Annotated in this window: 48 protein-coding genes, 2 tRNA genes and 2 pseudogenes (1 of these 52 cut by a window edge); 20 read left to right on the forward strand and 32 right to left on the reverse strand. The window is 70.1% G+C overall.

Going from position 1 to position 57473, the window contains the following annotated elements; genetic code table 11:
• Nucleotides 1-669, reverse strand: the 5' portion of a protein-coding gene (locus tag HNR02_RS00540) for a serine/threonine-protein kinase (RefSeq protein ID WP_179771267.1). The gene continues 174 nt to the left of window position 1, outside the view; the window shows 669 of its 843 coding nt (coding positions 1-669); the start codon lies at nt 667-669; its stop codon lies off the left edge, out of view.
• A gap of 81 nt (nt 670-750) precedes the next feature.
• On the opposite strand from HNR02_RS00540, the gene HNR02_RS00545 reads away from it, so the two are divergent.
• A complete protein-coding gene (locus HNR02_RS00545; RefSeq protein ID WP_179771268.1) occupies nt 751-1719 on the forward strand; it encodes a DNA polymerase domain-containing protein in 969 nt (322 codons plus the stop codon).
• 130 nt (nt 1720-1849) lie between these two features.
• Here the strand turns inward: HNR02_RS00545 and HNR02_RS00550 are convergent.
• Nucleotides 1850-1926 (reverse strand) — tRNA-Pro (locus HNR02_RS00550).
• 81 nt (nt 1927-2007) lie between these two features.
• Between HNR02_RS00550 and HNR02_RS00555 the strand changes: the two genes are divergently transcribed.
• Nucleotides 2008-2078 (forward strand) — tRNA-Gly (locus tag HNR02_RS00555).
• 464 nt (nt 2079-2542) lie between these two features.
• On the opposite strand, the gene HNR02_RS00560 is transcribed toward HNR02_RS00555, so the two are convergent.
• From HNR02_RS00560 to HNR02_RS00585, 6 genes and pseudogenes are all read right to left on the reverse strand, one after another.
• Nucleotides 2543-2833, reverse strand: coding sequence for a winged helix-turn-helix domain-containing protein (locus HNR02_RS00560; protein WP_179771269.1), 291 nt, complete (start codon nt 2831-2833; stop codon nt 2543-2545).
• Nucleotides 2834-2853: 20 nt separating this feature from the next.
• Nucleotides 2854-3293 (reverse strand): annotated as a pseudogene (locus HNR02_RS00565) (hypothetical protein).
• Between the two features lie 29 nt (nt 3294-3322).
• On the reverse strand, nt 3323-3586 hold the full coding sequence (locus HNR02_RS00570) for a hypothetical protein (protein ID WP_312860860.1): 264 nt from the start codon (nt 3584-3586) through the stop codon (nt 3323-3325).
• A 127-nt stretch (nt 3587-3713) separates the two neighbouring features.
• Nucleotides 3714-4274 (reverse strand): flavoprotein, encoded by a 561-nt coding sequence (locus HNR02_RS00575; protein ID WP_179771271.1) that lies wholly within the window; start codon nt 4272-4274, stop codon nt 3714-3716.
• Nucleotides 4275-4278: 4 nt separating this feature from the next.
• The gene (locus HNR02_RS00580) at nt 4279-5520 is read right to left on the reverse strand and encodes a helix-turn-helix domain-containing protein (RefSeq protein ID WP_179771272.1); all 1242 of its coding nucleotides are present in this window, start codon (nt 5518-5520) and stop codon (nt 4279-4281) included.
• A gap of 72 nt (nt 5521-5592) precedes the next feature.
• Nucleotides 5593-7239: a P-loop ATPase, Sll1717 family gene (locus HNR02_RS00585; protein ID WP_179771273.1), complete on the reverse strand. Its 1647-nt coding sequence runs from the start codon at nt 7237-7239 to the stop codon at nt 5593-5595.
• A gap of 836 nt (nt 7240-8075) precedes the next feature.
• Here HNR02_RS00585 and HNR02_RS00590 point away from each other — a divergent pair.
• Entirely contained in the window at nt 8076-9119 is a 1044-nt protein-coding gene (locus HNR02_RS00590) for an esterase/lipase family protein (protein WP_179771274.1), read from the forward strand.
• Nucleotides 9116-9673, forward strand: coding sequence for a TetR/AcrR family transcriptional regulator (locus HNR02_RS00595; RefSeq protein ID WP_179771275.1), 558 nt, complete (start codon nt 9116-9118; stop codon nt 9671-9673). The genes HNR02_RS00590 and HNR02_RS00595 overlap by 4 nt, the downstream gene beginning before the upstream one ends.
• Here HNR02_RS00595 and HNR02_RS00600 read toward each other — a convergent pair whose 3' ends face one another.
• Both HNR02_RS00600 and HNR02_RS00605 read right to left on the reverse strand, forming a co-directional pair.
• Nucleotides 9674-10120, reverse strand: a complete 447-nt coding sequence (locus HNR02_RS00600) for a nuclear transport factor 2 family protein (RefSeq protein ID WP_179771276.1) — start codon at nt 10118-10120, stop codon at nt 9674-9676.
• Nucleotides 10121-10130: 10 nt separating this feature from the next.
• Complete coding sequence (locus HNR02_RS00605) at nt 10131-11000, reverse strand: LLM class F420-dependent oxidoreductase (protein ID WP_179771277.1); 870 nt, start codon at nt 10998-11000, stop codon at nt 10131-10133.
• Nucleotides 11001-11103: 103 nt separating this feature from the next.
• Between HNR02_RS00605 and HNR02_RS00610 the strand changes: the two genes are divergently transcribed.
• Nucleotides 11104-11874, forward strand: coding sequence for a hypothetical protein (locus HNR02_RS00610; protein WP_179771278.1), 771 nt, complete (start codon nt 11104-11106; stop codon nt 11872-11874).
• A gap of 42 nt (nt 11875-11916) precedes the next feature.
• Here HNR02_RS00610 and HNR02_RS00615 read toward each other — a convergent pair whose 3' ends face one another.
• Both HNR02_RS00615 and HNR02_RS00620 read right to left on the reverse strand, forming a co-directional pair.
• Nucleotides 11917-12726 (reverse strand): Fpg/Nei family DNA glycosylase, encoded by an 810-nt coding sequence (locus HNR02_RS00615; RefSeq protein WP_179771279.1) that lies wholly within the window; start codon nt 12724-12726, stop codon nt 11917-11919.
• On the reverse strand, nt 12726-13196 hold the full coding sequence (locus tag HNR02_RS00620; protein ID WP_179771280.1) for a ribose-5-phosphate isomerase: 471 nt from the start codon (nt 13194-13196) through the stop codon (nt 12726-12728). The genes HNR02_RS00615 and HNR02_RS00620 overlap by 1 nt, the downstream gene beginning before the upstream one ends.
• 44 nt (nt 13197-13240) lie before the next feature.
• Here HNR02_RS00620 and HNR02_RS00625 point away from each other — a divergent pair, with 44 nt between their 5' ends.
• From HNR02_RS00625 to HNR02_RS00635, 3 genes are all read left to right on the forward strand, one after another.
• Nucleotides 13241-13918: a 2-phosphosulfolactate phosphatase gene (locus HNR02_RS00625; RefSeq protein ID WP_179771281.1), complete on the forward strand. Its 678-nt coding sequence runs from the start codon at nt 13241-13243 to the stop codon at nt 13916-13918.
• On the forward strand, nt 13915-14592 hold the full coding sequence (locus HNR02_RS00630) for an MBL fold metallo-hydrolase (RefSeq protein ID WP_179771282.1): 678 nt from the start codon (nt 13915-13917) through the stop codon (nt 14590-14592). Before HNR02_RS00625 ends, HNR02_RS00630 begins: the two co-directional genes overlap by 4 nt.
• A gap of 297 nt (nt 14593-14889) precedes the next feature.
• Nucleotides 14890-15474 carry an Ltp family lipoprotein gene (locus HNR02_RS00635; RefSeq protein ID WP_179771283.1) on the forward strand — a complete coding sequence of 195 codons (585 nt, stop codon included), beginning with the start codon at nt 14890-14892 and terminating at the stop codon, nt 15472-15474.
• 102 nt (nt 15475-15576) lie between these two features.
• Here HNR02_RS00635 and HNR02_RS00640 read toward each other — a convergent pair whose 3' ends face one another.
• On the reverse strand, nt 15577-16188 hold the full coding sequence (locus HNR02_RS00640; RefSeq protein ID WP_179771284.1) for a mycothiol-dependent nitroreductase Rv2466c family protein: 612 nt from the start codon (nt 16186-16188) through the stop codon (nt 15577-15579).
• A 141-nt stretch (nt 16189-16329) separates the two neighbouring features.
• Here HNR02_RS00640 and pepN point away from each other — a divergent pair, with 141 nt between their 5' ends.
• Nucleotides 16330-18891 carry an aminopeptidase N gene (gene pepN, locus HNR02_RS00645; protein ID WP_179771285.1) on the forward strand — a complete coding sequence of 854 codons (2562 nt, stop codon included), beginning with the start codon at nt 16330-16332 and terminating at the stop codon, nt 18889-18891.
• Between the two features lie 240 nt (nt 18892-19131).
• Here the strand turns inward: pepN and HNR02_RS00650 are convergent, their stop codons facing one another.
• The 3 genes from HNR02_RS00650 to HNR02_RS00660 form a co-directional block, all read right to left on the reverse strand.
• Nucleotides 19132-19617 (reverse strand): DUF5130 family protein, encoded by a 486-nt coding sequence (locus tag HNR02_RS00650; protein WP_179771286.1) that lies wholly within the window; start codon nt 19615-19617, stop codon nt 19132-19134.
• Nucleotides 19604-19861 carry an aa3-type cytochrome oxidase subunit CtaJ gene (gene ctaJ, locus HNR02_RS00655; protein WP_179771287.1) on the reverse strand — a complete coding sequence of 86 codons (258 nt, stop codon included), beginning with the start codon at nt 19859-19861 and terminating at the stop codon, nt 19604-19606. Before ctaJ ends, HNR02_RS00650 begins: the two co-directional genes overlap by 14 nt.
• A 656-nt stretch (nt 19862-20517) precedes the next feature.
• Nucleotides 20518-21015: an HNH endonuclease gene (locus tag HNR02_RS00660; protein ID WP_179771288.1), complete on the reverse strand. Its 498-nt coding sequence runs from the start codon at nt 21013-21015 to the stop codon at nt 20518-20520.
• Between the two features lie 394 nt (nt 21016-21409).
• On the opposite strand from HNR02_RS00660, the gene HNR02_RS00665 reads away from it, so the two are divergent.
• The gene (locus HNR02_RS00665; RefSeq protein WP_179771289.1) at nt 21410-22375 is read left to right on the forward strand and encodes a mechanosensitive ion channel family protein; all 966 of its coding nucleotides are present in this window, start codon (nt 21410-21412) and stop codon (nt 22373-22375) included.
• Between the two features lie 13 nt (nt 22376-22388).
• Nucleotides 22389-22772: a globin gene (locus HNR02_RS00670; RefSeq protein ID WP_179771290.1), complete on the forward strand. Its 384-nt coding sequence runs from the start codon at nt 22389-22391 to the stop codon at nt 22770-22772.
• Nucleotides 22773-22776: 4 nt separating this feature from the next.
• Here the strand turns inward: HNR02_RS00670 and HNR02_RS00675 are convergent, their stop codons facing one another.
• The 8 genes from HNR02_RS00675 to HNR02_RS00710 all read right to left on the reverse strand — a co-directional run bounded on the left by HNR02_RS00675 (nt 22777) and on the right by HNR02_RS00710 (nt 38624).
• Nucleotides 22777-23610 (reverse strand): LLM class F420-dependent oxidoreductase, encoded by an 834-nt coding sequence (locus HNR02_RS00675; protein WP_179771291.1) that lies wholly within the window; start codon nt 23608-23610, stop codon nt 22777-22779.
• Between the two features lie 39 nt (nt 23611-23649).
• Nucleotides 23650-24285: a DUF8010 domain-containing protein gene (locus HNR02_RS00680; RefSeq protein ID WP_179771292.1), complete on the reverse strand. Its 636-nt coding sequence runs from the start codon at nt 24283-24285 to the stop codon at nt 23650-23652.
• Nucleotides 24282-24704, reverse strand: coding sequence for an acyl-CoA thioesterase (locus tag HNR02_RS00685; RefSeq protein WP_312860861.1), 423 nt, complete (start codon nt 24702-24704; stop codon nt 24282-24284). Before HNR02_RS00685 ends, HNR02_RS00680 begins: the two co-directional genes overlap by 4 nt.
• A 10-nt stretch (nt 24705-24714) precedes the next feature.
• Entirely contained in the window at nt 24715-29667 is a 4953-nt protein-coding gene (locus tag HNR02_RS00690) for an NAD-glutamate dehydrogenase (RefSeq protein ID WP_179771293.1), read from the reverse strand.
• 681 nt (nt 29668-30348) lie between these two features.
• Complete coding sequence (locus tag HNR02_RS00695) at nt 30349-33165, reverse strand: hypothetical protein (protein WP_179771294.1); 2817 nt, start codon at nt 33163-33165, stop codon at nt 30349-30351.
• Between the two features lie 52 nt (nt 33166-33217).
• Nucleotides 33218-34894, reverse strand: coding sequence for an energy-dependent translational throttle protein EttA (ettA, locus tag HNR02_RS00700; protein WP_179771295.1), 1677 nt, complete (start codon nt 34892-34894; stop codon nt 33218-33220).
• 518 nt (nt 34895-35412) lie between these two features.
• A complete protein-coding gene (locus tag HNR02_RS00705; protein ID WP_246338655.1) occupies nt 35413-37350 on the reverse strand; it encodes a bifunctional copper resistance protein CopD/cytochrome c oxidase assembly protein in 1938 nt (645 codons plus the stop codon).
• Nucleotides 37351-37442: 92 nt separating this feature from the next.
• Nucleotides 37443-38624 carry an MFS transporter gene (locus HNR02_RS00710; protein WP_376772918.1) on the reverse strand — a complete coding sequence of 394 codons (1182 nt, stop codon included), beginning with the start codon at nt 38622-38624 and terminating at the stop codon, nt 37443-37445.
• 82 nt (nt 38625-38706) lie between these two features.
• Here HNR02_RS00710 and HNR02_RS00715 point away from each other — a divergent pair, with 82 nt between their 5' ends.
• Both HNR02_RS00715 and HNR02_RS00720 read left to right on the forward strand, forming a co-directional pair.
• Nucleotides 38707-39780, forward strand: coding sequence for a LacI family DNA-binding transcriptional regulator (locus tag HNR02_RS00715; protein ID WP_179771298.1), 1074 nt, complete (start codon nt 38707-38709; stop codon nt 39778-39780).
• 198 nt (nt 39781-39978) lie between these two features.
• Nucleotides 39979-40368 (forward strand): peptidase inhibitor family I36 protein, encoded by a 390-nt coding sequence (locus HNR02_RS00720; RefSeq protein WP_179771299.1) that lies wholly within the window; start codon nt 39979-39981, stop codon nt 40366-40368.
• Nucleotides 40369-40640: 272 nt separating this feature from the next.
• Here HNR02_RS00720 and HNR02_RS00725 read toward each other — a convergent pair whose 3' ends face one another.
• Nucleotides 40641-42464 carry a glycoside hydrolase family 2 protein gene (locus HNR02_RS00725; protein WP_179771300.1) on the reverse strand — a complete coding sequence of 608 codons (1824 nt, stop codon included), beginning with the start codon at nt 42462-42464 and terminating at the stop codon, nt 40641-40643.
• 190 nt (nt 42465-42654) lie between these two features.
• On the opposite strand from HNR02_RS00725, the gene HNR02_RS00730 reads away from it, so the two are divergent.
• Nucleotides 42655-42903, forward strand: a complete 249-nt coding sequence (locus tag HNR02_RS00730; protein WP_179771301.1) for a S1 RNA-binding domain-containing protein — start codon at nt 42655-42657, stop codon at nt 42901-42903.
• Nucleotides 42904-43407: 504 nt separating this feature from the next.
• Here the strand turns inward: HNR02_RS00730 and HNR02_RS00735 are convergent.
• Nucleotides 43408-44148, reverse strand: a complete 741-nt coding sequence (locus HNR02_RS00735; protein WP_179771302.1) for a PP2C family protein-serine/threonine phosphatase — start codon at nt 44146-44148, stop codon at nt 43408-43410.
• A gap of 78 nt (nt 44149-44226) precedes the next feature.
• On the opposite strand from HNR02_RS00735, the gene HNR02_RS00740 reads away from it, so the two are divergent.
• On the forward strand, nt 44227-47358 hold the full coding sequence (locus tag HNR02_RS00740; RefSeq protein ID WP_312860862.1) for an AfsR/SARP family transcriptional regulator: 3132 nt from the start codon (nt 44227-44229) through the stop codon (nt 47356-47358).
• 102 nt (nt 47359-47460) lie between these two features.
• On the opposite strand, the gene HNR02_RS00745 is transcribed toward HNR02_RS00740, so the two are convergent.
• The gene (locus tag HNR02_RS00745; RefSeq protein WP_179771303.1) at nt 47461-48636 is read right to left on the reverse strand and encodes an FAD-dependent monooxygenase; all 1176 of its coding nucleotides are present in this window, start codon (nt 48634-48636) and stop codon (nt 47461-47463) included.
• A 94-nt stretch (nt 48637-48730) separates the two neighbouring features.
• Here HNR02_RS00745 and yaaA point away from each other — a divergent pair, with 94 nt between their 5' ends.
• Nucleotides 48731-49462 (forward strand): peroxide stress protein YaaA, encoded by a 732-nt coding sequence (gene yaaA / locus HNR02_RS00750; RefSeq protein WP_179771304.1) that lies wholly within the window; start codon nt 48731-48733, stop codon nt 49460-49462.
• Here the strand turns inward: yaaA and HNR02_RS00755 are convergent.
• Nucleotides 49449-50534, reverse strand: a complete 1086-nt coding sequence (locus HNR02_RS00755) for an NAD(P)/FAD-dependent oxidoreductase (protein ID WP_179771305.1) — start codon at nt 50532-50534, stop codon at nt 49449-49451. The two genes, yaaA and HNR02_RS00755, sit on opposite strands and share 14 nt — an antisense overlap.
• 206 nt (nt 50535-50740) lie before the next feature.
• On the opposite strand from HNR02_RS00755, the gene HNR02_RS00760 reads away from it, so the two are divergent.
• On the forward strand, nt 50741-51670 hold the full coding sequence (locus tag HNR02_RS00760) for a serine protein kinase RIO (protein WP_179771306.1): 930 nt from the start codon (nt 50741-50743) through the stop codon (nt 51668-51670).
• A 212-nt stretch (nt 51671-51882) separates the two neighbouring features.
• Nucleotides 51883-53253 (forward strand): DEAD/DEAH box helicase, encoded by a 1371-nt coding sequence (locus HNR02_RS00765; RefSeq protein ID WP_179771307.1) that lies wholly within the window; start codon nt 51883-51885, stop codon nt 53251-53253.
• 50 nt (nt 53254-53303) lie between these two features.
• On the opposite strand, the gene HNR02_RS00770 is transcribed toward HNR02_RS00765, so the two are convergent.
• Nucleotides 53304-53795 (reverse strand): winged helix-turn-helix transcriptional regulator, encoded by a 492-nt coding sequence (locus tag HNR02_RS00770; RefSeq protein ID WP_179771308.1) that lies wholly within the window; start codon nt 53793-53795, stop codon nt 53304-53306.
• A 97-nt stretch (nt 53796-53892) separates the two neighbouring features.
• On the opposite strand from HNR02_RS00770, the gene HNR02_RS00775 reads away from it, so the two are divergent.
• Nucleotides 53893-54486 (forward strand): dihydrofolate reductase family protein, encoded by a 594-nt coding sequence (locus HNR02_RS00775; RefSeq protein ID WP_179771309.1) that lies wholly within the window; start codon nt 53893-53895, stop codon nt 54484-54486.
• 165 nt (nt 54487-54651) lie between these two features.
• Here HNR02_RS00775 and HNR02_RS36700 read toward each other — a convergent pair.
• Nucleotides 54652-54822: pseudogene (locus HNR02_RS36700) on the reverse strand (PIG-L family deacetylase); the annotation flags it as partial.
• A gap of 100 nt (nt 54823-54922) precedes the next feature.
• Here HNR02_RS36700 and HNR02_RS00785 point away from each other — a divergent pair.
• Nucleotides 54923-56098, forward strand: a complete 1176-nt coding sequence (locus HNR02_RS00785) for an 8-amino-7-oxononanoate synthase (protein WP_179775635.1) — start codon at nt 54923-54925, stop codon at nt 56096-56098.
• Here the strand turns inward: HNR02_RS00785 and HNR02_RS00790 are convergent.
• Together HNR02_RS00790 and HNR02_RS00795 are read right to left on the reverse strand one after the other, a co-directional pair.
• Nucleotides 56064-56510, reverse strand: coding sequence for a GNAT family N-acetyltransferase (locus HNR02_RS00790; RefSeq protein WP_179771310.1), 447 nt, complete (start codon nt 56508-56510; stop codon nt 56064-56066). The two genes, HNR02_RS00785 and HNR02_RS00790, sit on opposite strands and share 35 nt — an antisense overlap.
• A gap of 10 nt (nt 56511-56520) precedes the next feature.
• A complete protein-coding gene (locus tag HNR02_RS00795) occupies nt 56521-57330 on the reverse strand; it encodes a S1 family peptidase (protein WP_179771311.1) in 810 nt (269 codons plus the stop codon).
• Nucleotides 57331-57473 lie beyond the last annotated feature (143 nt).

A 57473-nucleotide genomic window follows, 5' to 3' on the forward strand; every position in this document is an offset into this window, starting at 1 on the left:
GGACGGCAAACCCTCGGGCACCTTCGGCTCGCGAAGCAGGCGCGCCACCGCGGATTCGGTGACCGAGCCCAGGTACTCGCGCTGCCCGGACAGGCATTCCAGCAGGACCAGCGCGAGCGCGAAGATGTCGGCGGGCGGTCCGACCGGTTGTCCGCGGACCTGTTCGGGCGCCATGTAGGCGGCGGTGCCGACGACGGAGCCGGACGTCGTGGACCGGTTGCCGTCGGCTCCCTGGGCGACGCCGAAGTCTCCGAGCAGCGGCCCGTCCGGTCCGAGCAGGACGTTGGCGGGTTTGACGTCGCGGTGGGTGATTCCCGTGCGGTGCACGTAGGACAGCGCGTCCGCCAGCCGGGCCCCCAGCCCGATGGTGTCCTCGACCGGCAGGGGCCCGCCGGCGATGCGGTCGGCGAGTGCGGGGCCGGGGACCAGCCGCATCACCAGGTAGGTCCGGCCGTTCTCGATGCCGGAGTCGTAGAGGGGGATCAGGCCGGGGTGGCGCAGGCGGTCCAGGATCCGCAGCTCCCGCGCCTGCCGGTGCCGCTGCGCGGGGCACGGCGCCGAGTGGAAGAGCTTGATCGCGACCTCACGTTCCGCGACGCGGTCCCACGCACGGTGGACGTCGGCGGTGGCCCCACCTCCGATGCGCTCGTCCACCCGGTACCTGTCCACGGGGTGGCGATACCACCGGGCGGCCGGGAACAAACTTCGTCAGGGCTGGTCAGGGCGCGTCGCGTAGGCGAAAGTGAGGCCATGAGCAGTGCGGAGGCGCGGGACGGTGTGTCGTTGACGAACCTCGACCAGACCCTGTTCGCCGACGCCGGCGCGACGAAACGCGACCTGATCGACTATCTGGAAGCGGTCGCCGATCACCTGATCGGGGCACTTCGCGATCGACCGCTGTCCGTCGTCCGGGTGCTTCGCGGGCAGGACCCGTTCATGCAGAAGAACCTGCCGAAGTACACGCCGGAGTGGGTGGCGCGGGTGTGTATGTGGGCGGAGAGTTCGCACCGCCAGGTCACCTATGCGCTGGGCAACGACCGCCGGACGTTGTTGTGGTTCGGCAACCAGCGGGCGATCGAGTACCACCCGACACTGGCGTTGGCCGACGATCTGGGCCGTCCCACGCATCTGGTGCTGGACCTGGACCCACCCGAGGGCACCGAGGCTTTCGACCTTGCCGTGCGCGCCGCCTTCCTGATCCGGCAGGCCCTGGCCGACGCCGGTTTGGCCGGCGCGGTGAAGACGAGCGGTTCGAAGGGCGTTCACGTGTTCGTGCCCGTGCGGAACGCGGATGCCGAACAGGCCGCGGCAGCAACCCGCGCGATCGCCGCCCGCGCCGAACAGCTCGATCCGGCCCTGGCGACCACGGCGTTCATCCGAGAGGACCGCAAAGGCAAAGTCTTCCTCGACTCGACACGCGCCGGGGGTGCGACCGTCGTGGCGGTCTACAGCCCCCGCGTACGCCCCGGCCTGCCGGTGTCCTTCCCCGTCCCGTGGAACGATCTGGAGTCGGTCACGCCCCGGGATTTCACCCTGCGCTCGGCTCTGGACCTGCTGGGTGGTGAGGACGCGTGGACTTCGTCACTGCCCGCGCCACAGGAGATCCCCGCGGAGCTGATCGAGCACGGCCGCACCATCCCGATCGCCCGCGTGCAGGCCATGCACGAGGGCAAACGCAGAGCCCGCGCCCGCCGCTCCTCCGCCGGGGGTGAGTCATGATCACCGGCGCGGAAGGCGGCCCGAGTCGCACTCCAAAAGTCGCCAGGCGGAGGGTCGCCGAGCGCCACGCACGCTTCCGTCGGCGGACCGGCCACCCATGGTGAGGGTGTTCATGCAGGTCAAAGGCCCGTGGTCGGGATGACAGGATTTGAACCTGCGACCCTCCGCTCCCAAAGCGGATGCGCTACCAAGCTGCGCCACATCCCGGTGCCCCGAAACCCGGGGCGGTGCGATCACTCTAGCGTGAGCCGCTAGACTCGCAGACGCGCCCGTGCGATACGGGTGCATGCGGGCGTAGCTCAATGGTAGAGCCCCAGTCTTCCAAACTGGCTACGCGGGTTCGATTCCCGTCGCCCGCTCTCACGCTCCGCCGCAGGTCGGACCGACAAAACGAGCGGCGATCCCGATCAGAGGGACCGCCGCTCGCTTCGTTCGTGCCATTCCCGTGCCACTAGCTCACCGGTTCGTCACCGCGCTTGCCCTGCCGGTAACGCTCCACGCGCGCGTTCAGCTCGTCGGCAATCTGCCAGGCACGGGCACGTGCTCGTAGATCAGCGCGACCCGGACGATTCTCTGTCCCATCCGCTACATCAGCTCCTGCGTGGTCGCCCGGGCTGCCGACGCCGTCTCATTGCCGGTGCGGCGGAGGTCATGGAAGTGCTGCCACGGCCTGCACAGGCCCGGCAGACATACGCCTTGTTCCGCATCAGCCGACGGGTGCGACCGCATAGCCAGCAGCGCCGCCGCACCAGCCAACGCCGGTGATACTTCCGCGACCTGAATGACACTTCGTTAACCTCCTCCAACGGGGAGCATGCTGATCTCACTCACCCTTGGAGTCCTGCGGGGCAACGAATGTGCCCTTGGACCGGATCGTCATGACGAACCCCTGCGCTCGCAGGATGCGGGTCGCGTGGCGAACCGAACCCAGCGAAACGCCGTACTCCACCGCCAATCGCCGTTCGCTGGGAAGCGGTGCGTAGACGGGAAGCTGCCCGGACCTGATGCGGTCAGCGATATGGGCCGCCACCCACTCGTAGACGTAACCCGGCTCTCCACCTTCCGGACGCGTCCACGCCTGAACCGGGGGCGGGTGCTCCTCACGCGTCATCATCGTCAGCGCTCCTCGCCCGCTCACGCGGCTTTCGCCGTCTGCTCAGCGGGGGCCTTGCGTCCGCTGTTCACGGCCTTGAAGCCAGTCGCGCGAAAGACGAAGGACTGGTACTTGAACTCGCCGTTGCCCGCCACTCGCGGCTCAGCGGTGAGCCCTTCCAGCTCCACCGCCGCATGCCGGGAAGCACCTCGCTCGTCGTCGGCACGGGCTGCACGTCGGCGAGGAACGTGATCTCGAAGGACGCCCGCTTGGCGTTCGGCTCGGACGGGTCGGTCACGGTCGCCTTCCACTGGCGCTTGCCGGTCGCTTCGTCGATGCGCTGCCCGGCGGGACGACCTGCCGCCCTGTCCTCCCGGGACTGGTACTCGTTGTCCGGCGACATCTCGCCCACCATCACCAAGCCCTGCGGAAACGCCTCGTCAAATGTGATCGGGAAACGGTGTCCCCTGGTAATAGCCATGTCGATACCCCTTGTGTGCCTTGGGTTTCTCAGTCGGTTTCGGTCGAGCTGTGACCGTCAGGAGAGTCGAACGGAAACGAGCGCGAGCGGTTCTGCGCCTCGCACCAGTCACCGAACTCGATGGCAGCGACAGCCAGGCTCCTCGCGAACCGTGCGGCGTCAGTGAGACCGCCGATGCGCGGTGGAACCTGGATGACGAGGGTGGCGTCCTCCCCGCCGGCGATGAGTTGCCGGATGCCGGGTGACGGTGAAACGACCTCAGCGCCGTAACCGGTCGCGGGCTGGATCCCCACGTGAATGCCCATCTGCTCTCCTGGTGGTCTTGGCTCTCCCGCGTCCGGTGGGGCGCGGTATGACCCAGGAGACACCCGGTTCAGGGCGAGCACCCGGACAAACTGTCCGGGTAGGTGTTGGAAGGGGCTAGCGCGAGGCGGGAACGGCCTCGTTCACCGCGTCGAGCACGGCCGACCAGGGCAGTTCCCGCCCTGGCGCACTGCGCGGCTCGTGGAGCGGCCAGACGTCATCACCGTAGACGAGACGCACACCGGCCCGCTGAAGCGCAGCGATGTGGAACTCCCACGACGGGTGGCGCGCATGCGCAGCGTTCACCCGCGGAAACACGACGACCGGCAGGTTCCGAGTGCCGATGGCCTCGTTCACCTGCGTCAAAGCCTGGTTGTCAGCAATACCCATCGCGAGTTTCGCGACCATGTTCGCCGACGCGGGAGCGACCAGGTAGCAGTCAACGGGAGGGTGCGGGCTCTTCTCGTCCGGGTCGCGAGGCTCAACGCGCACCGGATAGCCGGTCGCCTCCTCGATCTCAGCGAGCGCCCCGGACTTCTGGAGCCAGCGGCCGGCAGTGGGCGTCAGGGTGACGACGACCGTCCACCCTGCTTCCTGCGCAGGCTTGATGATGCGCGGAAGCAGCTCCTCGACGCCACCCGCACCAGAACCGACCAGACCGAGCACCCGCGAACCCATGCAGCTACCTCACCGCTCCACAACGCTCAGCCAGCGCCAGGAGCGCCGAGGACTTCCGTCCAGCCGTGGCCGGAGCACGACGGTACATCGACCGCACGACTTCCCGCACCGCAGTGGAGTGCCGCACGATGGCCGGCGACTTCTGCTCAGCCGACAGCAGTGTCTGCAGCGCCTCATCGTCCTTCGCCATCAGGCTCAGCGCCCGCGCGTAGTCGATCAGGTAGGTCACCTGCCGTTCCTCGGGCAAGTGGTCGACCTTGACGTTCGGAGCCTGCTCGATCACCTGCGCCACGTCACCCAGGTCAAGGGCAGCCGAAAGACGGTGCAGCTCAACGTTCGCCGGCCCGAAGCCGGTGTGCCAGTAGTTCGCGTCCACACCGAGCTGATTCCCCGCGCGGGTGGCATGCGCCAGGAGATCGTTCGACGTGCCACGGTCCTGGTGCCGAGCCGCAGCCACGGCCGTGCGCAGGTAGAGCATGCCGTAGAGGCTCAAGGCCGAGGGATCACCGGCCGCCATCCGCGGATGGAGCCACTTGGCCGCAGCCTCCCCCAGCTCAAGCGCATCTTCGAACCGGCCGACAGCCAAGAGCGCGTGTGTCCCGGACCGCGCCGCCGACGCCAGCACCAACGGATCGTCAGCCTCGTCCGCCGCCTGCATAGCTCGCTCAGCAGCGATCCACGACAGGTCCGCCTCACCGATCTTGCTCAACGTGGTCGCGGTCAGGTGATGGATTCGAGCCGAGAGCGCCGCACAGGTCCGCCGGTAAGCCGGATCATCCGCCGACGCGGCTTCCATCTGCGCGGTGGTCTTGATCAGCCCGGGAAGCGCCTGAACCACGCGGCCGAGGTCGCCCTTCTGGTAGCTCGACCAGGCACCCTCGACGAGCACTTTCACCGGTGCCGGGTCGATGTACTCCGGTGACATGGACGACGAGAACAGCGTCCGGGAGAGCCGACGCGGGGCCATCAGCGCATCACGGATGGCCGGAACGTCGTCGTTGCGCTCCTCGTCCTCCATCAGAACGGGCTCACCGAGCAGATCCCCGAGGGTCACCCGGAGCGCGCGGGCTACCTCCGCGAGTACGTCCAACCTGCGGATATCCCGCTCACCGCGCTCGATCTTGCTGAGCCAGTCCTCAGAGCGTCCGACCAGATCGGCTAAGACAGCCTGCGACAACCCCCGGCGGCGCCGGTAGAAGGCAATACGCTCCCCGATGCTGAGCTGATCACCCGCACCACCACGCATACGACCAGGTTAGCAGTGGCCAGGGACTTGATCTCCCAGATGGTTTCGTCGAGCGTCAAATCTGCAGCCGACTTATCGACGGTCAGGCTTTATATCAAGCGCCAGCCTGAATGCCGGGTGAACGCAGAACTGCGCGACATCCTCCATTGCGCTCGCTCGATCCATATACTCGGGTGAGTCATAAGCGTAAATCTCCGTTCCTGATTTACGAATGCAACCAATAAAGCCGATATCAAACAAGAGTCGGGTTAGCGGGTGATACTCTCGCCCAGCGTCGCCCACCTGAGAACCACTCCAAAAAGCCTCGGACATCTCGGTAACCCAGACAACTCCACCAAAATCCGGATCCGCCGGAAGCAAGAATGCCTCATCGAGGCGCTCAAAAAATTCTTTCCGATTCATTTTAATTGGCGCAGAATCGAAAACCCAAAACACACGATCGATATCAAAATATGAAGGCTTCCACTCATCGCGGAGTGCAAATAGGCGGTCTCGCGAGTAAGTCCGCTCCGCCTCTACGATCGTCTCCCAGGTGAGCCGTTTATTGTTTGATATGGAGTAACACGCATTGAAGCAGGAGATGATGTCACGCGGCCGCATCAAGGTTCGACGCAGCATGTAATCGAACGGATTCCCCCGAGAGGGGTTTGTAGCCGGAAGCAGATCTTTGATCGATTCGACCGTATCCAACTGTCGCATCTCCGCAGCAGACGATGCGCGAGTCACGACAAGTTCTTGAAGTTCACGAGACGACCAACGAAGGGTCATTTTCACTGAACGAAACTTCTCCTCTTGGCCACCAGTTCGCGTCCCAAAATTCAGCTGCTCGAATATGTTCGTCCGCAAGGCTACGAGCACCTTGAGATTCCGCACACGCTTCAAGTCCAGAACCGCGCGAAAGAGGCATCGGATCAGAGAGTTGAGAATCTTCTCATCTACCCAGTCTCGATCTAGATCGTCGATCACAACATATGTGTAGTTCTGTGGCGATTCCAGGATGTGCTCGTCGAGGACCCCGATCATCTTATTCAATCTCGGCAGTTGGGTTTCGTTGACAATCCTCTGAAACCGCTCCGCTTGCTGCGCTTTGGTCTCTTCCCCATATAGTGCACTGCCGCCGAATGTGGCATTAGCATCAAACGGAGCTGCTGCAATCTTCCCGCCCGCCTCCTTCTTTACCTGCTCCTCGAACTTCGTCGTGATATCGCGAACCCGCTCGTCCGTCTCACACCAGAACTTACCGTCAAAGTCATCGAGATATTCGAGGGCAGCCATTTTACTCTTATCACGACTGACGCGATCTCGAAGAGAGACGAGGAAGTTCTGTTTCGCAGCTGGTGAGTTTACCTTATATCTGTGTCGGATTATTTCAACCAGCAATACATGCTTCCAAAGCGCGATAAAGAATGGGTCCAAATGTACATCCATAGCCGCAAGGAAGCGAACAACCCCCAGGTCGGAAATGTAGGGGAGTGAAAGATCTTCGGGATTAATTCGGATTACATGATCCGGGTGATCTTCCTCAACGCGCTGGAGCATAGCGGATTTTCCACTGCCAGTTCGGCCAACAATGAAACACTTGGGCTCATCTCGCGAAACCAAGCTCGCATATTGGCTGGACTGAAAAAATGCGCTTTGGAGAAGCGGATCCGCTTCCGCCTGCTCACCCCCCAGGTTGAAGTCCGCACTCGGGAGCCTTCTAGGAACACCCTTCCCCACAGTTACCCGATCTCCTCTTTTCGTTCAACTCCGCTGAGAACAAATTCAACAATTCCGGCTCCACCCGGCGCCTGGTCCGTCTGAAGCCGGTACCACCCGACTAGCTGCCGAGATTGGCTCTATGGGATCAAGGCGCGCCGCCGGCGGCGGCGCGCTCGGCCGGTTGCCTTGGGTGCCGCAGCAGGTCCCGGACGCGGCTTACGCCGGGCTGTCGCTCCGCTTCGCGCGGCGAGCCGCGTGGCGCGGCAGTCCAGGCGGGCACCTCGCCACCGCCGGCGGCGCGCCGATTCAGCCGGACCGAGCGCAGCAGCTCGTCACCTGGGCAGCCACCCGCCGCCTGCCTGGGCACTTTCACGCTCGGTCTCCTTGCGCCAACGCTGTGGATTGAACGTCGTTCGCCAGGAGTCGCGCATTACGCACGTGTGGGTCACAAGTCGATCACCACCCCGACAGCCGATCGTGACTACGGCCGGTGGCACCGCGTCAAGGCGGGAAAGCGTGCCTTGACCCGGCACCACCGGCCGTGTTCTGGGCTGTGGGGCGGGGCGATGGGAGGGGCGTGGGCGGCTCGACCGGGCGTGCCATTGCCGTGCCAGTAGCCCCGGTCAACAGCGCGTCCAGCGGGGCGCGTTGCCTCGGCGCCGGATCGAAGCACACACCACTCCGGCGCAACCCCCTCATCACACCGAAAACACAGCTGCTCCCGCAGCTTCGCCGTGCGCGAACCCAGCCGGGCGGCCGACAGCAAGACGCCCCGGCTTGCCGCGATGCAACATTTTGTGTTTTAGTTGCATCCGCGTCGCGACGGGGCGGCGCTGGTCGGGAAGGAAACACGGATGCCAGCCTCCTCGCTTCGTCGTCTGCTCGCTCTTGCCGCAGCGACCGTCGTCGGCAGTACCGCGGTCCTCGGCGGCGGAGGCGTCGCCACCGGCGAACCCGCCTACGCGCCCGTCGACCAGCCGGGGCCTGCCCTGACGGTCCCCGCCGACGATCTCGCCAAGAGCCTCGAATGCACGCCCGACGTCCGGGACGCCACACGCGAACCAGTCCTGCTCACGCCCGCCACGACGGTCGACAGCGACCAGAACTTCGGCTTCAACTACGAACCGCTGTTCCGCGAGCTCGGTATCCCCTACTGCACCTCGAACTCGCCGACCGACCCGTACAACATGGGCGACATGCAGATCCGGGCCCAGTACGTCACCTACGCGATCCGGGAGATGCACGAGCTCGCCGGACGCAAGATCGCCGTCATGGGGCACAGCCAGGGCGGGATGATCATGCGCTGGTCGCTGCGGTTCTGGCCGGACACCCGCGCGATGGTGGACGACGTGATCGGCATGGCCGGCACCAACCACGGTTCGGTGATCGTGCCCGCGCTGTGCGTCCCCAACTGCGCACCCGCGCTGTGGCAGCAGCGTGCGAACTCGGACTTCGTGCGGGCGCTCAACTCGGGCCAGGAAACGTTCCCCGGCATCAGCTACACCGAGGTCTACTCCCGCACCGACGAGTTCGTCCAACCCAACCTCGACGATCACGGCACCTCGTCGCTGCGCGGCGGTGGCGGCGACATCACCAACGTCGCGGTGCAGGACGTGTGCCCGCTCGCCGTCCCCGAACACCTGCTCATCGGCACCCTCGATCCGGTCACCGCCGCGCTCGCGGTCGACGCGCTGACCCACCCCGGCCCCGCCGACCCGTCCCGGATCAGCCCGTCCACGTGCACACAGTTGCTGATGCCCGGTGCGGACCCGCTCACCGCCCCGCTCGACTTCACCTCCGTGACGGTGCAGGTCGCAGCCCAGCTGACCGTCGCCGCGCACCGCGTGGAGTCCGAACCGGCGCTCGCCTGCTACGTCACCGCGAGCTGCCCCGCATGACGCGAGGCCGCGCCGACCGGGAAAGCGCACTGCGCCTGGCGCGGCGGAACTTCAACGCCCGGCAACGGGTCGAGGTCAACGATCTCGCCACGGAACTGGGCGTGAACCGGGTGACCGTCTACCGCTGGCTCGGCGACCGGGACGCCATCCTCGCCGAAGTGGTGTGGCGGCTCGGCGAGCGAACCATGCTCGACGCCTACGCCGCAGCCGACGGGGTGGGCGGCACCCGGATCGCGAACGCGATGTCGACGTTCGTCCGGCGCACGCTGTCCCATGCGGGCATGCGTCATTTCCTCACGAACGAAACCGACACCGCGCTGCGCGTCCTCACCCGCAGCGAACAGACGTTCCAGCCCCGGCTCGTCGCACTCGTCGAATCACTCCTGACCAGGGAACGCGACGCCGGACACCCGCCGGCGGCCGGCATCGACCTGCACGACCTCGCCTACCTGTGCGTCCGGGTCGGCGAATCGTTCGTCTACACCGACGCGATCACCGGCGAACCGCCGGACCCGGACCGTGCCGACCGCGCGCTGCACTACCTGCTGCGCTGACTACGAACCCACCTGCCGCGCCGTCGCCATCGCGCGCTCCGTCTCCCAGAACGCCCGCATCGACAACACTAAGCCGTCCTCCCGCACCCGGTACACGAACACCCCGTCCGTGTCGACACGGTAACCACCGGGCAGGTACGTCGTGATCGTGCCGACGTTCGCGACCTCGTCGCCCGCCGCGAACGAGTCCTTGATCGCGAACTCGAACCGCTCGACCTTCGCGATCGTCAGCTCCCAGAACGCGGCGATCCCGTCATGACCGTGGTGCCCGCGCCCCTCCTCGTCGAACATCGACTTGCCGACCGGATCCTCGATCACCGCGTCCGGGGCGAACAACGCCAGCCACTCGTCCTTCGCGCCACGGCAGGTCGCGTTCATCGAGTTCCACGCAGCCACCCGTGCGGGCGGCTGCTCCGCATCAACGTCCCAGCAGACCGAAACACCCATGGCACACCCCTCAGTAGCGCGAAATGATCTCGTCGGCGAACTTGCGGATCGCGTCCTTCTTCGGGCCGATCGGATCACCGAACCCGATGCCGTCGAACACCCACGGCTGCGTGACGACGTCGGTCACGCCGATCTCGCCCTGCTCGCGGTAGCCGTCGAGACCGAACCGGTCGATGCACACCGCCTGGATTTCGAACGGCTTCTCGCCCCGCCCGTACTCCGCGCGCAGCTCCGACAGGCGCGAAATCGTCGAGCGCAGGTCCTCGAACTTCATCATCGCCGAGGACCAGCCGTCCCCGACGCGGGCGGCGCGCTTGAGCGCCACCTCGGTGTGCCCGCCGATGTAGAACGGGACGTGCTTCGACGGCGCCGGGCTCATCTGCAGCTTGTCGAAGTCGAAGAACTTGCCGTGGTACTCGACCATGCCGCCGTCGAGGATCAGCCGCAGCACGTCGATCGCCTCGTCGACCCGCTTGCCGCGCTGCGCGTACGGCGCACCGCACCACTCGAACTCCTCCGGCGACCAGCCGACGCCCAGGCCGAGCCCGAACCGGTCGCCGGACAGCACCGCGACCGACCCGACCTGCCTGGCCAGCAGCACCGGGTTGCGCGACCCCAGCTTGAGCACCGAGGTGTAGAACTCGATCCGCTCGGTGACCGCGGCCATCGTGGCGACCGCGACCAGCGGGTCCGCCCACGGCGTGTCGGCGTTCCAGAACCGGCTGCCGTCCGGGGTGTACGGGTACTCGGCGGACACGTGCTCGGAGTAGAACAGCGAATCCGGCAGCACGACGGAGGAGAAGCCACACTCCTCGGCCGTGCGCGCGAGTTCGGTGAACTGGTCGAGGGGATTCATCGCGACGGAGAGGGAGAACTTCATGCGCCGAGACTATAACTTGTTCTAGTTTTCGTCGAGAGTGGGAACCATCAGCGTAGCGTCCGCGTTGTCCGGTTCAAGAACACCGAACTTCCGGGAGTAAGCCATGGGCACCGCGATCACCGTGATCGTGCTCCTCGTCATCATCGTGGGCGGCATCGCCTACTTCGCCAAGGCGCAGGCCAAGACGCGGCAGCGCCAGCTCGACGACGCCAAGGCCGACGCCCGGCGCCTGGTGGAGCGCCTGGGCGGGCAGGTGCTGAACCTCGTCGGCTCCAACGAGCCGTCGAAGCAGGCACTGGCCGACGCGTCCGAGCGCTACAACGCGGCAGGCTCGCAGCTGGAGCAGGCGCAGACCGCCGAGCAGGCCAAGCTCGTCAAGGAAACGGCGCTCGAAGGCCTGTACTACGTCCGTGCCGCGCGCATCGCGATGGACCTGGATCCCGGGCCGATGCTGCCCGAGGAAGCCGAGCGCGAGCGGGCGGGCAAGGTCACCGAGGACCGCAGCGTCGACGTCGAGGGCCGTAACTACCAGGCCTCGCCCGATCCGGGCGACAACACCCCGTACTACTACCCCGGTGGCCGCGTGGCCGGGCGGCCGGTGCCGCAGGGCTGGTACAGCGAGCCGTGGTGGAAGCCCGCGCTCGTGGCCGGCGCCTGGGGCCTGGGCTCGATGTTCCTCTTCAGCGCGATGTTCAGCGGCATGTCCGGCATCGCCAGCGCGTCGGCCTGGGAGTCGGGCTACGACGCGGGCCAGGAGGACGCCATGGCCGACGCGGGTGCCGACGGCGGCGACGGCGGCGACATGGGTGGCGACATGGGCGGAGACATGGGCGGCGGCGACTTCGGGGACTTCGGCGGCGGGTTCGACTTCTGACACCCGTTTGGTGAGGAAGCGGGCCGGACACGGCCCGCTTCCTCACACCGCCTGGCAGGCCGGGCACCAGTACAGGTTCCGCCCGGCCAGTTCCGTGTGCGCGATGGGCGTGCCACAGACCAGGCACGGCTGCCCGGTCCGCCGGTACACGTACACCTCCCCGCCGTGCCGGTCCTGACGCGGCGCGCGGCCGGTGACCTCGGGCAGGTGCTCATCGTCGACCGTGTCGATGCGGCCGAGACGCACACCCTTGCGCATCAGCGCGACGAGGTCGCCCCACATCTCCTTCCACCCCACCTGGTCCAGTGCGCGGCCGGGCACCATCGGGTTGATTCCGTGCCGGAACAGCACCTCGGCGCGATACACGTTGCCCACGCCGGAGATGACCTTCTGATCCATCAGCAGCGCGGCGATCGAGGTGCGGGATGCGGAGATCCGGCGCCACGCCTCGTCGGGGCGGGCGTCGCGGCGCAGCGGGTCCGGCCCGAGCCGGGCCTTGATCGCGTCGACCTGGTCCGGCGTCAGCAGCTCACAGCGGGTGGGGCCGCGCAAATCAGTCCAATGTGTCCGTCCGGCCAGACGCATCCGGACCTGGCCCACCGGCGGGGTTTCCGGCTGCGCGGCCTCGGTGAACGTGCCGTACAGCCCCAGGTGGACGTGCACCGAACCGAGCGGGCCGAAGTCGTGGAACAGGTGCTTGCCGTGGGCCTCGGCCCGCACCATGACCTGACCGTCCACAAGGGCCGCTTCGCGCGCGAAGCGGCCCTGCGGACTGGAAACACCCACCGGCGCGCCCGCGTAGCGCCGTTGGTGCAGGCGGGCGAGCCGGTGGAGGGTGTGCCCTTCGGGCATCAGGCAGGCAGAGGCGGCGGGGTGCCGGTGCGCTCGTAGTCGAGCATCTGCTGCACGCGACGGCCATGACGTTCGTCCTCGGACGGCGGAGTCGCCAGGAACGCGTCGACGATCGCGGTCGCCTCGTCGAGGGTGTGCATCCGCGCGCCGACGCCGATCAGCTGCGCGTGGTTGTGCTGGCGGGCGAGCTCGGCGATCTCCGGCTTCCAGGCCAGCGCGGCCCGCGCGCCCTTCACCTTGTTCGCGGCGATCTGCTCCCCGTTGCCCGACCCGCCGATGACGATGCCCAGGCTGCCCTCGTCCGCCACCACGCGGCGCGCGGTCTCGATGCAGAAGGCCGGGTAGTCGTCGGCGGCGTCGTAGACGGCCGGGCCGATGTCGGTGACCTCGTGGCCCTGGCCCTTCAGGTACTCCACGAGGTGATTCTTCAGCTCGAAACCGGCGTGGTCTGATCCCAAGTAGACGCGCACGGGTGGAGTCTCGCATCCGGGCCGGATCCGGGCATGCTGGGGGTGTGAACCCCTTCGCACAGTCAGGGCACGACCTGCGGCTCGAATGGGGCCCCGACGGGGTCGCCGAGCTGGGGCGGGAGTGCGCGGCGCTAGTCGTGGTGGACGTGCTGTCCTTCAGCACGACGGTGGACCTGGTGACGAGCCGGGGCGGCCGGGTGCGGCCGCTGCGCTGGCGGGGCGACTCAGTGCCGCGGCCCGCCGCGGTCGGCCCGGCGCCGGGGCTACTCGATCTGCCGTCGCCGAACGGCGCGACGCTGTGCGCACAGGCCGCCGCAACGGGGGCGACAGTGCTCGCCGGCTGCCTGCGCAACGCCTCCGCCGTGGCGGCCGCGGCGGCTGGGATCGCGGGTGCGCGCCCGATCGGCGTGATTCCGGCAGGCGAACGCTGGGGCGTGAACATCACCGCGGCCGGGGCCGGGGAATCGCTTCGGCCCTGCGTGGAGGACCTGCTTGGCGCCGGTGCCATCGTCGCCGCGATGGCCGGGCGGCCGGCTTCACCGGAGGCGCACCTGGCAGCCACCGCCTACCGCGGCACCGGCATCGGCGAAGCGCTGCGCGGCTGTTCCTCCGGTCTCGAGCTGATCGCCCACGGCCACGCGCGCGATGTCGAGCTGGCCGCGGAAGTCGACGTCAGCGCGACGGCACCGATACTCGTGAACGGCCTGCTGGAGGCGGCGTGACCTGGTTCGACCTGGCGGACGGCGTGCACGCCCGGCGTTACGAGCACCTCGACCAGACGCTGGGCCTCGTGGTCGGCAGCGAGCGGTGCCTCGTGATCGACACCGGGGGCGACGAGGTGCAGGGCACGCAGTTCGCGGCCGAGGTCCGCGAGATCACGAATCTTCCGTGGACGGTCGTGATCACCCACGCCCACTTCGACCACCACTTCGGCACCGCCGCGTTCCTGCCGTGCCCGGTGTGGGCGCACCAGCGCTGCCGGGACGCCCTCGTGCGCGAGGGCGAGACCGACCGCGAAACCTGGGTGCGCCGGTTCGCGGGCAAGCCCGAGGCGGACCGGCTGGCGTCCGCGCGCCTGGTGCTGCCGGACCATCTGCTCACCGACCGTGTCCAGCTGGACCTGGGCGCTCGCACCGTCGAGCTGATCCACCCCGGCCTCGCGCACACCGATCACGACGTGGCCGTGCACGTGCCGGACGCGGACATCATGTTCGCCGGTGACCTGGTCGAGCAGGGCGCGCCACCGTCGATCGGGCCGGACGCGCACCCGCGGGACTGGCCGGGTGCGCTCGACCGGCTCCTCGCCCTGCGCGCCGGCACGATCGTGCCGGGGCACGGCGATCCGGTCGATCGCGCGTTCGTGGCCGCCCAGCGGGACGGGCTCAGTCGACGTTGAGCTCGCCGGTGCGGGTCCGCACCGTGCTCGCCCGAGCACTCACCAAACGCGCGGCCGCCTCGCCGTGAAGTCCGTTGCCGCCGGCCTGTCAGCCGCGGTCTTCACCGTTACCGGCTACTCGTGATCGCCAGGATCCACCGCGTCCAGGGCATCGCCAGCGACGCGTTGCGCTCATCGCGATCATCGCCATGCTGTTCCGCCCGGATGCCGCCGAGGCATATCGCAGCCGCGGCGAGCGGTAACAGCCCACCTGCTCGGTTCGACTTGTTCCACGTTCAGCGAAGGAGACAAGCTCACATGAACCGGCCCAACCCCTACCCGGTGCAACAGCCCGCGCCGAAAAAGCGCCACAAGTGGCCGTGGATCGTCGGCGGCCTGGTGGTGCTCATCATCGCGATCGCAGCAGCCGCGAATGGCGGGAACTCAACACCCACGACATCCAGCGTCCCCGCAGCAGCCGGCACAAGCCGGCCTGCCGTCCCGGCGCCATCGACCGCGTCGTCAACCACACCGTCGACCCGGCCGGTGCCCGTCACTACGGAAACGCCGACACCGGCTGCGCCACAGATCCCGTACCAAGTCCAGTCCGCGATGAGGGCAGCACAAAGCTACCTGGACTTCACCGCCTTCTCGCGGGACGGGCTTATCCGGCAGCTTTCGAGTCAGGCGGGCGACGGATACCCGAAGGATGTCGCCACTGATGCTGTCGACCGGCTCGACATCGATTGGAACCAGCAGGCAGCCAAGAAGGCGCAGTCGTACCTCGACTTCACGACGTTCTCCTGCTCGGGGTTGATCCAGCAGCTATCGAGCAAGGCCGGTGAAGGGTTCACCAAGGCTCAGGCGACATACGGCGCGCATCAGACTCCGGCTTGTCAGTAGACCCACCCTGACTCGATCGGGTCACGGATGGAACCCGGGTCCGTCGCCAGCTGGCGCCCGTCCCGGCCAGGGCGGGCGCCAGTCCCGGCGAGTGCGTGGTGCCTAGTCGAAGTTGAGCTCACCGGTGCGGGTGCGCTTGAGCTCGAAGAAGTCGGGGTAGCTCGCCAGCAGCCGGGCGCCGTCGAACACCTTCACCGCGTCCTCGCCGCGCGGGATCGAGCTGAGCACCGGGCCGAAGAACGCGACGCCGTCGACGTGGATCGTCGGGGTGCCGACGTCCATGCCGACCGGGTCCATGCCCTCGTGGTGGCTCTTCTTCAACGCCTCGTCGTACTCGGTCGACTCGGCGGCCGCGGCGAGGTCCGCCGAAGCTCCCACTGCCTCCAGCGCCTGCTTGATCACCGACGGGACGTCCTTGTCACCCTGGTTGTGGTAGCGGGTGCCGAACTCGGTGTAGTAGTCGCGCAGCACCGCCTCGCCCTTCTCCTGCGCCAGGGCGATCGCCACGCGCACCGGGCCCCACGCCTTCTCCAGCAGCTGCTTGTAGTCCTCCGGCAGGTCACGGCCGCTGTTGAGGACCGCGAGGCTCATCACGCGGAAGTTCAGGTCGATGTCGCGCTGCTTCTCGACCTCGAGGATCCAGCGCGAGCTGATCCAGGCGAACGGGCACACCGGGTCGAAGTAGAAGTCCACGCGCGTGCGCTCTGCGGTCATGGGGTGCTCTCCCTGTGCTGGTGGCGAAGATTCGGGCGTCAAACCGGGCAACAGCGCGCGGACGGCACTTGTTCCCCCGCCGGACATGATTGGATAGCGGGATCACCGAGAATGACAACCGCGAGCGTTTCCGAGGTGCCTGTGCCCGCCCCTAACCTGACCCGTGACCAAGCCGAACAGCGTGCCGAGTTGCTCGAGGTCGAGTCCTACGACATCGCCCTCGACCTCACGGACGGTAACGGCGGCCCGGGCGAGAGAAGCTTCGACTCGAAGACCACGATCCGCTTCGCCGCGACGAAGCCGGGCGCGGATACGTTCGTCGACATCGTCGCCGGCTCCGTCCGCTCCGCCACGCTGAACGGCCGGGCGCTGGACGTGTCCGGCTACGTCGAGGACGACGGTCTCGCCCTGCCGGAGCTGGCGGCCACCAACGAGCTGGTCGTCGAAGCCGACTGCCGCTACATGAACACCGGCGAGGGCCTGCACCGGTTCGTCGACCCGGTCGACGATGCCGTCTACCTCTACACGCAGTTCGAGACGGCCGACGCCAAGCGCATGTTCGCCTGCTTCGACCAGCCCGACCTCAAGGCCACCTACCGGCTGACGGTCACCGCGCCGAGCGACTGGAAGGTCATCTCGAACGCGCCGGTCGAGAGCACGGAGAAAACCGCCGAGGGCGCCACCCGCACGGTGTTCGCCACCTCCGAGCGGATCTCGACGTACCTGGTCGCGCTGATCGCCGGCCCGTACGCGGAGTGGCACGACCAGTACAGCGACGAGCACGGCACGATCCCGCTGGGCATCTACTGCCGCGCGTCGCTGGCCGACCACATGGACGCCGAGCGGCTGTTCACCGAGACCAAGCAGGGTTTCGGCTTCTACCACAAGGCGTTCGCGACGCCGTACCCGTTCCGCAAGTACGACCAGCTGTTCGTGCCGGAGTTCAACGCGGGCGCGATGGAGAACGCCGGGGCGGTGACGTTCCTGGAGGACTACGTCTTCCGCAGCCGCGTCACCCGCTACGCCTACGAGCGGCGCGCCGAGACGCTGCTGCACGAGATGGCGCACATGTGGTTCGGCGACCTGGTCACCATGCGCTGGTGGGACGACCTGTGGCTGAACGAGTCGTTCGCGACGTTCGCGAGCGTCCTGGCGCAGGCGGAGTCCACCGAGTACGTGCACGCCTGGACGAGTTTCGCCAACATCGAGAAGTCCTGGGCCTACCGCCAGGACCAGCTGCCCTCGACGCATCCGATCGCGGCCGACATCGTCGACCTGCAGGCGGTCGAGGTCAACTTCGACGGCATCACCTACGCCAAGGGCGCGAGCGTCCTCAAGCAGCTGGTGGCCTACGTCGGGCTGGAGCACTTCCTGGCGGGGCTGCGGGTGTACTTCGGCAAGCACGCGTGGGGCAACGCGACGCTGGCCGATCTGCTCAGCGCGCTGGAGGAGGCTTCGGGGCGGGACCTGTCCGGCTGGAGCGCGCAGTGGCTGGAGACCACGGGCCTGAACTCGCTGCGCCCGAAGTTCGAGACCGACGCCGAGGGCCGGTTCACGTCGTTCGCGGTGCTGCAGACCGGGGCGAAGCCGGGCGCCGGTGAGCTGCGCACGCACCGCATCGCGGTCGGCATCTACGACGACGAGGACGGCAAGCTGGTCCGCAAGCAGCGGGTCGAGCTGGACGTCGAGGGCGAGCGCACCGAGGTTCCCGACCTGGTCGGGCAGCCGTCGGGCCAGCTGGTGCTGGTCAACGACGACGATCTGACCTACTGCACGATGCGGCTGGACACCGGTTCGCTGACCACGCTGGTCGACCGGATCGCCGACATCACCGAGCCGCTTCCGCGCACCCTGTGCTGGTCGGCGGCGTGGGAGATGACCCGCGAAGCCGAATTGAAGGCGCGGGACTTCCTGCAGATCGTGCTGCACGGCATCCACGCGGAAACCGAGGTCGGCGTCGTGCAGCGGCTGTTGCTGCAGGCGCAGACGGCGCTGAACTCCTACGCCCAGCCGTCGTGGGCGGCGGCCGAGGGGTGGCCGCGGTTCACCCGCAAGCTGCTGGAACTGGCCCGCGGCGCCGAGCCGGGTTCCGACCACCAGCTGGCGTTCGTCAACTCGCTCACCGGCTCGGTGCTCGACGACGAGACGGTCGGTGTGCTGGCCGGCTGGTTCGACGGTTCGGACCCGCTGGACGGGCTGGTGGTGGACGCGGACCTGCGCTGGCGTCTGCTCAACGCGCTCGTCGCGCACGGACGGGCCGCGGACTCGGAGATCGACGCGGAACTGGCCAGGGACGACACCGCGACCGGACGGCGCCACGCCGAGCACGCCCGCGCCCTGCGCCCGACGGCTGAGTCGAAGGCGGAAGCCTGGCAGCGCGCGGTCTACGACGACGAACTTCCCAATGCGATGAGCAACGCCGTCATCGGCGGCTTCTCCCACCCCGGGCAGAAGCAACTGCTGACCGGCTACGTGACCACCTACTTCGCCGCCATCGACGAAGTCTGGTCCCGCCGCTCGAGCGAACGCGCCCAGCCCACGGTGGTCGGCCTGTTCCCGGCCTGGGCAGTGGAGCGCAGCACGGTGGCAGCCGCCGACGAGTGGCTGGCGGGCGAGCGACCGGCGTCGCTGCGCCGCCTGGTGACCGAGGGTCGGGCGGGCATCGTGCGCGCACTGGCGGCACGGGAGTTCGACGAGACCTGATCGGCAGATGGAGGCGCCGGTTCGCCGTGTTCGCGGACCGGCGCCCGTTCTTTTCAGCAACGCACCAGCACCCGGCAACGCGCGCCGAAAACCGACCGGCCCGGACCTCCCCCGCCCCTCATCCCCAGCGCGCTTGGGTCGATTTCAAAAGGTGACCGACCACCGCGCGGCGGCCGGCGCGCCGCACAACGCGAAAAGGGCGGCCGCTCAGCGACCGCCCTCCGCGCGAAAACCCCAGCTCTAGTGCTTGGGCGCCGAACCGGCCTGATCGGCCAGCATGCGCAGCCCGGACACGAGTCCACCGATGAGGTCGCCCTCCTTGAAGGACGCCACCATGCTCATCACGGCCAGCTTCGCGCCGCGGTCGGGCATGCGCTGGGCCGCCTCGGTGCCCGTGACGATTTCCACCACACGCTCGCCCGGTGACACGGCGATCAGCACCGCGTTCGCCGCGCTGGGCTCGATCGTCGAGTGCAGCTCCTCGGCCCGGGCCCGGGTGTCCGCACCCAGCTCGCCCAGGTAGACGCTGAAATCGAGGCCGGTCTCCCGGCTCGCGAGCGTCAGCGCCTCGTCCAGGCGGGCCAGTTGGACGGTGCTGAATGGGCTGGATGGAGCAGCGGGTTCGTACATCCGCGCCGCCGACAGGCGACCGGTCGCCGTAATCACGGTTCCCGGTTCCAGCTCCTCGTCCGCCGCCGGATGGCGGGTCAGCTCACCAGCTCCCACGGGCTCCTCCTGCCGCCGTCGCGCTCGCGTCCTTGGTCTCCACCGGTTCGGCGGCGTGCGCCGAGTGGGCCCCGCCGATACCTTCCGGGTTGCCGCTCCACCACATCGGCGGGTAGTCCCAGGTCTGCCCGGGCCGGTACCGCGGGTGGCCGCCCAGCTTCGACCGCAGGGTGAGCAGGCTGATCACCCCGTAGATCACCGCCGGGATCAGCGCGAAGATCAGGATCGTCTCTCCGATGTTCACCCCCGAAGAGTAGCCCGGCGAGCCGCGACCCGCCCAAGGCGGTCGGAACCGCTCGTCGCGCGGGGGCCACCGTCCGCCGAGCGTCGTTACGCGGATGGCGCGATGGGCTGAAGAGCGGTCGGACGAAAGGTTGCAACTCAACGTACAGCCGGCCGCACCCGGCGCCATTGCCTTGTTCGGTCGGCCAGATCCTCGTAGCTTTTTCACCTGTACGGGCCTTGCGCCCCGCTCCCCTACCCAATGAGTAACGCCGAGGTCCCTGGAGGACAGAACATGTACCTGCTCCGTACCCTCGCTCAGAGCAACGCCGACTACGTTCCGTCACAGATCGACGCATCCGACGAGTGCACCACGCGTGGCACTCGTGTGACGCGCGGCACAAGGGTCACCGCGGGTACCCGCGTCACCCGCGGTACGCGCGTCACCCGCGGCACGCGAGTCACCGCCGGCACCCGCGTCACCCGAGGTACGCGCGTCACCCGCGGCACCCGTGTCACGGCAGGGACCCGGGTCACGCGAGGCACGCGAGTCACCCGCGGTACACGCGTCACCGCGTGACCATCCCGTCCCGGAACTGACCCCGGACCACCACCAGACGAACAGACGTCGGAACGCCCCGGCTCACCACCACAGCCGGGGCACCGGTGCGCCGTCGATCAGGCAGCGACCCCGAGGTAGGGCTTCCACAACGGATCCGCGTCCCCGGAGTGCACCAGCAGCCGCCAGTGCGGCCCCCGTGGCGCCGTGGGCACGACCCGCAACTGCCAGCCCAGGTCCTCCAGGAGCCGGTCGGCCTTCCGGTGATTGCACTTCGCGCAACAGGCGACGCAGTTCTGCCAGCTGTGCGGACCACCCTTGCTGCGCGGCAGCACATGGTCGATCGTCTCGGCCCGCCCGCCGCAGTAGGCGCACCTGTAGCGGTCCCGGTGCATCAGCCCGGCACGCGTCAGCGGCACCTGCGCCCGGTAGGGCACCCGCACGAACGTCGACAACCGGATCACCGACGGCACCGGCAGCGACAGGGTCGCGGCGTGCAACGTGAGCCCCGCCGGGTCGCCGTGCACGACCTCCGCCTTCCCGCACATGACCAGCACCACAGCCCGCCGCAGCGGAAGCGCGGTCAGCGGTTCGAACGTGGCGTTGAGGAGAAGCACACGCCGACGGCCCAGGGAGAACGTCCCGGGGGTGCCGACACCGGACGGATCCCGCCCTCTACGCTGACCGGAGGGCCGGCTCACGCGGCCGCCGCCCCGAGCCGGTGGCCCACTGGGCCGCGGTCCGCCACCCGGCGGCCCCTGGCCCTGATGAACACCCTGATCCTGAACAGAGCGCAGGGCTACCTCCGACGCCTGCCCGCCCACCGCTTGGTCGGGGGCGCCGAGGGGGATCGGTTGTCGGTCTGGCACTCGACCACCTCCACCGGTGCAGCCATAGTCGACCACAGATCACACCCGATGCGCACCTGTGTTAGAAGACGTGTCCGGTGAAATTCGTTCGACGTCCGTGTGACGCCGGGCGGAAACGGCCAGAAAGGGATCCCCGAACCCCGTGACGCCGCTGCTCAACGAACCACCCGAGTGCATCAACCAGGCCGGCACCTGGTGCTATCAAGTGTTCCAGATCACGCACAACGAGTGGCTGGCAGGCTCGGCCAACTGGCTGATCGCCAAGCCGTTGCGCATCGTGCTGATCCTGATCGTCGCGTTCGTCGTCCGCTTCCTGCTGCACAAGCTGATCGAACGCGTCACCACCATGCCCCGAGCCGATGGGAACGGGAAGAAGCTGCCGACCATCCTGCGGCCCCTGCGTGAGCGCGCACCCGACCTCCTCGGTCCGGTCGTGGCCGAGCGGCGCCGCCAGCGGGCGAAGACGATCGGGTCGGTGCTGAAGTCGCTGTCCTCGTTCGTCGTACTCGGGCTGGCCGCGATCTACATCCTCGGCGAGCTGGGCATCAACCTCGGCCCGCTGCTCGCCTCCGCCGGGGTGGTCGGCATCGCGCTCGCGTTCGGCGCCCAGAACCTCGTCAAGGACTTCCTGTCCGGGATGTTCATGATGCTGGAGGACCAGTACGGCGTCGGTGACGTCGTGGACGTCGGGCCTGCCACCGGCACGGTCGAGGCGGTCGGCCTGCGCATCACCACGATCCGCGACGTGCAGGGCACGGTCTGGTACGTCCGCAACGGCACGATCAGCCGGGTCGGCAACTCCAGCCAGGGTTACGCGATCGCACTGGTCGACGTGCCGCTGAGCTACAACGCCGACGTCGAGCGCGCCACGGCCGTGCTGACCGAGGCCGCCCACTCCGCGGCCACCTCCGAGCCGCTGTCGGTCGACCTGCTGGAGGAGCCGGAGGTCCTGGGCGTGGAGAAGGTCACACCGGAGAGCATCGAGCTGCGGCTGACGGTGAAGGTACGGCCGGGCCGGCAGTGGGCGGTGCAGCGGCAGCTGCGTGCGGCATGCCTCACCGCGCTCGAGGAATCCGGATTCCTGTCCGCCTCGGCCACGGCACAATGAGAGGGTGACCGGTATGAGCGAGCCCCAGTCCTTCTTCGAGGCCGTCGGCGGGGAGCCGACGTTCCGCAAGATCGTCGCCAGGTTCTACGCCGAGGTGGCGAAGGACGAGGTGCTCCGGCCGATGTACCCGGAGGAGGACCTGGGTCCGGCCGAAGACCGGCTGCGGCTGTTCCTGATGCAGTACTGGGGCGGCCCGCACACCTATTCCGACCAGCGCGGCCACCCGCGCCTGCGGATGCGGCACGCGCCGTTCAAGATCGGCCCCATCGAGCGCGACGCGTGGCTGCGGGCCATGCGCATCGCGGTCGACGAGGCCGGTCTTCCCCAGCCACTGGAGGACGAGCTGTGGCGCTACCTCGAGATGGCCGCGCACAGCATGATGAACTCCTGGGTGTGACCGATCAGCCGCGCAGCGCCTCGGCCAGCGGCTCCAGCACGGCGGGCGTGTGGGGCGGCGGCAGGTAGATGATCGCCAGGTCCAGGCCCTGCTCGCCGAGCGCCGCGGCCTCATCGACGACCTTGCGGTAGTCCCGGTCGGGCCCCAGCCGCACGTGGCTGGACAGCATGATCTCCTTCGGGTCCCGGCCGATGTCGGCGCAGTGCTGGTGCAGCACCTCACGCTTGCGGGCGAACTCCTCCGGCGTGCCGCCGACGAAGTTCCAGTGCTGGGCGAACCGCGCGGTGGTGCGCAGCGTCCGCTTCTCGCCACTGCCGCCGATGCAGATCGGCGGGTGCGGGCGCTGCACGCCCTTCGGGTTGTTGCGCGCGTCGGTCAGCTGGTAGTACTCGCCCTTGAAGGTCGTCGTCTCCTGCGTGAGCAGGCCGACCAGCACCTCGCACGCCTCCTCGAACCGGTCGCTGCGCTGCCGGACGGTGCCCAGCTCCATGCCGTAGGCGCCGGACTCCTCCTCGTTCCAGCCCGCGCCGATGCCGATTTCCAGCCGCCCGTTCGACACGATGTCGAGCGTCGCGGCCATGTTCGCCAGCAACGCCGGGTGCCGGTAGTGGATGCCGCTGACGAGTGTGCCGAGCCGCAGCCGCTTCGTCGCCTGCGCGAGCGCGGTCAGCGTGACCCAGCCCTCCAGGCACGGGCCCGTCGGATCGGAGAAGATCGGGTAGAAGTGGTCGAAGGTCCATCCGGACTCGAAGATGTCGATGTCGTCGGCCGCCTGCCAGACGGCGAGCATGTCGGACCACTCGGTGTCCTGCGGCGAGGTTTTGAACGCGTAGCGCATGACGCCGACCCTAGCGACCTGGAGCAGCTCCAGCGCAAGTCAGAACAGCAGCGGCAACAGGGCGTGCCGACGGCGAACCACCGCGCCGTAGCGGGCATCCAGGCGCATCCACGAGTTCGTCGCCGTCACCCGGATGGTGTCATCGGGGACGGCCGAATCGAAGAAACCCATCCCGGACAACGCGAACAGGCATCGCATGTGGACCTTCACCTCGAGGTCGCCCTCGCTCACGGTCAGCACGGCCTGGTCCATCAGGGACGCCGGCGGGGTTCCGTGGGGACCGGCGTTCTCCCGGGCCAGCGCGACGCCCCGATCGGTGAGCTCACTGATGACCTTCGTGGGCAACTCGTCGACCAGCCGCCAGCCGGCGCCCGCGGGCAGCTCACCGTGCCACAGCAGGTCCCGCGGCGGGCCCGGATCCATCCGTTCGCCGCCGGCGACCGTCAGGGCGGCCAGCAGCTCGTTGCCGGACACCGTGACGTCCCCCGGCCCGATCTCGCCGTGCACCGCGCGGGTGGCCAGGCAGTCGAACGGCGTCGCGACCCAGGCTTCCACGATGCCGTTGCCGCGATTACGCAACCGCACCGCCGACTGGCCGTCCAACCGAACGGCCCGCGCCACGAAGGCCCCGAGGGTTTCCCGGTCACGCGCGTCCGGGATGCGCAGCTCGGTCATGCGCCCGCCTCCGTCAGCCGGGTCCGCATGAACGCGCGTTCCTCGGCGGTCAGGCGACGCGGGCGGTTCGTGGCCACGTCGTAGGGCGCCAGGACGGTCTCGGCGGTGACCGCGACCTTGTCCCGCGCGCCCGGTCCGTCGTGGACCTGGTAGGCCAGCGTCAGCGACGCGAACTTCAGGTCCTTCAACGTGATCTCGACCCGGATCTCCTGCCCGCCGACCACGATCGGCGCGCGGTAGTCCACGGCGAGCCGCACCACGACCATGCCCTTGGAGAACTCGGGGAGGCCGGCGCGGCCCGCTTCGTCGAACAACAACGGAACACGTGCCTCTTCGAGCAACGTCACCATGTTCGCGTGGTTGACGTGCCCGAACACGTCCATGTCCGACCAGCGGGGCCGCACCTGCGCTACATACACGCCGCTATTCCTACCTCACCGTGCTCCGCAGCTGGCGCGCGGCGACCGACAGGGTCGCGAGATCGAGGCGGCCCGACTGGTTGATCTCGTCGAGCGAGACACGGGCCCGCGCCAGCCTGGAGGCGTTCGTCTTCTCCCACTGCGCGATCTTCGCGTCCGCGTCGTCGTCGGTGTCGCTGTGGCGCAACGCGTCCAGCGTCATCGCCCGCAGCGACGAGTACACGTCGTCGCGCAACGACAACCGCGCCAGCGCGTGCCAGCGGTTGCCCCGCTCCAGCGCGCTGATCGAGGTGAGCAGCCGGTCGACGTCGAGGTGCGCCGACAACGCGTAGTACAGCTCCGAAGCCTCCTTCGGGCTGCGCTCGGCATCGACCCCGGCCTCGCGCTCGGCCAGCTCGGCCACCTCGACGACGTCGAGCAGACCGTAGGCGTCGAGCAGGACCGCGACCCGCAGCGCCAGATCCCGCGGCACGCCCTCCACGGCGTAGCGGTCGGCCTGCTCACGCACCGCCTCGGCCTCGCGGCCACGCAGGAGCGTGTCCACCTTCGGAGCCAGCTCGGCAACGACGGGACCGAAACGCGAGATCTCCGCGCCGACGGCCAGCGGCTGCGGCCGGTTGGCGAGGAACCAGCGCGCCGCCCGGTCCAGCAGCCGCCGCGACTCCAGCATCATCTCGTCGGCGACCTCGGTGGGCACCGCGTTGTCCAGCGCGTGGATGTCGTCCCACAGCTCGTTGAGGTTGAACACGCGGGTGACGATCGTGTACGCGCGGACCGCGTCGGTGGCGGTCGCGTTCATCTCCTCCGACAGCCGGTGCGCGTAGGACACCCCGGCGCCGTCGACGACCTCGTTGACCAGCAACGTGGTGATGATCTGGCGGCGCAGTGGGTGCTCGCCGATGCGGTCGCCGAACCGTTCCCGCAGCGGCTGCGGGAAGTACTCCGGCAGCCGCCGCGCGAACACCTCGACGTCGGGCAGGTCGCCGGCCAGTAGCTCGTCCTTCAGCTCCAGCTTCACGTGCGCCAGCAGCGTCGCCAGCTCGGGCGAGGTCAGGCCCTGCCCGGCCTTCTCCATCGCCTGGAACTGCTGCTTGGTGGGCAGCGCCTCCAGCCGCCGGTCGAGCGCGCCGGCCTTCTCCAGGCTCGTGACCAGCCGGGCGTGCACGGGCAGCATCGGCACCGCGTGCGCCCTGCTGAGACCGAGCACCCCGTTCTGGTGGTAGTTGTCCGCGAGCACCAGGCGGCCGACCTCGTCGGTCATCTCGTGCAGCAGGGCGTTGCGCTGCTCGTGGTCCAGCGCGCCGCTACCGACCAGCTGGTCGAGCAGGATCTTGATGTTGACCTCGTGGTCGGAGCAGTCCACCCCGGCCGAGTTGTCCAGCGCGTCGGTGTTGATCTTGCCGCCCTCGCGGGCGAACTCGATGCGGCCGAGCTGGGTCAGGCCCAGGTTGCCGCCCTCGCCGACCACCTTGACGCGCAGCTGCTTGCCGTCGACCCGCACCGCGTCGTTGGCCTTGTCACCGGCGTCGGCGTGGGTTTCGGTCCCGGCCTTCACATAGGTGCCGATGCCGCCGTTCCACAGCAGGTCCACCGGGGCCAGCAGGATCGCGCGGATCAGGTCGGCCGGGGCGAGCTGGGTGACGTCGTCGGCGAGGCCGAGCGCCTGACGCACCTGCGGCGAGACCGGGATCGTCTTGGCACTGCGCGAAAAGACGCCGCCACCCTCGCTGATCAGCGAACGGTCGTAGTCGTCCCACGACGAGCGGGGCAGCTCGAACAGGCGCTTGCGCTCGCGGAACGACGAAGCGGCGTCCGGGTTCGGATCGAGGAAGACGTGCAGGTGGTTGAACGCGGCGACCAGGCGAATGTGCTCGGACAGCAGCATGCCGTTGCCGAACACGTCACCGGCCATGTCGCCGACGCCGACGACCGTGAAGTCCTGGGTCTGTGTGTCCACGCCCAGCTCGCGGAAGTGCCGCTTGACGCTCTCCCAGGCGCCGCGCGCCGTGATGCCCATGGCCTTGTGGTCGTAGCCGACCGAACCACCCGAGGCGAACGCGTCGCCCAGCCAGAAACCGTAGGCGGCGGACACCTCGTTGGCGATGTCGGAGAACGTCGCGGTGCCCTTGTCGGCCGCCACCACCAGGTAGTTGTCGTCGCCGTCGTAACGCACGACGTCCTTGGCCGGGACCGTGCGGCCCTCCAGGAGGTTGTCGGTCAGGTCGAGCAGGCCCGAGATGAACATGCGGTAGCAGGCGATGCCCTCGGTCAGCTGCGCTTCACGGTCGACGCCGGGATCACCGGTCGGGACCGGCGGGCGCTTCACGACGAACCCGCCCTTCGCGCCGACCGGCACGATGACCGCGTTCTTCACCGCCTGCGCCTTGACCAGGCCGAGGATCTCGGTGCGGAAGTCCTCACGGCGATCCGACCAGCGCAGACCACCACGAGCGACCGAACCGAACCGCAGGTGCACGCCCTCGACCCGCGGCGAGTACACGAAGATCTCGAACCGGGGACGCGGCTCCGGCAGGTCCGGCACGTTCTTCGGGTCGAGCTTGAGCGCCAGGTACGACCGGGGGCGGCCGTCGTCGTCGGTGACCAGGTAGTTCGTGCGCAGCGTGGCGCAGATGACCGCGAGCAGGCGCCGCAGGATGCGGTCCTCGTCCAGGCTGGTGACGGCGTCGATCATCGTCGAGATCTCGCTGACCAGCGCCTCGGTCTGCTCGTCGGCGTCCGGGTTCGTGGTCAGGGCGAACCGGTGCTCGAACAGCCGCACCAGCTCGGTGGCGATGTCGGTGTGCGCGAGCACGGCGCGCTGGATGTATTCCTGCGAATACGGCGTGCCCGCCTGGCGCAGGTAGCGCGAGTAGGCCCGCAGCACCGCGGCCTGGCGCCAGGTCAGGCCGGCGCGCAGGACGAGCGCGTTGAAGTCGTCGACCTCGCAGTCGCCGCGCCAGGACGCGGCGAAGGCGTCCTGAAAGCGCTCTCGCAGGTCGCGCTCGGCGTCGCCGAGATCGGTCAGGCCGATGCGCAGACCGAAGTCGTACACCCAGGAACGGGTGCCGTCCCAGCGGCGCAGCTCGTAGGGCCGCTCGTCGACGACCTCCAGGCCCATCCGCTGCAGCACCGGCAGTACCGCCGACAGGGTCACGCCCTCGCCGAGGAGGTAGAGCTTGAAACGCCGCTCCCCCGGCTCCGCGCCGTCCGGGGTGTAGAACGACATCGCCAGGTCGTCCTGGCCGCTGAGGCCCTCCAGCTTGCGCAGGTCGTCGAGCGCTTCGGCGGCCGTGAAGTCCTCTTTGTACGCCTCGGGGAAGATGCCCGAATAGCGCTGGCCGAGTTCGCCCGCGGACTCCTCGCCGAGCACCGCTGTGGTGCGGGCGTTCTCGCGCCGCTCGGCGAGGATCGCCTCGACCATGAGGTCGTCCCAGTTGCGCACCGCGGCGTTGAGCCGTTCCTGGATGCGCAGCACGTCCGGCTCGACGCGCGTCGCGGGATCGGTGTGGACGGTGAAGTGCACCTGCGCGAGCGCGGTTTCGCCGACGCGCGTGCCGTACTCCAGGTGCGTGCCTTCGAGTTCGGCGAGCAGCACCTCCTGCATCGCCAGGCGCGAGCGGGTCGTGTAGCGGTCGCGCGGCAGGAAGACCAGGCACGAGTAGAAGCGCCCGAAGGTGTCACGGCGCAGGAACAGCCGGAGGCGGCGCCGGTCGGACAGGGTGATCGCGCCGACGGCGGTCGAGTACAGCGAATCGAGGTCGGCGGAGAACAGGTCGGCACGCGGCCAGTTCTGCAGCACCTCCAGCATGCGCTGGCCCGAGTAGGACTCCATGGGGAAACCGGCGCGGTGGATGACCTCGCACACCTTGCGCGACACCACGGGCACGTCGAGGACGTCCTCGTGCAGCGCGGAAGTGGTGAACATGCCGAGGAAGCGGTGCTCACCGGTGACGTTGCCGCGCTCGTCGAACGTCTTGACCCCCACGTAGTACGGGTAGACCGGACGGTTCACAGTGGACGGTGCGCTGGCCTGGGTGAGGACGAGCAGCTCCGGGGCGAGCGCGATGGCCGCGCTGTCCGGGCCGGCGGTGAGGCTGCGCGCGGCCAGGCTGTCCTGCCTGAGCACGCCGAGACCCGACGCGAGAACGGCGCGCAGCGCGGGCTCGTCGGTGTCGGCGTCCTCGACCAGTTCGTAGCGGCGGTAGCCGAGGAACGTGAAGTGACCGTCGGCGAGCCAGCGCAGCAGGTTCGCACCCTCGTCGACCTCGCCCGCGGGCAGCGGAGGCGGGCTCGCGTCGAGCCAGGTCGCGAGGTCGACCGCGGCCTGGACCATCTTGTCGGTGTCCTCGACGACCTCGCGAACGTCGCCGAGCACCGAGGCGAGGTGGGTGTCCAGCTCGCGGGCGCGGTTGAGGTCGGTGATCAGATCGATCTCGACGTACATCCAGGATTCGGCGACCGCGCCCTCGGGCGGGTTGCCGACGTCGGCGCCCGGGTGGATCTCGTTCAGTTCGCCGGTGATGTCGCGCGTGACGACGACGATGGGGTGCACGAGGCGCTGCACCTGGACCCCGTCACGGGCGAGCTTCGCGGTGATCGAATCGACCAGGTAGGGCATGTCGTCGGTGACGATCTGCACGACGGTCGCGTCCCGGGTCCAGCCGTCCTCGGCGGTGGTCGGGTTGAGCAGGCGCACGGCCGGCCGGCCGGGCACACGGCTCTGGGCGAACTGCTGGTGCGACCGGACGGCGCCGACGAGGTCGACCGGATCGTCGCCGAGGATCTCGTCGGCGGGAATGTGGCGGTAGTAGAGGCGGATGAGCTCGGCGATGTCGGGCGCATGCTGGGCCGCGGCCTCGATCAGCTCGTCCCGGATCTGCTCCGGGCTGGCGTGTCGTGGGCGGGTGCCGGGGGTGGTCCCGCCGGCGGTCTCGGGGTGGACGGCCACTCTTGTCGAACTCATCTCTGCTAACTCTCCAGCGAGTCTGATCGCGCGCTTGACGCCGAACGACCACCACCATAACCAGGTCGTAAACCGGGCCCGCGCCCGACAGCGCCTCACGAATCAGTGCGAAAACGAGGCAATGGTGTCGAGTGTTTCGAGGGGCGGAGCGCCTACCACGGAGGTTCGACCTGCGCCTTTGCTTCCCCAGCGACCCTCCTGGTCGAGGCGTGTGGTGGAAATCTCCCCGGCGGCGGTTCGTTCAACCCGCGCCGCGTGCCTCGGGAGGGGTGCCGAAAGTTTGAGTGATTCTTGAGTCCTGTTCCGGGTGCCGCAGCCCGTGCCCGGCCACCGAGGCGTTCGCTGAGCGCGGCGATCGGCTCTTGCTCGTTTCGCGGGCCGCGGACGACGGCTCCTGCCATCGGCTGGCTGAGCCGGGTATCGGAAGCGTGCGGACTGCCCGGAGCGCGCTCGCGGGTGGCGGCGACGGCTCAGCCTTCACCGCGACGGTTGCGTGGGCTCAGCCGTCGTGGCGGTTGCGGCAGCGAGTGTCCAGCCGCCACGGTGGCGGCCCCGAGCTTCGGCCGTCGCGGTGGTGGCTACGAGACCTCAGCATTCCCTGCGGCGGCTATGAGGCCTCAGCCGTCGCTGCGGCGGCGGCCACGAAAGCCCCACCGCCGCCAGCGGTGGCGCCGCGAGGGCTCAACCGTCGCCGCGGTGGCGGCCGTTTCCTGGCTCGCTGCCGTTGCGTCCGTGGCCGTTGACGGGTCGCGGTTCCGCCGGCGACTGGTTGCCGAGCCGCTTCACGAGCGCCGCCGCGCTGGCGGTGCCGGCCTGGTGCTCGGCGAGTGCGCGGGCGAGCAGGTCGGCGAGGCCCGCGTCCTCGGGGAGGTCGTCGTCCGGGGTGCCGGGCGGGTCGCTGCGGAACGGTTCGCCGAGGTCGTCGTCCTGCAGCACCGGCGCGTTCGTGAACGGCGTCTCGGACGTACTCGTGCCGGAATCGCTGCCGGTGTCGGCGAAGTCGTCCCACGGCGCCAGCGACGGCGGCAGCCGCAGGCGCGGCAACCAGTTGTCGACGACCGGCATACTCGGCGCGGGCTCGTGCTCGGCGCGCGGCTTGTCCTCCGGCGTCTCGGCTTGCGGGGCCGGTGCGATCTCGGCGCGGCTGACCGGCTCTGCGTCCTCGCTCAACCACGACTCGCCCGGCCCGTCGGTGCCTTGCCGGGCCGCGGCGTCGTCGTCCGCACGGCGCCGCCCACCCGATTCGGGACGGCCAGGGTCGCCGGAATCGGCCGCCCGCCGACGTCCGCCACTCGCCCCGGCACTGATTCCGAGCCGATCCAGCACACTGCGTGCGGCGACCGACCCGTGCTCCGAGTCGTGCCGCGTCTTCCGGGACGCGATCCTCGACTCCGAGCGCTCCTCGCGCGAGGCCACTTCCTCAGCCGGACTCGCCGTTTCAGTTCCCGGCGCGCCGACGGCGTCGGCCGTCTGCCCGGACACCGCCGCGCTCGCGACTTCAGCGCGATGCCCGGCACCAGCGGCCATTCCGGCCACCCGCTCAGACGGCGATCCCGCGACGACCTGTTCCGGTCCTGACGCTTCATCCTCACTCGCCGAACCCGACCGCGACGCCGCAGCATCTTCGCGCGGATCCACGACGTCCGCAGCACCTGGCGCCGATACCGCCATTTCCGGCCGCGACGAAATCGCGGTCTCGCCCCTTCGATCGGCCCGGCTCTCGCCGAGGTCCGCGGCCGCCGAACCCTCCTGGATCTCGGCTCGCGGCGTCCCGGCCCCGGTCACCCGATCCACCCGCGACACCACAGGCTCGACCGCGGGCTCCACCGGTGATGCCCCGGAACCGGACGTCCCATCCGCCCGCGATGTTTCCAACGCGGTCGTCCGATCCCCCCGCGACGCCGTCGGCTCGACGGCGCGTTCCACCTGCGGCGTCCCAGAACCGGAGGTCTCCTCCGCCCGGTTTTCGGACCCGGTCGCCCCGCGCGCCCGCGACACCGCAGAGCCAGCCGCGTCATCCGTCCGCGACGTCCCGGACTCGGTCACTCGATCCGCCCGCGACACCACCGGTGATGTCCGGGCGCCGTCGAGCTGCTCGGCGGACAGGGCCGTCGGAACCGCGAACCGCGGCGCACGCGCGGCCTCCGCCGGCCGCTCGTCCGCGGGCTCCGGCGCGAGCGACCAGCCCGGCTTCGCGCTGTGGCTGCTCTCGGAGCGCGAGTCCGGCTCCGCGGCCGCCCGCGGTTGAGGAGCGTCCGCCGTCGTCTTCGCGGGAGAACCCGGCTCCCGGCTCGCGGGCACCTTCGGCTCCGGCACCGACAACGGCGCGACCGCCACCGAAGCGGCACCTTCGCTCGCCGGCACCGATCCCAGGACGTGGTCCAAGTCGACCTCGGCGTGCCCGCCCCCACCGAACTCACCCGCGAGCAACCCCACGGCCTGCCGCCGCGCCCGCGCGTGCACATGTTCGGCCGCGCGCGCGAGGTGCAGGCATTCGATCGCGTCGGCGAAGCGGCCGAGGCGCTCCTCCACGTGTGACAGCTCGGTCCACAACCGCGCCGTCAGCGCGTGCAGCTCGTGCCTCTCGGTGGCGTGCACCGCGTCGCGCAGCATCCGCGCCGCGGCCTCCACACTGCCGGAGGGCAGCAGGACCCGCGTGGCGATCGCCATCCGGAGCCAGCCCGCCGGGGCGACCGAGGCCGCACGAGCAGGCTCGTCCAGCACCGACTGCGCCAGCTCGAGCGCGTTGGCGCCATCGCCGCGATCCAGCAGCGAGCACACCAGCTGCAACACGAGCCGTCCCCGGACCACGCCACCGTCGTGCTGCGGATCCTCCAACTGCTCGAGAAATCCCAGCCCCGTGCGCGCCGCGTCGGCCGCGCCGACGACGTCCCCGTGCCGACGGCGGTGAGCCGACACCGCGACCCGCAACAGGCCACGCGCCAGCAGCCGCCCGTCACCGTCGAGGTCGTCGTCCGCCCCGCACAGCCGGTCGGCCTCGGCGAGTGTCCGGTCGAGCTCCGGCTTGCGCCCGAACTGCGACAGGCACCCGACGAGCTGGCTCAGCGCCGCTGCCTTGTGCGCACCGGCGAAGCCAGGCGCGTCGAGCACCGGCCGCAACGCCGCGAGCCCGGTCAGCGGTGCTCCGACGCTGCGCGCGCACACCGCGAGTTCGGTGCGCAGCCGCGCGGCCAGGACCGTCTCACCCGTGTCCTCCGCCGTGCGCAGCGCAGCCACCGCGCGGCCCACGGTCGGCGCTCGCAGCCCGAGCCGGACCCGTGCCGACACGGCGAGCCCCTCGGCACGGACCCACAGCTCCTCCGCCCCGGCACCCTCGGCCAGCGCGGAAGCCCGCTCACCGAGCACGAGCGCCAGCTCGGGCGCGCGCAGCTCGAAGTGGGCGGCCTGGCCGAGCAGGCGCTCGACCGCCGCGATCTCCGCGGTCCGGCCACCGTCCTGGGAGCGCGAACCCGATCGGCTGTGCTGGGTGGCTGCCAAGACGACTCCGCTTCCGTGTTGGCTTCGGCGTGCTAGCACGGGGCTCCCCCGCTCAGTCGCGGGTCAGCTTGCGGTGTGTCACCCGGTGCGGACGGGCCGCCTCCGGACCGAGCCGCTCCACCTTGTTCTTCTCGTAGCCTTCGAAGTTGCCCTCGAACCAGAACCACTGGGCGGGGTTCTGGTCGGTGCCCTCCCACGCGAGGATGTGCGTCGCCACGCGGTCCAGGAACCACCGGTCGTGCGAGATGACCACGGCACAGCCGGGGAACTGTTCCAGCGCGTTCTCCAGCGAACCCAGCGTCTCGACGTCCAGGTCGTTCGTCGGCTCGTCCAGCAGGATCAGGTTTCCGCCCTGCTTCAGGGTCAGCGCCAGGTTCAGCCGGTTGCGCTCACCGCCGGAGAGCACGCCCGCCGGCTTCTGCTGGTCCGGCCCCTTGAAGCCGAACGCGCTGACGTAGGCGCGCGACGGCATTTCGGCCTGCCCGACGTTGATGTAGTCGAGCCCGTCGGACACCACCTCCCACACCGTCTTCTTCGGGTCGATCCCGGCCCGGTTCTGGTCCACATAGGACAGCTTGACCGTCTCGCCGATCTTGACCTCGCCGTCGTCCGGCTTCTCGAGACCGACGATGGTCTTGAACAACGTCGTCTTACCGACACCGTTCGGCCCGATCACGCCGACGATGCCGTTGCGCGGCAACGTGAACGACAGGTCGTCGATCAGGACGCGCTCCTCGAAACCCTTCTTGAGGTGCGAGACCTCGACGACCACGCTGCCCAGCCGCGGCCCCGGCGGAATCTGGATCTCCTCGAAGTCGAGCTTCCGGGTGCGCTCGGCCTCGGCGGCCATCTCCTCATAGCGGTCGAGACGGGACCGGGACTTGGTCTGGCGCGCCTTGGCGTTGGATCGCACCCACTCCAGCTCGTTCTTGAGCCGCTTCGCCAGCTTGGCGTCCTTCTTGCCCTGGACCTCGAGGCGTTCCCGCTTCTTCTCCAGGTAGGTCGAGTAGTTGCCCTCGTACCCGACGACGCGACCGCGGTCGAGTTCCATGATCCACTGCGCGACGTTGTCCAGGAAGTACCGGTCGTGGGTGACCGCGAGGACAGCGCCCGCGTAGGAGGCCAGGAACTGCTCCAGCCACAGCACGCTCTCCGCGTCCAGGTGGTTGGTGGGCTCGTCGAGCAGCAGCAGGTCCGGCTTCGACAGCAGGAGCTTGCACAACGCGACCCGACGGCGTTCACCACCCGACAGGTGCGTGACCGGCTCGTCCGGCGGCGGGCAACGCAGCGCATCCATGGCCTGCTCGAGCTGGGAGTCCAGCTCCCACGCGTCGGCGTGGTCGAGATCCTCCTGGAGGCGCCCCATCTCCTCCATCAGCTCGTCGCTGTAGTCGGTGGCGAGCTGCTCGGCGATCTCGTTGAAGCGGTCGAGCTTCACCTTGATCTCACCGAGGCCCTCCTCGACGTTGCCGCGCACCGTCTTGTCCTCGTTGAGCGGCGGCTCCTGCTGCAGGATGCCCACGGTGGCGCCCGGCTGGAGGAACGCCTCGCCGTTGCTCGGCTGATCGAGTCCCGCCATGATCTTCAGCACGGTGGACTTGCCTGCACCGTTCGGACCCACGACGCCGATCTTGGCGCCCGGGTAGAACGCGGTGCTGACGTCGTCGAGGATGACCTTGTCCCCGACGGTCTTGCGCACCTTTTTCATGGTGTAGATGAACTCGGCCATGCCCACGATCGTAGAGCCGTGTCACGCGCGCCCGTACGCCGGTCACCATCCCGCGACGGACAGTCAACCCCCCGTCACCGTGGAGAACACCCGGCGATCACGGCCCCGGCCCTCCGCGCGGCCCGTCTCGCAGCCGTGGCGGCGCAGGGACAGGGCGGTTCTCCAGCGCTCCGGACGCGGAGCCGGAAGCCTCCCCCGCGTGGACTCGCACCGGCATGGCGGGTTCGAACCGCTGCCGCGTCGAACCCGCCCGGCACCCGCCCGGCAAAGCCTTGAGGTCAACTTGAACGCGAGACCCTTCGTTCCGCCCGGCAGGTCCACCGCGGGTCATCGTCTTCCCGAGAGCCATCGCCGCACTCCTTCTCACTCGTCGTTCCCGGTCTGCGACCAGAGTGCACCGGACAAGGGGCGATCGGGGGACGAGGGCGAAAAAGGCCGAAATCTGTGGACAGTTTGCGGTGATGTGCACAACTCGCGAAGAAATCCGGCCTGGGCGCCAAAACTGTCGGTGGCGTGTGCTACGGGCGCGGCTTGCCCTGATCGGCCAGTTGCTTGAGCATCGCGTTGTAGGCGGCCAGTTCCTGATCGCCGCTGGCCTCTTCCCTGCGGTCTTTCCGTTTCGCCTCGCGCGCATCCGCCCGCGCCCACTGCACGAGCAGCGCGATCAGCACCAGCAGCACCGGAACTTCACCGGAAGCCCACGCGATCCCGCCGCCGAGCCGTTGGTCCGCCAGCAGATCGGAGACCCACGGCAGGTGCAGCGCGCGATAGAAGTTGTCGCCGATCACCGTCTGCTTCGACATCAGGATCACGCCGAAGAACGCGTGGAAAGGCATGGCGGCGAACATCATCCCGAGCCGGCCGAGGTGCGGCAGGCGGCGCGGCGCCTGGTCGACCCCGATCACCGGCCAGTAGAAGACGTAGCCCGCGAGGAGGAAGTGGGCATTCATCAGAAGGTGTGCCCAGTGGTAGTTCAGGGCCGAGTCGAACAGGCCGGAGAAGTACAGCGCGTAGAACGAACCGACGAACAGGGCCAGCGCGACGATCGGATGGGTGAGCAGGCGCGCGACCGGCGAATGCACCGCGGCCAGCAGCCACTCCCGCGGTCCGGGCGGGGCGTCGCGGCCGGCCACCGGCAGCGCGCGCATCGCGAGCGTCACGGGCCCACCCAGTACGAACAGCACCGGAGCGATCATCGACAGGAGCATGTGACTGCCCATGTGCACGCTGAACATCGCGGGCGAGTAGCGGCCGATGCCGGAGGAGGTCGCGATCAGCAGCACCGCGCACGCGGCGAGCCACGCGACCGTGCGGCCGACGGGCCACTCGATCCCGTTGCGCCGCAACCTCCGCACGCCGACGAGGTACAGCACGGCCAGGACGATCGCCGCGGTGCCGTAGACGAGGTCGAACCGCCAGTCGAAGAGCAGGCGAAGCAGGGTCGGCGCGCCGGACAGGTCGTAGCCGACGAGCAGTTCCGTGGTCGACGGTTGCGCGACGTCCTGCGGCGGCGGAGTGCGACCCAGCGCGGTCGCGATGCCGATCGTGACGAACATGATCAGCACCTCGACCGCGGCCAGCCGCAGCAGTTGCCCACCGCCCTGACCGTCGACCACGGCGCGCACCCCGCGCGAGCGCTGCTGCTGGCCGAAGACCCCGAGCACGAGCAACGCGACGATCTTGGCCACCACGAGCAGGCCGTACTCGGTGGTGAGCAGATCGGGCAACGGCAACCGAACCAGCGCGTTGATCACACCGGAGGCCGCCATCACGATCCAGCAGACCAGCGCGAGACGCGAGAAGCGACGCGCGGCGAGCGCCAGGTGCTCGCCGCGGCGCCAGCCGAGCGCCAGGAGCGCGACCAGCCCGCCGACCCACAGTGACGCGGCGATCAGGTGGTAGAGCAGGCTGTTCGTGGCCAGGTCGTGCGAGCCACCGCTGGCCGAGTGACCGGTGACGGCCACCGGGACCAGCCCGACGACGGACACGCCGAACAGCACCGCGGTCCAGCCCCAGGACAGCGCGAGACGGCAGCCGAGCACCAGGACCAGCGCGATCCCCGCGGTCCACAACCACGCCTTGGGCTGCTCGATGGCGTCGACCAGGTCGATCAGGACCTCGGGCGAGAACAGCTCCGTGACCGGCTTGCCCGCCGCGTCCGCGGCCGTGAACAGGACCGATGCCAGCGCCGCGAAGAACCACACCCATGCCGCCACACCGGCGGTGCGCAGCGCCGCGTAGCCGTCACGGGCCAGGACACCGGACTTCTGGGGCGGCACCAGGAAGGCCGCGAGCAGCAGCGAGCCGACGCACACGGTCGACGCGGAATCGGCGAGCACCCTGACCACGCCGACGCCGTACTGCGTGACGAGGCCGGGATCGGGCAGGCCGGCGATCTGGTAGCTCGCCCCGCCCGACAGCGCGAGCAGCGCGACGGCCACCACCGCGGCCAGCATCCCGCACACCAGGAGCAGCGGGAAGACGCTCACCCGGCGCCGGGTCGCGGTCTCGGAAACTTCGGAGGGCACGTGTCGAGGGTAAGCCTGCCTCACCCGGGCAGTCCGGCAGCGGTCCGCTCACGGTGACGTGCGCGACTCGCACCGACCGACGCCGGGGCGATGAGCGCCGCCAGGACCGCTACCAGCACAAACGAAGCGGACAGAGACGTCACCTGGGCGATACCGCCGATGAGGGGCGGACCGGCCAGGAATCCGGTGTAGGCGACAGTCGTGACGAACGCGATCTCCCGCTCGCCGCCGCTGCCGTCGGCGCGTTTCCCTGCCTCGCCCGCCAGGCTCAGCGCGACGGGGAACGCGGCGGCCAGCCCCGTGCCGGCCAGGACGAACCCGGCGAAGGCGAGCCCCGCGACCGGGACGACGGCGGACAGCAGCAGGCCCGCGCCGGAGATGACGGCGCCGATCGCGAGAGTGCGGGTGGCGCCGAGGCGGCGTTGCATCCACGCGCTGCCAAGACGCGTGACCGCCATCGCGAGCGAGAACGCGGTGAAGGCGAGCGCGGCCGCGCCCTGGCCCGCCCCGTGCTCGGTGACCAGCAGCAACGCCGACCAATCCGAACTGGCACCTTCGGCGACGGCGGAGCACAACGGCACCGCCGCCAGCAGCCAGAGCACCGGCCGCCGGGTCGGCGCCCTGCGCGCCTTCGGCTCCGGCTGCCCGGACCGCGGAACCGCCCGTGGAAGGCCGCGGTAGACAGCGGCCATCGCGAGCGCCGTGACGACAGCGGCGACGAGGAAGTGCCGGGACGGCGACCAGTGCTGCGCCGCGGCGAGCCCGGCCGCGGCCGAGGCCACCAGCCCGCCGAAGCTGAACCCCGCGTGGAAGACCGGCATGATCGCCTGGCCGGTGCGGCGTTCGACGCCGACCCCGCCGATGTTCATCGCCACGTCCAGAGCCCCGTTGGCGAACCCGAGGCCGAACAGGGCGACGGCCAGCGACGCGACCGACCCGACGAGCCCGGCGAGCGGGAGCACGACGCAGGACAGCAGGGTGGCCGCGAGCATGACGACACGCGCGCCGAACCGTTCCGACAGCCGCCCGGACAGGGGCGCCGCCAGGAGCAGCCCGGCCGTGCCGCCGAGCAGGGCGAGCCCGAGCGTGCCAGGGCTCGCCCCGACCTGCTCGGCGAGGGCGGGCACGCGCGGCGCCCACGAGCCGTACACCGCGCCGTTGAGCGCGAAGACCACGATCACCGCAACCCGGTCGCCGACCACGGTCACCCCTTTCACCCTGTCCCACAATGACTTAAGCGCTTCAGAAGGTCAACCGCTCCTTCGGCCCGTCTAGACTGCGCCGATGACCGGTAGCCGTCGGCGCCGCCCGACGCTCGACGACGTCGCCAACGCGGTGGGTGTCTCGCGGGCGACGGTGTCCAACGCGTACAACCGCCCCGACCAGCTCTCCGCGGACCTGCGGAACGAGGTGCTTCGCGCGGCGAAGCGGCTCGGCTACGCCGGCCCCAACCCGGTCGCCCGCAGCCTGGCGACCCGGCGTGCGGGCGCGATCGCTTTCATGCTCGACACCGGCCTGTCCGCAGCCTTCTCCGACCCGGCCCTGTCGATCACGCTCGACGCGCTGGCGAGCCGGGTCGATCCCGAAGGGCACGCGCTCCTCCTCCTGCCGGGCGGCGACGACGGCGGTCCGCGGGCAGACCGGGTGCTCGCCGCGCAGGCGGACCTCGCGGTCGCCTACTCCCTCGCGGACAACGCCCCGGCCCTGCGGGCGGTCAGGCAGCGCGGGCTGCCGCTCGTGGTGATCGACCAGCCGGTCGTGCCCGGGTCGGCCCGGGTGTCAACGGACGACCGCGGCGGCGCGACGGCCGCGGCCCGGCATCTGCTGGAACTCGGACACCGGCGGTTCGCGATTCTGTCCGCGCAGTGCCTGTCCGAGCCGCGGGGCGGTCCGCTGACGACGGCCGAGGCGGCGGCCAGCCGGTTCCGCGACAACCGCGAGCGGCTCGCCGGGTATCTCGCAACGCTGGCGGCGTGGGACATCGCGCCGGATTCGGTGCCGATCTGGGAGGTCTCCGGGTTGTCGCGGGAGGCTGCGGCGCCCGGCGCGGCGAGGTTGCTCGACCGCGAGCCCACCGCGTTGCTGTGCATGTCGGACGAGCTCGCTCTCGCCGCGATGGCGGTGGCACGTCAGCGCGGCCTGCGGGTGCCGGAGGACCTTTCGATCGTCGGGTTCGACGACACGCCACCGGCAGCGTGGTCAGACCCTCCACTCACGACGGTGCGACAGGACCTGGTGCGCAAGGGACAGCTGGCCGGGGAACTGGCCCTGCTCCTGCTCGCGGGGCAGCGCGCGCCGAAAGCGACCACATTGGACGTCGAACTCGTGGTGCGCGGTTCCACCGGTCCCGCCAAATAGCAGAACTTTCCCCCTTTCGGCAAGGACGAGTTCGGAACCCTGTGGACAAGTCCGTTCGGACGAGCCCGAAAGAGTTAGTGGAGGCTACTTATCCACAGAAGTAGAAATGCGTGATGACAAGATCGCCCCGACCCGACATTGTGGATCTCGGACCGCGAAGTGCGGCTACCACAGGGAAACTCACAGGGGAGATGAGAAATGTTCGGCATTCTCGGGAGAACTCGCGCGTACCTGCCCAAGGCCCTGGTGCTGGCCGCGCTGGGACTGCTGGCCGCCGGGGGAATCGCCGAGGCGGAAACCGCCCCGGCGGACAGCGGCTGCGAGCAGGGCGAGTTCTGCGCGTGGTCGGATGACTTCTACGGCGGCGCGGTGCAACTGCTCGATCTTCGCACGGCCAACCCCGGCGAATGCATCCCGCTCGGCGGCGACGCCCGGTCGTTCGTCAACCGGCTGGACCGCGAAGTGACCGTGTACCAGGGCGAGGACTGCTCGACCGAGGGCGACTTCACCACCTACCCGGGCGGCGGGACGTTCGTGCCGGACGCACCGTTCGTCGTGCGGGCGATCCAGATCTGGGACAACAGCTGACGCCGATCCCCACAGACGGGACCGCTGCCCGCTCGCTCCTGGGGACGTGAGTCCGGGTGGGTGCAGGTCCGGGTTCCGCTCCCCCATGGCGGTTCCCGCCCGCGGGCGCGCCGCGGCACACGGTGCGCCCGCGGGTCCCCGGACGGCGTCCTGGTTCGGTCTCTGTGAACACACCTTGGCGCGGGCGTGCTCGCGGATGAGCGGTGGTGCGCTGACGACCGGCCCGCCCCGGAACTCTGGGCCTTGCTGCTCGCAGGCGGTCGTTCCTCCGCTCAGGTCCGGTCCCGGTAGGCGTTGAGGTCCTCGGGCGGGAAGGCGGCCGCGGGACGGCTGAGGATTGCGCGGACGCGAAGCGGGTCGACCTTCGGAGTCCGGTCGGCGGTGAGCAGGCCGTTGCGTTCCTGCTCGGTGTCGGTCAGCTGGGTGTAGCAGAAGCCGGCGAGAACAGGCGAGGAGAGGGCGGCGGTGGCCAGTTCGTCGAGGCGGGCGACCAGCTCGTCGGTGTCGGACACCGTCGAATAGCCGAACCACTTCTCGCCCTCGGCGGGAGTGTGGGAGAGGCCGCCGAACTCGGTCAGCATCACGGGCCGGGCGGCGTCGATGTCGCCGAGCAGAAGTGGGCGCCCGCCGGGGCGGCCGGTGGACAGGGTGTCGCGCATCGCCTGCGCGTCACCGTAGCGAGTGGACAGTGCGGCGCCCGTCGGTGCGTAGTCGTGGACACCGACGATGTCGGCTTCCGTGATTTCCCAGCCGTCGTTGCCGACGACGGGACGGGTGGGATCGACACTTTTGGTGAGGTGGTAAAGGGATCGCACGAAATTAGCTTGCGCGGGAGTCGTGGCGAGGTCGGGCACGCCCCAGCTCTCGTTGACAGGCACCCAGGTGACGATGCTCGGGTGGCTGCGGTCCCGCCTCAGGATCTCCAGCCATTCCCGGGTGAGGCGTTCGACGGATTCGGGGGCGAACTCGTAGGCGTTCGCGGTCTCGCCCCACACGAGCAGGCCGAGCCGGTCGCACCAGAAGAGGAACCGCGGGTCCTCGGCCTTCTGGTGCACGCGAACCCCGGTGAAGCCGAGCTCTTTGATGAGTTCGACCTCGCGGCGCAAAGCGACCGCATCGGGCGCGGCGAGGTGGGACTGCGGCCAGTAGCCCTGTTCGAGGACCATTCGCGGGTAGTACGGGAGGTGATTGAGGAGGAAACGACCATCGGCGACGCCGACGTCGCGCAGCCCCAGGTAGCTGGTCACCACATCGGAGGGCGCTTCGGCGGTGTGCACTTCCACGGTCGCGTCGACGAGCACCGGGTTTTCCGGGGACCAGAGCAGCCGGGACCGGTCCTGACCGTGCCGCAGCGCGGGCACGGCCACGTCGAACCGGAACCGCCGGTGGGCGACCCGCACCGACTGCTCGGCCAGGATTTCCGCACCGAGCCTCAGCGCCACACGGACGGTGACAGCCTCCCTGGGCACTGCGGAAAGTTCCCCTTCGCACGCGACGGAGGCGCGCGCCGGTTCGGGGGTCCAGTGCAGTTCCCGTAGGTGCAGGGCGGGTACGACCTCCGCCCAGACCGGCTGCCAGATCCCGGTGGTGCGGTGGTACCAGATGTCGTGCGGCGCGGGATGCCAGTCCTGCTTGCCCCGGGGTTGAGTGCCCTCGTCCGGACGATCCTCGGCTCGCAGGACGATCACCTGCGGACCACCAGCGCGCATCGCGGAGGTGATGTCGAACGCGAACGGGGTCTGACCGCCTTCGTGTCCACCGACGTGGGTTCCGTTGACCCACACGGATGCCGTGTAGTCGACCGCGGCGAAGTGCAGGACCAGCCGGTGCCCGGACGGGACCGTCGGAGTGTCGACCTCGCGCCGGTACCAGACCACGGTGTGCGGTTCGGTGGCGTGCACGCCGGACAGTTCGGATTCCGGCGGGTACGGGACCGTGATCGTCCGGTCGAACGGATCGGGGCTCTCGAACCACCGGTCGGCGAGGCCGCGATCGTCGTCATCGAAAGCGAAACCCCAAGAACCATTCAGCTCGAACCACTCCGGGCGGACGAGCTGCGGCCGTGGGCAGAGACGGTCCGGGTCCGCGGGAAGCATGACGGAAACCCTACGACAGAAAGGAGGATTGAGCATTGCGCACCACAGTTGCAGCCTCGGTGTCGTGACTGCCGGGTCGGCCTCGCGCCGTACACTGATGGGACTCCCGGCCAGGCCGTGATCGCCCGCGGCCCGCCGCCTCCAAGCGCTCTTCCCTCTCCCTGCGACGACGCGAAAGGAGGTGATCACCATGTCCCAGTACCAGATCTCCCAGTCGGTGTGGCGGGATTTCCTCGCGCGCTTCGGTGACGGCGGCACCATCACCGCGACAGTGACGCGGGTCGTGCCGTTCGGCGCGCTCGTCGAACTGCCACCGGGCGTTCCCGGGTTGTTGCCGCGCCCCGAACCGACGACGGCCGCCGAGTCCGGCTCGCCGATCGAGGTCCGCATCGCGAGCGTCGACGTCGAGCACCGTCGCGTGAGCGTGGTTCCCGCCTGACGGCCGGGGTGCGGGGGTGGGCAGACCACTGCCCCGCACCCTGCCCGCCCGCCGCAGGGCAGACACACCATGCGCCGAGGCGGAGCACACGACGCGCCACGCGCCGAGGTCGAGGCCGAGCCACGCGGCGAGGCCGAGGTCGAGGTCGAGGTCGAGGCCGGGTGACGCGGCGAGGCCGGGTCACGCGCCGAGGCCGAACCACCGCGGCGAGGCCGAGTGGAGCACACTCACCGCGCCGGGGCTGCGTGCGCCCCGCGCCGCGCTCCGGGGGCGAGTGGTGCACACCACGCCCCGACGCCGAGCTGCACCCACACCGCCCACAGGGGGCCGTGCCGCCACTCCCGCCACGAGCCGCCGCCACTCCCCGTCACGAGCCGCCGCCACTCCCCGTCACGAGCCCGCCGCCACTCCCCGAGCGGGCCGTGCCACCACTCCCTGCCACGAGCCCGCGGCAGGACCTTCCGCCGCGGCGCGGCGCTACCACTGACTGCCGCAGGGCCGCGTTCAGCCCTGCGCGATGTCGGCGACCACGCAGGTGATGTTGTCCGGGCCGCCGCCGGCGTTGGCCAGGTCGACGAGGCGTTGCACGGCCGCTTCGGGGTCGGTGACGGTCGCCAGCACCTCCGTCAGCTCGGCGGGCGAGGCCACGTCCGACAAACCGTCGGAACAGATCAAGTACCTGTCGCCTGCCTGGGCGTCGAGGGTGAAGAGGTCCGGCTCCGGCTCGCCGGCGCCCTGCAGCGCTCGGGTGAGGACCGAGCGCTGCGGGTGGCTGCCTGCCAGCTCCGGCGAGATCCGGCCCTGGTCCACCAGCTCCTGGACCACCGTATGGTCCCGCGTCACCTGCACCAGCTCGCCCGCCCGCAAGCGGTACGCGCGGGAGTCGCCCACGTGCGCCACCGCGAAGGACGCGCCGTCCCACGCCAGTACCGTCAGCGTGGTGCCCATACCCTGCAGGCCGCTGTCCTCCTCGACCAGCGCACGCAGCCGCCGCCCGGCGTCGGTCACCGCACCGGCCAGGGTCTCCACATCGGCCTTCCCCGACTCGGCCGCCAAGCGCTCGTCCAGCGCTTCGACCGCCCCGATCGCGCCCGAACTGGCGACCTCACCGGCCACATGACCACCCATCCCGTCGGCGACGGCAAGCAGACGCGGACTGGTGTAGACCGAGTCCTCGTTCGCTTCGCGTCGCTGCCCGACGTCGGAAGCCACGGCGTAGGTAAGCGTCAGCGGCCCAGGTTCCATACGTGAAGTAAAGCAGCGGCCCGCGAGACGCGGGACAGCCTCACCCCGTCCGGAGCCGGATGCGCCACAATCGGCAGCGTGTGGTTCGCCATCCTGGGTCCCGTCGAGGCGCGGTCCGCGGCCGGGAACCCGGTGCCCCTCGGCGGGCCACGGCCGCGTTCCCTCCTCGCACTCCTGCTGCTCGACGCCGGACACGTCATCGGCACCGGCCGGCTCATCGACGGCCTCTACGGCGACGACCCGCCCGGCGACGCCGCCAACGCGCTACAGGCCCAGGTGTCCCGGCTGCGCCGCAAACTGGGCGACGAAGCCCGCATCGAGTCCCATCCCGCCGGCTACCGGCTCACGATCGAACCGGACCGTGTCGACGCCCACCGGTTCACCAGGCTCGCCAGGGAAGGCCGCGCCGCGCTCGACGCGAACGAGCACGCCCACGCCGCGAAACTCCTGCACGACGCCCTCGGCCTCTGGCGCGGTCCGGCACTGGCCGACGTCCTGGAGGCGCCCTTCGCCGAGGCACAGGCCGTCCGCCTCGACGCGCTGCGGATCGCCGCCATCGAGGACCGCGCCGAAGCCGACCTCGCGCTCGGCGACTCCCGCTCGGTCATCGGCGAACTCACCGACCTGTGCGCGGCCCACCCGCTGCGCGAACGACTCCGCGTGCTGCTCATGCGCGCACTCGCCGCCAACGGTCGCCACGCCGAAGCGCTCGCCGTCTTCGAAGACGCCCGCCGCACCCTCGCCGACGAACTCGGCGCCGACCCGTCACCGGAACTGGCCTCCGCCCACCTCGCGCTGCTGCGCGCCGAACCCCCGCCCGAACCACCCCGGATACCCAGCCAGCTCACCAGCTTCATCGGCCGCCGACGCGAACTCGACACCATCGCCACCCTGCTGGACACCAACCGCCTGGTGACCCTCACCGGCCCCGGCGGCGCGGGAAAAACCCGCCTGTCCCTCGAAACCGGCGTCCGGGTGGACGGTGAAGTGTGTTTCGTGGACTTCGCCCCCGTCACGAGCGGAACCGACGTGTCCCAAGCCGCACTCGCCGCACTCGGCCTGCGCGAAACCGCGCTCTTCCCGGCCTCGGGCGCGGCGCCGGACCCGGTCGGCCGGATCGAGGTCGCGCTCACCGGCCGGCCGATGCTGCTGATCTTCGACAACTGCGAGCACGTCGTCACCGACGCGGCGCGCCTCGCCCACCGGCTGCTCACGGCGTGCCCAGGGCTGCGGGTGCTCGCCACGAGCCGCGAACCACTCGGCATCACCGGCGAAGCGCTGTGCCCGGTTCCTCCGCTGGAGTCCCCGCCACCCGGCGCCAGCCCCGCCGAAGCCGCGGACTACCCGTCGGTGCGGTTGTTCACCGAACGAGCGGCGGCGGTGCGCCCGGGATTCCACCTCGACGACGACTCGACCGAACGGGTCCTGAGGATCTGCGGGGCACTCGACGGCCTGCCCCTGGCGATCGAACTGGCCGCCGCGCGGCTGCGGACCCTGTCGCTCGACCAGCTCGAAGCCCGCCTCGACGACCGCTTCCGCCTGCTGTCCCGGGGCAGCCGCACCGCGGCACCCCGGCACCAGACGCTGCGCGCGGTCGTCAGCTGGAGCTGGGACCTGCTCGAACCGGACGAACGGGACCTGGCCCGACGGCTCGCCGTCTTCACCGGCGGCGCCACCGGTGACGCGATCGCACGCGTGTGTGGACTGTCCGAACCGGACACCGAAGACCTCCTCGACGGTCTTGTCGACAAGTCGCTCGTCGAGTGCTCCGCCGGGCGGTACCGGATGCTGGAGACCATCCGGGCCTTCAGCGCGGAACAGCTGGACGAATCGGGCGAGCGGGACGAACTGGCTCGCGCGCATGCCGAGTACTTCCTCGATTTCGCCCGGACGGCCGACTCCTACTTGCGGCGCGCCGAACAGGTCGAATGGCTCGCGCGGCTGACCGCCGAGCGGGCGAACCTGCACGCCGCGCTGCGGTGGTCGATCGACGTGGACACGCGCCTGGCGCTGCGGCTCGTCGGGGCGCTCTCGTCGTACTGGCGCATGCAGGGGGTGCGCACCGAGATCGCGCCGCTCGCCGCACGGTTGCTGGCGGGCCTCCCGGCGGAACCTCCCGGCGATCTCGCCGAGGAGTACGCGTTGTGCGTGCTCAACGCCGCACCCACCGGCCCACCGGGCCTGGACGAGCACCTGCGCCGGGTCGAGTCGATCATGTCCTCGCTGACGTGGCCGGTGAAGCAGCCCTATCTGCTCGTGTACTGGGCGATGTTCGCCGGGCCTCCGTCCCCGACCGACTGGGCACGCGAGCTGGGCGGACTGGAACGGGAGCTGACCGGAACGGAAGATCCGTGGTTCCAGGCGCTGTGGCAGTTCTCGACGAGTTACGTCCGGTTGTACAACGGTCACCTCGAGGGCGCCGAGGAGGCTTTCCGCGCCTCGCTCGCCCTGTTCCGCGAGGTCGGTGACCGGTGGGGCATCGCCCAGACGTTGGACGGTTTCGCGGCGCTCGCCGATCTGCGCGGGGAGCCGGACCGGTCGCTGGCGCTGATCGACGAGGCGATGGAGCTGCTGGGCCGGCTCAACGCGACCGAAGAGCTGGCTGAGCTGTGGTACCGGCGGGGGGACCGCCTGCTGCGCGACGGCGACCTGACCGACGCCGAGACCGCCTACCACCGCGCGGCCGAGCTGGCGCGCCGCTCCGGCGCGCTGACCCCGCTCGCCATGGCCAACCGCGGGTTCGGAGAGCTGGCACGTCACCGCGGTCACCTCGCGGAAGCGCGGGAGTACTACGAACAGGCGTTACGCGAGGTGGGAACGGACTGGCAGGCCGACGCGGCCGGGGCACAGATCCTCTCCGGGCTGGGTCGCCTGGCCGAAGCCGAGGGCGATCCGGGCCAGGCGCGGGCCCGGCACCGGCAGGCACTCGACGCGACGCTGGCGCAGCACTTCCGGACGAACATCGCCGACGCGGTCGAAGGGCTGGCCGGGGCAACGCTGCTCGACGGAGACGCCGGCGAGGCCGCCGGGCTGCTGGGGATGGCGGTGGCGCTGCGCGGTATGGCCTACCCGGGCGACCAGGACGTGGCGGCAGTCGCGGCGGGCTGCCAGAAGCTCCTCGGCGCCGACGCCTTCGCCACCGTCTACGACCGCGCCGTGGCGATGCCCTACGAAGACATCGTGCAGCACCTGCGATCGCACGTCGCGTAGCGGCGCGGCCGAAACGCGGAGCAGGCCCCACCCGAACAGGCCCTGACGCGGCCACCGCAGAAAGGGCGGTCAGGTCGTGTCCGCACGAACCCCGCGCGGACCTCAGATGCCGTAGTCCCGCAACCTCAGGGTGTTCGCCGCCTTCACGGTCATCCTGTCGAACATCCCGGAGAACAACCGGGTCGTCAGCATGCGGTGCGACTGGTTCCGCAACCACAGTCCGCGCGCCGTGCGGGGCGCCAGGAACGAGCCGGTGTTCTTGGCCTGCTTGGCGCCCGCCTCGGCGGCCGGACGGACCGTCGCTTCGTACCTCGCGAAGGCCGTCTCGTGGTCGCCGTCGGTGGCGGACAGCTCACCGGCCAGCACGTACGCCGCCATCATCGCCAGCCCGGTGCCACCGCCGCCGGGACCAACGCCCCATCCCGCGTCGCCGACCAGTGCGATCCGGCCGCGGTGGTAGCCGGGCAGGGTGATGTGCGCCAGCTCGTCGAAGTACAGGTCGTCCGCCCCGGGCAGCGCCGCCAGCAGCCGCGGGACCTCCCAGCCCACCCCCGCGTAGACGGCGGCGATCATGCTCCGCAGCCCGGACTCGTCCTTGCGGTCGACGACCCGGCCGTCCAGGGCGAACACCAGGCCCACGCTCGCCGGGCGGTCCGGCTCCCGCGCGGACAGCATCACGCCCCGCCCCAGCACGTTGGAGATCAGCCCCGTGTGGTCCAGCCGCAGGTGGTTGGGCGCGCTGAACCCCGCGAACGCGTACCCCGTCCCGGTGCGGAACTCCGACTCCGGCCCGAACGTCAGCGCCCGCGTCCCGGAGTGCAGGCCGTCCGCGCCGATCACCAGGTCCACCGTGCGCGGCGAGCCGTGCGCGAAGGTCACCTCGACTCCCGAGGCGGTCTCGGTCAGCGAGGTGATCCAGTCGCCGAACACGTACTCGGTCCGCTCCTTCGTCGCGTCGTGGAGGATCCGGCTCAGGTCCCCGCGCTGGATCTCGACCTCCCCGCTGATCATCGACGCGGGCAGGCTCGCCACCCGGTCCCCCGACGCGTCCAGGATGTGCTGCTCCCCCATCGACGTCCGGTGCGCCCGGATCTCCTCCAGCACCCCCATCCGCCGCAGCACCGTCACCTGCTCGCCCCGGAAGTCGACGGCCTGCCCGCCCTCGCGCAGGGCAGGCGCCCGCTCGACCACGACGGTCGAATACCCCAGCCGGTTCAGCCAGAAGGCCACCGACGGTCCGGCGATGCTCGCGCCGGAAATGAGAACGGTCCTGCTCATGGTCACGCTCCTCGTGGTCCCGGATGCCCCGAGCTTCGCGCGGTGCGCTGACCGCCTGCTTACCGTGCGCTGACCGCGAGTTACCCTGCCAGCCGTGCTGGTGCTGCTGCCCCCTTCGGAAACCAAGGCTCCCGGTGGCGACGGTCCGCCACTGCGGCTCGACGAGCTGTCGTTCCCCGAGCTGAACCCCCTGCGGCGCAAACTCGCCGACGCCGTGGTCGACCTCGCCCACGACGTCCCCTCGAGCCTCGACGTGCTGGGCCTGTCGCGGCGACAGGGGGACGAGGTCGCGCGCAACGCCGCGCTCTGGAGCTCACCGACGCTGCCGGCACTGGAGCGCTACACCGGCGTTCTGTACGACGCGCTGGACTACGGCGGCTTCGGTCGTGCCGCCCGCGCGAAGGCGGACCGCCGCCTCGCCGTCGCCTCTGCGTTGTTCGGCATCGCGCGCGGCGACGACCGCATCCCGGGCTACCGGCTCTCCGGCGGCACGTCCCTGCCCGCACTCGGCACCCTGCGGTCCCTGTGGCGGCCGGCGCTCGAACCCGCACTGGCCGAAGTGGACGGCCTGGTGGTCGACCTGCGTTCCGGCGCCTACGCCGCGCTCGCCCGCGTCCCGCGGGCCATCACCGTGCGCGTGGTCACCGCGGGCGGCAAGACGGTGAGCCACTTCAACAAGGCATACAAGGGGAAGCTCGCCGCGGCGCTCGCGACCGCCTCCCGCGAGCCCTCCACTGTGGAGGGTCTGATCGCGGCGGCCGAGAAGGCGGGCATCACGCTCGACCGCGTCGGCGAGCAGGAGCTGGAGCTCATCACCGACCGGTGAACCGCTCCGGCCGGTAGGGCGTGAGGTCGACCGGCACCTCCGCGTCGAGCGCGAGGCACGCGATCAGGTGCCCGGAGAACGGCGCCTGGGTGAGACCGCCGGGACCGAACCCGGTGGCGAGCAGCACGTCCGGCCGGTCTTCGAGCGCGCCGAGCAGTGGCAACCCGTCCGGTGAAGCGGGCCGGAACCCGATCCGCGTCTCCAGCAGGGTCGCGTCCGCCAGTCCCGGCGCGACGGTCAGGGCGTGGTCCAGCACCTCACGCTGGCCCGCCGCGGTGACGCGGTGGTCGAACCCCGAACCGGTTTCCCGCGTCGCGCCTGCCACGACCCGCGAGCCGGGGAAGGCCAGCAGGTAGTGGCTGGACACCGGCTGCACGACCGGCCAGCGGCCGGTGTCGGTCCCCGGCAGTTCGAAATGACTGATCTGGCCCCGTTGCGGCGCAACGGGAAGCGCGGGCAGCAGGTCCCCGGTCCACGCGCCGGCCGCGATCACGACCCGGTCCGCCGCGAGATCCTCGTCCGCGGCCCGCACACCGCGCGGGGTCAGCTCGGCGACGCCGTGGACGAGCCGCGCGCCACGAGCCACCGCCGCGTCGAGCAGCGCCTGCCGCAGGCGCCGTCCGTCCACCCGGCCGCCACCGGAGACGTGCACCGCGGCCAGGTCCGGGGCGAGCGCCGGGAACAGTTCGCGGGTTTGCGCCGGGTCGAGCCGTTCGACCGCACCGGCGGCGGGTTCCCCGGCGGCGCGCTCGCTGACGCGCTGGTACGCCTCGTCCAGCTCGCGCTCGTCGGCGGACACGATCATGCCGCCGACCACCTCGAACGACGTGTCACCGGCGCCGTCGTCGGCCAGCTGCGCGATCAGGTCCGGGTAGTACGCCGCGGCCGCCGCCGCGAAGCGGTATTCGTCGTCGCCGCGGCGGCTCGTCCACGGGCACACGATCCCGGCACCCGCGGCGGTGGCCACGCCCGGCCTGCCCGCGTCGACCACGACGACGTCGGCGCCCCGGCGGGCGAGCTGGTGGGCGGTACTCGCCCCGGCGATCCCGGAGCCGATCACGACGACACGCATGCCGCCAGTCTGCCTGTTATTCGGTTGCGGCCACACCGCCGCCGCGGGCATGCTCTGGGCAGTGCCGAGCGCTGGGCCCGGTGTGAAGTGAGGAGGTGCGTCGTGTCGTTCGTTGTCCTGGGCGCTGCCCTCCCCGCACGTCCACCCGCCCCGCCCGCCTGACGTCACGGCGCCGGTGGGGCACCTCAGCCGATGGAGACCCACCAGTGCGCCAGCACGATTCCGAAGATTTCACGCCTCGCTCACGCCGCCGTCGTCCGCGCTTCGACGACGTCAACCCGGTCCGCGGCGGCCGCCTGACCCAGGACGAGCGCAACCGGCTCGCCCGGATGCGCGAAGACGACTACGCCGAACCCGAGATCCCCGGCGGGGGTGACCGCTATTCGACCTGGGACAGCGCCGAACACGGTCCGCATCCGCGTCCGGCCTGGGTGGTCACCGATCTGGCCGCCGTGGACACCGAACTCGGCGTGCTCAAGACCGGCAAGGAAGCCGAGGTGCACCTGGTGCGCCGCGGCCTGCCGGATGGCAGCAGGGAATGCCTGCTCGCCGCGAAGCGTTACCGCTCCAGCGAGCACCGCCAGTTCCACCGCGACTCCGGGTACCTCGAAGGCCGCCGCATGCGGCGGTCCCGGGAGAACCGGGCCATGGCGCAGCGTTCCTCGTTCGGCCGCAACCTCATCGCGGAGCAGTGGGCGGTCGCCGAGTTCGCCGCGCTCAGTCGCTTGTGGACGATCGGCGTGCCGGTGCCGTACCCGGTGCAGCGGGACGGCACCGAACTGCTGCTGGAATTCGTCGGCGATCCCGACGGCACGGCGGCACCACGCCTGGCCCAGCTGCGGCCCGGGCCGGCGGAACTGGAGGACCTGTGGTTCCAGACGCTCGGGGCGCTCGACGTCCTGGCCTCGGAGGGGCTCGCACACGGAGACCTGTCCGCCTACAACCTGCTCGTCCACGACGGCCGGATCGTGCTGATCGACCTGCCGCAGGTGGTCGACGTGGTGGCCAATCCGAGTGGAACGGAGTACCTCACCCGTGACGTCCGCAACATCGCCGCGTGGTTCACCGCGCGGGGACTGCAGGTCGAGGCCGCTGACCTGGCGATCGACCTGCGGAAGCGGGCGGGGCTGACGTGAGGTCCCGGACGGTCTTCCGGTAGTCTGATCACAGTCCGCAACCGGGCGACGTGAATTCGGGTCGCCCCCTTCATGGACGCGGACACACCACCGATGGCGCAGCCGCGCCGGGTTCGTCCTTGTGAAAGCCCGCCGAACTTGTCTTCCGCCTGCCTGCGCGCAGGCACACCGGGCCTCCCTTGAGACGTACCACCACGTCCGAGAGGCAGTGCGTGAGCATCACCCTTGAGTCCACTTCCACCGTGCAGTCGTTCGACGACCTGAACCTGCCAGGGCCCCTCCTCGGGGCTCTGCGCAAGGCCGGCATCGACGCACCCTTCCCGATCCAGTCGGCGACCCTGCCGGACGCGCTCGCGGGGCGCGACGTGCTCGGCCGGGCGCAGACCGGGTCCGGGAAGACCCTCGCCTTCGGGCTGGCCCTCCTGGCCCGCCTCGACGGCGGGAAGGCCAGGTCGCGGAAACCCCGCAGCCTGGTCCTCGTTCCGACGCGTGAGCTGGCCCTGCAGGTCAGCGACGCGCTCACCCCGCTGGCCCGCGCGCTGGGCCTGTGGTGCCGGACCGCCGTCGGCGGGATGGCCTTCCCCCGGCAGGCTGACGCGCTGCACCGCGGCGTCGACCTGCTGATCGCCACGCCGGGCCGCCTGTCGGACCACGTCCGGCAGGGCACCGCCGACCTCAGCGAGGTCGACTTCATCGCGATCGACGAGGCCGACCAGATGGCGGACATGGGCTTCCTGCCCCAGGTCAGGGAGATCCTCGACCTGACTCCGCGCGACGGTCAGCGGCTGCTGTTCTCGGCGACGCTGGACGGCGACGTCGGGCAGCTCGTCAACCGCTACATGCACGACCCGGTGGAGCACTCGGTCGCGCCGGCCACCGCCAGCGTCGACACCATGGACCACTACGTGTTCCAGGTCTCCCGCCAGGACAAGCAGTCGGTGGTCACCGAGATCGGTGCCCGCGAGGGCCGCACGATCATGTTCGTGCGCACGAAGCACCACGTCGACCGGCTGACCGACCGGCTGCGTGAGCGCGGCGTGCGGGCGGGTGCGCTGCACGGCGGCAAGTCGCAGGGCCAGCGCAACCGGGTCCTGCAGGACTTCCGGGACGGGCACACCACCGTGCTGGTGGCCACGGACGTCGCGGCGCGCGGCATCCACGTCGACGACGTCAGCCTGGTGCTGCACGTCGACCCGGCGGCCGACCACAAGGACTACCTGCACCGCGCCGGCCGCACCGCGCGCGCCGGGGCGTCGGGCACGGTGGTCACGCTGATCACGCCGGACCAGCGCCGCACGGTGCGCCGGATGACCGACCGGGCCGGCGTGCGCGCCGACAACCTGGTGGTCCGCCCCGGCGACGAGAAGCTGGCCGGGATCACCGGTGCCCGCGAGCCCAGCGGTGTCCCGGTGGTCGACCGGCCGCGCGACTCCGGTCCGCGGCGCGGCGGTGGCCCGCGTGGCTTCGGCGGCCCGCAGCGTCCGCGCCGCGGTGGCGGCTACGGCGGCGACCGCGGGCACGGCGGCGGATACCGCCAGGGACGCCCGAACCGCGGCCCGCGCCGCACGCCGTCCGCAGGCTGAGCCGAGTGACCGAAACCGCCGCGATCCCGATGGGGTCGCGGCGGTTTTTTTCATGGGCCGAGAGCGGCTTCGTATGCCTCCTGCAGGCGCACGAACACCGACTCCCGCCCGGCCGGCCGCGGGACGCCCAGGTGCTGCTCACGCAGCTCGTCCATGAAGTCGTCCCACAGCTCCGGCCCACCGTTTTCCAGCAGCTCGGCCCGCACGGCAAGTTCGCGGGTGACGGGCAGGTGGCGGCGGCCCCACGCACCGAGGTGCGCCATGACCGGCACGAGCTGGATGGCCGGCTCGGTGAGGCTGTAGATCACCTTCTGCTTGTGCGTGGGGTCCGGTGCCCGCGACACGAGCCCCAGCTCGGTGAGCCGCTGCAGCCGGGACGCGAGGATGTTCGACGCGATCCCTTCCTCGGAGCCCTGCAGCAGCTCGCGGAAGTGCCTGCGGTTGCCGAACATCATGTCCCTGATCACGACCAGTGACCACCGGTCGCCCAGCACCTCGACCGACAGGTTGATCGGGCACCCCGAGCGGCGCACGTCGGTCATCGTACCCTCCTTTTCCGATTGCAGTTTACAACCGGTTCATGAGGCAGTACAGTGCCCAAAACCGGTTGCAAATCACAATCAGTCAGGAGAAACGGCGATGGGTACGGTCTTCAGCAGCCCCGCGATCTCGCTCGACGGGTACGTCGCCGGTCCCCGGCAGACCCGCGAGAACCCGCTCGGCGAAGGTGGCGAAAACCTGCACAGGTGGATGTTCGAGACGCCCGACGAGAACAGAGCCGAGATCGACGCGATCGTCGACGCGGGCGCGTTCGTCATGGGCCGCAACATGTTCGGCCCGGTCCGCGGCGGATGGGACGAGGACTGGCGCGGCTGGTGGGGAGAGGAGCCGCCGTACCACGGGCCGGTCTACGTGCTGACCCACTACACGCACGAACCGATCGAGATGGACGGCGGCACGACGTTCTTCTTCGTCACCGACGGCATCGAATCCGCCCTGGAACAGGCGCGAGCCGCGGCGGGCGACCGCGACATCTCGGTCGCGGGCGGCGCGTCCACGCTGAACCAGTTCCTGGCCGCGGGGCTGATCGACGAGCTGCGCCTGCACATCTCGCCGATCGCGCTGGGATCGGGCGAGCGGCTCTTCGAGGGCGTGCCGAACCTGAACCTGGAGCCGGTCTCCTCCCGGACGGTCTCCCTCGCCACCCACGTCACCTACCGCGTCAAGCGCTAGCTCGAAGGTGCAGGCGAGCGGGACGCCGAACGACGCGCCCGCAGCCGCCGCGAACTGGCGCAGGAAGGGTTCCGGCTCGGCCATGTCGAACCCGCCGCCGGCGAAGGTTCCGCGCTGGTCGAGCGTGATCACGAGTTCCGGCCGGTGCCGCGGGATCGTCTCGGCGATGCCGCGGCGCAGCGGGATCCCGTTCTCGATCAGCCCGTCCGGATGGTGCAGGAACTCGACCGCCTGCAAACCGACGACCCGGGCGCTCGCCATCTGCTCCGGCATCCGCAACGGCCCGGCCTCCGCCGGCGGCCTGTCGATCCCGGCCTCGCCGCGCGAGGTCAGCACGTGGACGACCGTTCCCCTGCCCCGGCCGCGCCGTACTCCAGCTCGTCCCGGTCACGCCCCCTCCACTGCCGAATGCGGGTGCGGTGCGACACTGCGTGACGTGAACGTACCGGCTTCCCCGTCCCCAGAGCAGGTTTTCGACTGGCTCGACACCGCGGCCGACAAGCGCGCGGCGGCCGGGCTGACCCGTAAACTGCGGCCGCGGGGGGCCTCCTCGACGGAACTGGACCTGGCCGGCAACGACTACCTCGGTCTGGCCCGTGACAAGCGGGTCGCCGGTGCCGCCGCGGCCGCCGCCCTCCGCTGGGGCGCCGGCGCGACCGGGTCCCGGCTCGTCACGGGGTCGACCGAGCTGCACACCGAACTCGAATACGAACTGGCGCGTTTCTGTGGCGCGCAGGCCGCGCTGGTGTTCTCCTCCGGCTTCGCCGCCAACCTGGGCGCGGTCACCGCCCTGTCCGGCGCCGAATCGGCGATCGTCAGCGACAAGCACATCCACGCCTCGCTGATCGAGGGCTGCCGCCTGTCCCGCACCGACGTCGCGGCGATCAACCACGGCGATCCGGCGGCCATCAAGCACGCGCTCGCGACCCGCCGCAAACCGCGGGCCCTCGTCGTCACGGATTCGGTGTTCTCCGTGGACGGCGACCTCGCCCCGCTGCGCGAACTGTCCCAGGTGTGCCGCGAACACGGCGCGGCGCTGCTGGTCGACGACGCACACGGATTCGGCGTGCTCGGCGAAGGCGGCCGTGGCGCGGTGCACGCCGCCGGGCTGGCTGGCGAACCGGACGTGGTCACCACGATCACGCTGTCCAAAGCGCTGGGCGCGCAGGGCGGCGCCGTACTCGGGCCGCGCCGGGTGATCCGGCACCTCCTCGAAACGGCCCGCAGCTTCATCTTCGACACCGCGCTCGCGCCCGCCAGCGCCGCCGCCGCGCTGGCCGCGCTCGGCGTGCTCAAGTCCGAGCCCGGCCTACCGGACAAGGTGCTGACCGCGGCCGGAACGCTGTCCGCTCAGCTCCGCGCTGCCGGGTTCCGGGTCACCACACCGGAAGCGGCGGTGCTCGCGTTGCAGGCGCCCTCCGCCGACGCCGCCGCCGAATGGGCGGCGCGCTGCGCGGAACAGGGTGTGCGCGTCGGGTGCTTCCGGCCGCCGTCGGTCCCGGACGGCGTGTCGCGGCTGCGCCTCACCGTCCGGGCCGATCTGACGGAGTCCGATGTGGACACCGCGGTGAAGGTGATCAGTGAATCGGCGCCAGCCGGCGCCGCATCGTGATGTGCGGGATGCCGTCCTCGTCGAACTCCTCACCCTCGGCGACGTACCCGAACTTCTCGTAGAAACCGCGGGCGTAGGTCTGCGCGTCGAGCACGCTGTCCGCGTCGCCGACCGAGATCAGCGCCGCCGTCATCAACCGTGCCGCCAGGCCCCGGCCGCGGGCGTGCTTCGCCGTGACCACCCTGCCGATGCGCTGGACGCCGTCGTCCTCCGCCAGTACCCGCAGGTAGGACTCGATGCCGTCCGGCCCGTCGATCCAGAAGTGGCGGGTGGACGGGAGCAGGTCACGCCCGTCCAGCTCGGGGTACGGGCAGTTCTGCTCGACGACGAACACCTCCACCCGGAGCCGGAGGATGTCGTACAGCTGTCGCGTGGTCAGGTCCGGTCCGCGGACGCCTCTGTCGGGGTTCACGCAGTCCTGACTACCAGAACACACCCCGCGACGAGTCCGCTTCGCTCCGGATCTCGTCCGCATAGGTGGTGACGCGCGTGTAGACGCCCGGCTTGCCCGGCCGCGCGCAGCCGTCGCCCCACGAGACGATGCCGATCAACGTGTCGCCGACGACCAGCGGACCACCCGAGTCGCCCTGGCACGCGTCGACCTCGCCCTGCGGGTAGCCGGCGCACACCATCGACCGGGAGTCGTAGTTGGAGTAGCTGGACCGGCAGCTGGAGTCGCTGACGATCGGGACGACCGCGCTGCGCAGGACGTCCGAGCGCGCCCCGCCGTCGGCGGTGCGGCCCCAGCCCATCACGGTCGCCTTCGTGCCCTCCGCGTAGAGCGACTCGTCGCCCGGCAGGTTCGCCGCCTGGTAGGGCAGGCTCTGCGACAGCTTGAGCACCGCCACGTCGTCACCCTGGCCGGGATCGGTGAACCCGGAGGGCATCCACACGTCGCGCACCGACACGGTCCTGCCGTCGTTCGTGCGCTTGTCCTGGCGGCCCGCGACCACCCGCAGCTCCGCCCGGCTCACCGCCTTCGCGCAGTGCGCCGCCGTGGCGACCGCGGCCGGGCTCACGATGACGCCGCCGCAGAACTGGTTGCCGTTCTTGTCGGTCAGGTACACCGCGTACGGATGGTCGGAGATGGACGCCTCGGTGCCGCCGACGATATTGGGGCGGGCGCCACTGCTCGGCGCGGCCGCGGCCGCCACCGGCAGGAACGCGGCGGCGGCGACCACGGCCGTCAGCGTCAGACGGAACTTGCGGTCGCGTCGACGGTGTTTCGCCATGCGCGCGCTCCCTTCGGAACAGCTCTCGAGGATCCCCCTGTGCCCCACCTGGAACGACTCCGGGGCGTCAGATTGCCGCACATACAGTAATCGACAAGAGGCCGGAAGCGGTGTCACTGAATCGGGTGGTCTCGATTCTGGGA

This window comes from Amycolatopsis endophytica (assembly GCF_013410405.1).
GTDB lineage: Bacteria > Actinomycetota > Actinomycetes > Mycobacteriales > Pseudonocardiaceae > Amycolatopsis_E > Amycolatopsis_E endophytica.

Bases quoted from the DNA above. Each gene is read 5' to 3' on its own strand.
- HNR02_RS00545 (WP_179771268.1), top strand. From the start codon at position 751: ATGAGCAGTGCGGAGGCGCGGGACGGTGTGTCGTTGACGAACCTCGAC.
- HNR02_RS00560 (WP_179771269.1), bottom strand. From the start codon at position 2,833: ATGATGACGCGTGAGGAGCACCCGCCCCCGGTTCAGGCGTGGACGCGT.
- HNR02_RS00575 (WP_179771271.1), bottom strand. From the start codon at position 4,274: ATGGGTTCGCGGGTGCTCGGTCTGGTCGGTTCTGGTGCGGGTGGCGTC.
- HNR02_RS00580 (WP_179771272.1), bottom strand. From the start codon at position 5,520: ATGCGTGGTGGTGCGGGTGATCAGCTCAGCATCGGGGAGCGTATTGCC.
- HNR02_RS00590 (WP_179771274.1), top strand. From the start codon at position 8,076: ATGCCAGCCTCCTCGCTTCGTCGTCTGCTCGCTCTTGCCGCAGCGACC.
- HNR02_RS00595 (WP_179771275.1), top strand. From the start codon at position 9,116: ATGACGCGAGGCCGCGCCGACCGGGAAAGCGCACTGCGCCTGGCGCGG.
- HNR02_RS00600 (WP_179771276.1), bottom strand. From the start codon at position 10,120: ATGGGTGTTTCGGTCTGCTGGGACGTTGATGCGGAGCAGCCGCCCGCA.
- HNR02_RS00605 (WP_179771277.1), bottom strand. From the start codon at position 11,000: ATGAAGTTCTCCCTCTCCGTCGCGATGAATCCCCTCGACCAGTTCACC.
- HNR02_RS00610 (WP_179771278.1), top strand. From the start codon at position 11,104: ATGGGCACCGCGATCACCGTGATCGTGCTCCTCGTCATCATCGTGGGC.
- HNR02_RS00615 (WP_179771279.1), bottom strand. From the start codon at position 12,726: ATGCCCGAAGGGCACACCCTCCACCGGCTCGCCCGCCTGCACCAACGG.
- HNR02_RS00635 (WP_179771283.1), top strand. From the start codon at position 14,890: ATGAACCGGCCCAACCCCTACCCGGTGCAACAGCCCGCGCCGAAAAAG.
- HNR02_RS00640 (WP_179771284.1), bottom strand. From the start codon at position 16,188: ATGACCGCAGAGCGCACGCGCGTGGACTTCTACTTCGACCCGGTGTGC.
- HNR02_RS00670 (WP_179771290.1), top strand. From the start codon at position 22,389: ATGAGCGAGCCCCAGTCCTTCTTCGAGGCCGTCGGCGGGGAGCCGACG.
- HNR02_RS00675 (WP_179771291.1), bottom strand. From the start codon at position 23,610: ATGCGCTACGCGTTCAAAACCTCGCCGCAGGACACCGAGTGGTCCGAC.
- HNR02_RS00680 (WP_179771292.1), bottom strand. From the start codon at position 24,285: ATGACCGAGCTGCGCATCCCGGACGCGCGTGACCGGGAAACCCTCGGG.
- HNR02_RS00690 (WP_179771293.1), bottom strand. From the start codon at position 29,667: ATGAGTTCGACAAGAGTGGCCGTCCACCCCGAGACCGCCGGCGGGACC.
- ettA (WP_179771295.1), bottom strand. From the start codon at position 34,894: ATGGCCGAGTTCATCTACACCATGAAAAAGGTGCGCAAGACCGTCGGG.
- HNR02_RS00705 (WP_246338655.1), bottom strand. From the start codon at position 37,350: ATGCTGGCCGCGGTGGTGGCCGTCGCGCTGCTCGCGCTGTCGGGCGGG.
- HNR02_RS00715 (WP_179771298.1), top strand. From the start codon at position 38,707: ATGACCGGTAGCCGTCGGCGCCGCCCGACGCTCGACGACGTCGCCAAC.
- HNR02_RS00720 (WP_179771299.1), top strand. From the start codon at position 39,979: ATGTTCGGCATTCTCGGGAGAACTCGCGCGTACCTGCCCAAGGCCCTG.
- HNR02_RS00725 (WP_179771300.1), bottom strand. From the start codon at position 42,464: ATGCTTCCCGCGGACCCGGACCGTCTCTGCCCACGGCCGCAGCTCGTC.
- HNR02_RS00730 (WP_179771301.1), top strand. From the start codon at position 42,655: ATGTCCCAGTACCAGATCTCCCAGTCGGTGTGGCGGGATTTCCTCGCG.
- HNR02_RS00735 (WP_179771302.1), bottom strand. From the start codon at position 44,148: ATGGAACCTGGGCCGCTGACGCTTACCTACGCCGTGGCTTCCGACGTC.
- HNR02_RS00745 (WP_179771303.1), bottom strand. From the start codon at position 48,636: ATGAGCAGGACCGTTCTCATTTCCGGCGCGAGCATCGCCGGACCGTCG.
- HNR02_RS00755 (WP_179771305.1), bottom strand. From the start codon at position 50,534: ATGCGTGTCGTCGTGATCGGCTCCGGGATCGCCGGGGCGAGTACCGCC.
- HNR02_RS00770 (WP_179771308.1), bottom strand. From the start codon at position 53,795: ATGACCGACGTGCGCCGCTCGGGGTGCCCGATCAACCTGTCGGTCGAG.
- HNR02_RS00775 (WP_179771309.1), top strand. From the start codon at position 53,893: ATGGGTACGGTCTTCAGCAGCCCCGCGATCTCGCTCGACGGGTACGTC.
- HNR02_RS00795 (WP_179771311.1), bottom strand. From the start codon at position 57,330: ATGGCGAAACACCGTCGACGCGACCGCAAGTTCCGTCTGACGCTGACG.